Source organism: Saccharibacillus endophyticus (genome assembly GCF_013185185.1).
Taxonomy (GTDB): Bacteria; Bacillota; Bacilli; order Paenibacillales; family Paenibacillaceae; genus Saccharibacillus; species Saccharibacillus endophyticus.
Genome location: NZ_JAAZWE010000005.1, coordinates 461,030 through 518,700 on the forward strand (window position 1 = coordinate 461,030; position 57,671 = coordinate 518,700).

49 protein-coding genes (2 of these 49 running past the window's edge) are annotated in these 57,671 nt (G+C 52.9%); 17 read left to right on the plus strand and 32 right to left on the minus strand.

Annotation, left to right across the window (positions count from 1 at the left end; genetic code table 11):
* Together HRQ63_RS19365 and HRQ63_RS19370 are read left to right on the plus strand one after the other, a co-directional pair.
* A protein-coding gene (locus tag HRQ63_RS19365) for a helix-turn-helix transcriptional regulator (RefSeq protein ID WP_172246811.1) crosses the window boundary here: on the plus strand, window positions 1-935 show its end. The gene continues 1,393 nt to the left of window position 1, outside the view; the window shows 935 of its 2,328 coding nt (coding positions 1,394-2,328); its start codon lies off the left edge, out of view; it ends in the stop codon at window positions 933-935.
* A gap of 67 nt (window positions 936-1,002) precedes the next feature.
* Complete coding sequence (locus tag HRQ63_RS19370) at window positions 1,003-2,616, plus strand: extracellular solute-binding protein (protein ID WP_172246812.1); 1,614 nt, start codon at window positions 1,003-1,005, stop codon at window positions 2,614-2,616.
* Window positions 2,617-2,649: 33 nt separating this feature from the next.
* Here the strand turns inward: HRQ63_RS19370 and HRQ63_RS19375 are convergent, their stop codons facing one another.
* The gene (locus HRQ63_RS19375) at window positions 2,650-2,997 is read right to left on the minus strand and encodes a DUF4260 domain-containing protein (protein ID WP_172246813.1); all 348 of its coding nucleotides are present in this window, start codon (window positions 2,995-2,997) and stop codon (window positions 2,650-2,652) included.
* A 4-nt stretch (window positions 2,998-3,001) separates the two neighbouring features.
* Window positions 3,002-3,607: a TetR/AcrR family transcriptional regulator gene (locus tag HRQ63_RS19380; RefSeq protein WP_172246814.1), complete on the minus strand. Its 606-nt coding sequence runs from the start codon at window positions 3,605-3,607 to the stop codon at window positions 3,002-3,004.
* Between the two features lie 562 nt (window positions 3,608-4,169).
* On the opposite strand from HRQ63_RS19380, the gene HRQ63_RS19385 reads away from it, so the two are divergent.
* On the plus strand, window positions 4,170-5,123 hold the full coding sequence (locus HRQ63_RS19385; RefSeq protein ID WP_172246815.1) for an aldo/keto reductase: 954 nt from the start codon (window positions 4,170-4,172) through the stop codon (window positions 5,121-5,123).
* Window positions 5,124-5,233: 110 nt separating this feature from the next.
* On the opposite strand, the gene HRQ63_RS19390 is transcribed toward HRQ63_RS19385, so the two are convergent.
* The 5 genes from HRQ63_RS19390 to HRQ63_RS19410 form a co-directional block, all read right to left on the minus strand.
* Window positions 5,234-5,728: a VOC family protein gene (locus tag HRQ63_RS19390; RefSeq protein WP_172246816.1), complete on the minus strand. Its 495-nt coding sequence runs from the start codon at window positions 5,726-5,728 to the stop codon at window positions 5,234-5,236.
* 74 nt (window positions 5,729-5,802) lie between these two features.
* A complete protein-coding gene (locus tag HRQ63_RS19395; protein WP_172246817.1) occupies window positions 5,803-7,488 on the minus strand; it encodes a family 10 glycosylhydrolase in 1,686 nt (561 codons plus the stop codon).
* Window positions 7,489-7,564: 76 nt separating this feature from the next.
* Complete coding sequence (locus tag HRQ63_RS19400) at window positions 7,565-7,990, minus strand: DUF3237 family protein (RefSeq protein ID WP_229714299.1); 426 nt, start codon at window positions 7,988-7,990, stop codon at window positions 7,565-7,567.
* A gap of 3 nt (window positions 7,991-7,993) precedes the next feature.
* The gene (locus HRQ63_RS19405) at window positions 7,994-8,932 is read right to left on the minus strand and encodes an alpha/beta hydrolase (protein WP_229714298.1); all 939 of its coding nucleotides are present in this window, start codon (window positions 8,930-8,932) and stop codon (window positions 7,994-7,996) included.
* A 78-nt stretch (window positions 8,933-9,010) separates the two neighbouring features.
* Entirely contained in the window at window positions 9,011-9,997 is a 987-nt protein-coding gene (locus HRQ63_RS19410) for a DNA-3-methyladenine glycosylase family protein (protein ID WP_172246818.1), read from the minus strand.
* 422 nt (window positions 9,998-10,419) lie between these two features.
* Here HRQ63_RS19410 and HRQ63_RS19415 point away from each other — a divergent pair, with 422 nt between their 5' ends.
* The 6 genes from HRQ63_RS19415 to HRQ63_RS19440 all read left to right on the plus strand — a co-directional run bounded on the left by HRQ63_RS19415 (window position 10,420) and on the right by HRQ63_RS19440 (window position 19,338).
* Window positions 10,420-11,625, plus strand: coding sequence for a GntR family transcriptional regulator (locus HRQ63_RS19415; RefSeq protein WP_229714297.1), 1,206 nt, complete (start codon window positions 10,420-10,422; stop codon window positions 11,623-11,625).
* A 304-nt stretch (window positions 11,626-11,929) separates the two neighbouring features.
* On the plus strand, window positions 11,930-13,183 hold the full coding sequence (locus HRQ63_RS19420) for a glycoside hydrolase family 125 protein (RefSeq protein ID WP_172246928.1): 1,254 nt from the start codon (window positions 11,930-11,932) through the stop codon (window positions 13,181-13,183).
* A gap of 126 nt (window positions 13,184-13,309) precedes the next feature.
* Window positions 13,310-14,680 (plus strand): extracellular solute-binding protein, encoded by a 1,371-nt coding sequence (locus tag HRQ63_RS19425; protein ID WP_172246819.1) that lies wholly within the window; start codon window positions 13,310-13,312, stop codon window positions 14,678-14,680.
* 95 nt (window positions 14,681-14,775) lie between these two features.
* Complete coding sequence (locus HRQ63_RS19430; protein ID WP_172246820.1) at window positions 14,776-15,642, plus strand: carbohydrate ABC transporter permease; 867 nt, start codon at window positions 14,776-14,778, stop codon at window positions 15,640-15,642.
* 21 nt (window positions 15,643-15,663) lie between these two features.
* A complete protein-coding gene (locus HRQ63_RS19435) occupies window positions 15,664-16,488 on the plus strand; it encodes a carbohydrate ABC transporter permease (protein ID WP_037286235.1) in 825 nt (274 codons plus the stop codon).
* Between the two features lie 18 nt (window positions 16,489-16,506).
* Window positions 16,507-19,338: an alpha-mannosidase gene (locus tag HRQ63_RS19440; RefSeq protein ID WP_172246821.1), complete on the plus strand. Its 2,832-nt coding sequence runs from the start codon at window positions 16,507-16,509 to the stop codon at window positions 19,336-19,338.
* Between the two features lie 91 nt (window positions 19,339-19,429).
* Here the strand turns inward: HRQ63_RS19440 and HRQ63_RS19445 are convergent, their stop codons facing one another.
* The 7 genes from HRQ63_RS19445 to HRQ63_RS19475 form a co-directional block, all read right to left on the minus strand.
* Window positions 19,430-20,218, minus strand: coding sequence for a nitroreductase family protein (locus tag HRQ63_RS19445; protein ID WP_172246822.1), 789 nt, complete (start codon window positions 20,216-20,218; stop codon window positions 19,430-19,432).
* Window positions 20,219-20,328: 110 nt separating this feature from the next.
* Complete coding sequence (locus HRQ63_RS19450) at window positions 20,329-20,703, minus strand: VOC family protein (protein ID WP_172246823.1); 375 nt, start codon at window positions 20,701-20,703, stop codon at window positions 20,329-20,331.
* Window positions 20,704-20,883: 180 nt separating this feature from the next.
* A complete protein-coding gene (locus HRQ63_RS19455; protein ID WP_172246929.1) occupies window positions 20,884-22,380 on the minus strand; it encodes a DHA2 family efflux MFS transporter permease subunit in 1,497 nt (498 codons plus the stop codon).
* 57 nt (window positions 22,381-22,437) lie between these two features.
* Window positions 22,438-23,025: a TetR/AcrR family transcriptional regulator gene (locus tag HRQ63_RS19460; protein ID WP_037292656.1), complete on the minus strand. Its 588-nt coding sequence runs from the start codon at window positions 23,023-23,025 to the stop codon at window positions 22,438-22,440.
* Between the two features lie 199 nt (window positions 23,026-23,224).
* A complete protein-coding gene (araA, locus tag HRQ63_RS19465) occupies window positions 23,225-24,649 on the minus strand; it encodes an L-arabinose isomerase (protein WP_172246824.1) in 1,425 nt (474 codons plus the stop codon).
* A gap of 86 nt (window positions 24,650-24,735) precedes the next feature.
* Complete coding sequence (locus HRQ63_RS19470) at window positions 24,736-25,431, minus strand: L-ribulose-5-phosphate 4-epimerase (protein ID WP_172246825.1); 696 nt, start codon at window positions 25,429-25,431, stop codon at window positions 24,736-24,738.
* A gap of 15 nt (window positions 25,432-25,446) precedes the next feature.
* A complete protein-coding gene (locus HRQ63_RS19475) occupies window positions 25,447-27,048 on the minus strand; it encodes a xylulokinase (RefSeq protein WP_172246826.1) in 1,602 nt (533 codons plus the stop codon).
* 598 nt (window positions 27,049-27,646) lie between these two features.
* On the opposite strand from HRQ63_RS19475, the gene HRQ63_RS19480 reads away from it, so the two are divergent.
* Entirely contained in the window at window positions 27,647-28,738 is a 1,092-nt protein-coding gene (locus tag HRQ63_RS19480) for a GntR family transcriptional regulator (protein ID WP_172246827.1), read from the plus strand.
* Between the two features lie 397 nt (window positions 28,739-29,135).
* Here the strand turns inward: HRQ63_RS19480 and HRQ63_RS19485 are convergent, their stop codons facing one another.
* Entirely contained in the window at window positions 29,136-32,162 is a 3,027-nt protein-coding gene (locus HRQ63_RS19485) for an Ig-like domain-containing protein (protein ID WP_172246828.1), read from the minus strand.
* A 141-nt stretch (window positions 32,163-32,303) separates the two neighbouring features.
* A complete protein-coding gene (locus HRQ63_RS19490; RefSeq protein ID WP_172246829.1) occupies window positions 32,304-32,981 on the minus strand; it encodes a TetR/AcrR family transcriptional regulator in 678 nt (225 codons plus the stop codon).
* 149 nt (window positions 32,982-33,130) lie between these two features.
* Here HRQ63_RS19490 and HRQ63_RS19495 point away from each other — a divergent pair, with 149 nt between their 5' ends.
* From HRQ63_RS19495 to HRQ63_RS19515, 5 genes are all read left to right on the plus strand, one after another.
* Entirely contained in the window at window positions 33,131-33,883 is a 753-nt protein-coding gene (locus HRQ63_RS19495) for an SDR family NAD(P)-dependent oxidoreductase (protein WP_172246830.1), read from the plus strand.
* A 16-nt stretch (window positions 33,884-33,899) separates the two neighbouring features.
* Window positions 33,900-34,739, plus strand: coding sequence for an SDR family oxidoreductase (locus HRQ63_RS19500; RefSeq protein ID WP_172246930.1), 840 nt, complete (start codon window positions 33,900-33,902; stop codon window positions 34,737-34,739).
* Window positions 34,740-34,925: 186 nt separating this feature from the next.
* Window positions 34,926-35,642, plus strand: a complete 717-nt coding sequence (locus HRQ63_RS19505; RefSeq protein ID WP_172246831.1) for a Crp/Fnr family transcriptional regulator — start codon at window positions 34,926-34,928, stop codon at window positions 35,640-35,642.
* Between the two features lie 106 nt (window positions 35,643-35,748).
* A complete protein-coding gene (locus HRQ63_RS19510) occupies window positions 35,749-36,081 on the plus strand; it encodes a putative quinol monooxygenase (protein WP_172246832.1) in 333 nt (110 codons plus the stop codon).
* Between the two features lie 26 nt (window positions 36,082-36,107).
* Window positions 36,108-36,854, plus strand: coding sequence for an SDR family NAD(P)-dependent oxidoreductase (locus tag HRQ63_RS19515; protein WP_172246833.1), 747 nt, complete (start codon window positions 36,108-36,110; stop codon window positions 36,852-36,854).
* 104 nt (window positions 36,855-36,958) lie between these two features.
* Here HRQ63_RS19515 and HRQ63_RS19520 read toward each other — a convergent pair whose 3' ends face one another.
* The 3 genes from HRQ63_RS19520 to HRQ63_RS19530 all read right to left on the minus strand — a co-directional run bounded on the left by HRQ63_RS19520 (window position 36,959) and on the right by HRQ63_RS19530 (window position 42,072).
* The gene (locus HRQ63_RS19520; protein WP_172246834.1) at window positions 36,959-38,698 is read right to left on the minus strand and encodes an ATP-binding cassette domain-containing protein; all 1,740 of its coding nucleotides are present in this window, start codon (window positions 38,696-38,698) and stop codon (window positions 36,959-36,961) included.
* A 178-nt stretch (window positions 38,699-38,876) separates the two neighbouring features.
* Complete coding sequence (locus HRQ63_RS19525) at window positions 38,877-40,952, minus strand: S-layer homology domain-containing protein (RefSeq protein WP_172246835.1); 2,076 nt, start codon at window positions 40,950-40,952, stop codon at window positions 38,877-38,879.
* Window positions 40,953-41,115: 163 nt separating this feature from the next.
* Complete coding sequence (locus HRQ63_RS19530) at window positions 41,116-42,072, minus strand: VanZ family protein (protein ID WP_172246836.1); 957 nt, start codon at window positions 42,070-42,072, stop codon at window positions 41,116-41,118.
* A 185-nt stretch (window positions 42,073-42,257) separates the two neighbouring features.
* Here HRQ63_RS19530 and HRQ63_RS19535 point away from each other — a divergent pair, with 185 nt between their 5' ends.
* Window positions 42,258-42,680 carry a tetratricopeptide repeat protein gene (locus HRQ63_RS19535; protein WP_172246837.1) on the plus strand — a complete coding sequence of 141 codons (423 nt, stop codon included), beginning with the start codon at window positions 42,258-42,260 and terminating at the stop codon, window positions 42,678-42,680.
* A gap of 103 nt (window positions 42,681-42,783) precedes the next feature.
* Entirely contained in the window at window positions 42,784-43,443 is a 660-nt protein-coding gene (locus HRQ63_RS19540) for a YczE/YyaS/YitT family protein (protein ID WP_172246838.1), read from the plus strand.
* 99 nt (window positions 43,444-43,542) lie between these two features.
* Here HRQ63_RS19540 and HRQ63_RS19545 read toward each other — a convergent pair whose 3' ends face one another.
* The 13 genes from HRQ63_RS19545 to HRQ63_RS19605 form a co-directional block, all read right to left on the minus strand.
* Window positions 43,543-43,944, minus strand: a complete 402-nt coding sequence (locus HRQ63_RS19545; protein WP_172246839.1) for a VOC family protein — start codon at window positions 43,942-43,944, stop codon at window positions 43,543-43,545.
* 72 nt (window positions 43,945-44,016) lie between these two features.
* Window positions 44,017-44,964 carry a helix-turn-helix transcriptional regulator gene (locus HRQ63_RS19550; RefSeq protein WP_172246840.1) on the minus strand — a complete coding sequence of 316 codons (948 nt, stop codon included), beginning with the start codon at window positions 44,962-44,964 and terminating at the stop codon, window positions 44,017-44,019.
* A 131-nt stretch (window positions 44,965-45,095) separates the two neighbouring features.
* Window positions 45,096-46,586, minus strand: coding sequence for an aldehyde dehydrogenase family protein (locus HRQ63_RS19555; RefSeq protein WP_172246841.1), 1,491 nt, complete (start codon window positions 46,584-46,586; stop codon window positions 45,096-45,098).
* Complete coding sequence (locus HRQ63_RS19560) at window positions 46,583-47,680, minus strand: 5-methyltetrahydropteroyltriglutamate--homocysteine S-methyltransferase (protein ID WP_172246842.1); 1,098 nt, start codon at window positions 47,678-47,680, stop codon at window positions 46,583-46,585. The genes HRQ63_RS19555 and HRQ63_RS19560 overlap by 4 nt, the downstream gene beginning before the upstream one ends.
* Before the next feature lie 146 nt (window positions 47,681-47,826).
* Window positions 47,827-48,453: a DUF2306 domain-containing protein gene (locus tag HRQ63_RS19565; protein ID WP_172246843.1), complete on the minus strand. Its 627-nt coding sequence runs from the start codon at window positions 48,451-48,453 to the stop codon at window positions 47,827-47,829.
* Between the two features lie 36 nt (window positions 48,454-48,489).
* On the minus strand, window positions 48,490-48,843 hold the full coding sequence (locus tag HRQ63_RS19570) for a DUF3291 domain-containing protein (RefSeq protein WP_172246844.1): 354 nt from the start codon (window positions 48,841-48,843) through the stop codon (window positions 48,490-48,492).
* A gap of 458 nt (window positions 48,844-49,301) precedes the next feature.
* A complete protein-coding gene (locus HRQ63_RS19575) occupies window positions 49,302-53,381 on the minus strand; it encodes a helix-turn-helix transcriptional regulator (protein ID WP_229714314.1) in 4,080 nt (1,359 codons plus the stop codon).
* 676 nt (window positions 53,382-54,057) lie between these two features.
* Window positions 54,058-54,288, minus strand: coding sequence for a hypothetical protein (locus tag HRQ63_RS19580; protein ID WP_172246846.1), 231 nt, complete (start codon window positions 54,286-54,288; stop codon window positions 54,058-54,060).
* 118 nt (window positions 54,289-54,406) lie between these two features.
* On the minus strand, window positions 54,407-54,886 hold the full coding sequence (rlmH, locus tag HRQ63_RS19585; protein ID WP_172246847.1) for a 23S rRNA (pseudouridine(1915)-N(3))-methyltransferase RlmH: 480 nt from the start codon (window positions 54,884-54,886) through the stop codon (window positions 54,407-54,409).
* A 347-nt stretch (window positions 54,887-55,233) separates the two neighbouring features.
* The gene (greA, locus tag HRQ63_RS19590; protein WP_172246848.1) at window positions 55,234-55,713 is read right to left on the minus strand and encodes a transcription elongation factor GreA; all 480 of its coding nucleotides are present in this window, start codon (window positions 55,711-55,713) and stop codon (window positions 55,234-55,236) included.
* A gap of 87 nt (window positions 55,714-55,800) precedes the next feature.
* On the minus strand, window positions 55,801-56,868 hold the full coding sequence (locus HRQ63_RS19595) for a YdcF family protein (RefSeq protein ID WP_172246849.1): 1,068 nt from the start codon (window positions 56,866-56,868) through the stop codon (window positions 55,801-55,803).
* Window positions 56,869-57,019: 151 nt separating this feature from the next.
* Entirely contained in the window at window positions 57,020-57,190 is a 171-nt protein-coding gene (locus HRQ63_RS19600) for a CxxH/CxxC protein (RefSeq protein ID WP_084778008.1), read from the minus strand.
* 372 nt (window positions 57,191-57,562) lie between these two features.
* Window positions 57,563-57,671, minus strand: the final stretch of a protein-coding gene (locus tag HRQ63_RS19605) for a S1C family serine protease (RefSeq protein WP_172246850.1). The gene runs 1,121 nt beyond the window's last position; only the last 109 of its 1,230 coding nucleotides appear in the window; its start codon lies off the right edge, out of view; the stop codon is at window positions 57,563-57,565.

Consider the following 57,671-nt stretch of genomic DNA (forward strand, 5'->3'; position numbering starts at 1 on the left):
TTCTGGCCCGAACGGAAGTTCAAACTCCGGACGACGCCTTTGCGAAAACGGCAACCTGCGACGAAGACCGGATGCGTACCTTGGCCGATCATATGCTGAACGCCTGCAAAGAGTTTCCGGACGTAGGCGTTCAGCTTAGCTGGGGACGCGAAGTGATAAAGCCGGATGAGCTGCATGCGAGCCGAAGCGAGGCGGAGAGCCGGATCAAATATGCGTATTTCCTGCCTGAACGGCCTTTGCTGCATGAAGCTTCTTTGGCGGAGCGCGAGGACAGCCTAGACGAGATTCCGCAGCCGATCCTTGCACGCTTCCGGGAAAAACTGCCGGGGCGCCAATTCGACGAGATTGCCGAAGCGGTCGACAAGTTAATCGAAGCGATGCGGGAAGGCAGCTATCCGGCGGACTACTGTCACTTTATTTTGTCGAACACCGTCTTCGCTTTTTCCGATTATTTGAAAAGCATTCGCTACAAGCAGCCGGGCGGCGGTCATCCGGACTTGCATCGGCAGTATATTGCGCTCTCGCATATCGATGAATTCCGGGCATGGCTGCTGGATTCGGTACGGACGTTTTTAGCCGAGACGGAAAAACGCAGCAGCGAACGGGCGACGGATACGCTGGAATCGGCCCAGCAGTATATCGACGCGCATCTGCCTGACGATCTGTCGCTCGAAGCGGTATCCTCGAACGTGTTTATCAGCGCGAAATATTTGAGCCGATTGTTCAAGGAACAGCTGGGCGTAACGTATACCGAATACGTGACGAAAAGACGGATGGAAACGGCCAAAGAGCTGATCGAACGCGGCGGAGCGACGATCGAGCAGGTTGCCGGAGCGGTCGGTTACAGCACCACGGCGTATTTTATCAAGAAATTCAAAGAAGCTTACGGCTGTACGCCCGGCAATTATTTGCGGGAAAGTCGGAAGCAGGCGTAGCCGGAGTGACGGGATGGGTCGGATCGCTGCGGAGTACGGGAATCGGTTGAATAAAAGGGGGATAACGATGAACAGGACGCTGCTGCGACGATTGGCGGTTTATATCACGACAGTCTTTGTCTTGGCTGTGCTGGTCGGCTGCGCAAGAATTGCAGACGGATCGAAAGAACAATCGGCTGCTCAGGAAGACTCCCCGAAGTTCAACATTTCCTGGACGATGCATCAAAATCTCCCCGTCCCCCAGGATGCGGAGATGATTCGTTATGTGGAGCAAAAATACGACGTCGATCTGGACATCTGGAATCTGGAAAACAACCGTTACGAGTCGCTGCTGGACCTGAAGCTGGCACAAGAAGGCGCGCCGGATCTGCTGCGCATTCGTCAACCGCAGGATTTGCTCAAAGTTCAGCAGCAAGGGCTGCTCGCCGAGATCCCCGAGGAGACGCTGGAGCGCTATGCGCCCAATCTGATGGCTGCCATTCGCAAATATGCGCCGGATTATGCGGATCAGGGTCGGATCGACGGCAGCATTTACGGCATTCCGGTCGTCAATCCGACGAATGCTTACCGGATTCCGGTCGTGTATCGGCAGGATTGGCTGGATAAGCTTGGGCTGGACGTGCCGGATACGCTGGAGGAATTCGAGCAAGTCATCTACGCGTTCGCGAACGAAGACCCTGACCGAAACGGAATTAAGGATACATACGGGCTGTCGCTGGAAGGCATGAACGCGGTGTTCGGCGCTTTCGGGCAGGTCGTGTTTGCGGATCAGCTTTATTTTAGCGACAAGCATGGGCAGTTGGTCATTGGGGCGCTGGAGCCGGAAATGAAGGAAGCGCTGGTCTATCTGCGGAAATGGTACGCGGACGGCGTGATCGATCCCGAGTTTATTACCGGAGAAAATAAAGGCGGATATAAGCATCTTTCGCATTCTTTCATCAACGGGCGAATCGGCATGACCTCGATGGGCAATTATTACCATTGGATCGATGACGGGGATTACCGGGCGTGGACGGTGGATGCTCGCGGGGCAAGCGTGGAAACTCCGGTAAAAGCGACTTACAACGTCAAGGAACTGCAAGCGAAAAACCCGGATGCCCGCGTATCGTTCGGCCGACCGTTCAGCGGCCCGGACGGCAAACGCGGCTCCAAAGCCTACGATATGCTGATGAGCTTTACGGCTATTGGAGCAAATGCGACGAAGGAACCCGGCAAAATGGAGAAAATTTTGCAAATTCTCGACGATGTCAGCGCCAACCCGGATGAAGCCGAGCGGGCAACGCTGAAAAACGGCATTATCGGCAAGCATTGGAACTGGGCGGGGCCGACACGGGAAGATGTGGTAACGCTGCCGCCTTACGACAAGTACGCCAACTACCTGAATACGATCGGCGCGAATATCGGGATGACCGTTCCCTATCCGCCGACCGAGCGCCGCGAGCAATGGGCCGCGACGCTTCATTTGGATCAGGACGGGATTTATAATGCGCTGGAAGTCTCCACGCCGTCGCTTGTGCGCAATAGCGAAGAGCTGATCGCGCTGCGCAACCGGGCGTATATTTCGTTTATTACCGGGGAACGTCCGCTTGCGGAGTTCGATGACTTCGTGCAGGAATTTTTGGATGCGGGTGGGGCCGAGGTGTTGGCGGAAGCGAACGAGGCCAACACCTTGTCGGAGTAAAAGATGCGGTTACGCTTGAAGTCGGATCACACCCTACAGCCGCTGCACGTGCGTATCCTTGAAGCCTGAAGCGTATTTGAGGCCGTAGCCCATCATCCGGTCCAGTCCGATATGCGCCGTCCAGATCAAGCCGATCATGGTCAGCCATGCGGCCGGGAAGATCAGGCCGGCCAGCAGGAGCAGCAAAGGCACGGTATAGGTGTGAGCCGCGTTGTAGACGTAGGCGCCAATCTTATTGCCGGACGCGTAGCCGATCATGGACAAGTCCGGAGCGAACAACAGCAGGACAAAAGGAAGCCAGCCATAGCCGTTCATGAAATAAAGCGCGGCGGAGGCGGCAACGACGAACAGGCCTTCTGCGCGGATCAGGTTTTGGTTCATGGGATTAGTCTCCTTTGTCGGAAGATCGGGATTGAATGCCTTCGAGAATCCAGCCGATGCTTTGCGAGATCTGTTCGTAGGAAAAAGGTTGTTCGCTGAGCAGCGTCGGCGCTTGCAGGGTGAGCCCGTCAAATACGGCTTGGATCAGTGAAGCGAGAAGTTCTTTTTCGTGCGCTTCGATCGGCAGTTCCAATCGGTCGATGACCTGGACGATGCCGGCTTTCATTTCTTTGTAGATGCCCAGCAGTTCGGCGGCCAGCTTCTCGTTACTCACGCTCTCCGACCACAGGCTGACCAGCAGCATGAACCATTCCGGGTTGGATTTGCGGAATTCGGCGACGTGGCGGAGTCCTTGCTCAAGCATATCCTGCGGAGACGCCTGGGTATCGATCTGCGCGAAAGCGGCTTTCATTCCGCGGTTGATCATCCATTCGCGGACGACTTCGACGAGCAGCGTTTCTTTGGTTCCGAAGTGGTAGCCGATCAGGCCCTGGGCGACTCCGGCTTTGGCGGCGATGTCTTTCATGGAGGCTTTGGCGTAGCCGACTTGGCCGAACAGGGTGAAGGCCGATTGCATGATGGCGAGTTTACGTTCGTCTTCTTTTGGCATAATGTGCTCCTTTTGAAAGTCCTATTCGTTTGAAAGGCGGGGCGCTGCGGGAGAAATTCGTTCAAGACGCTGTCTCACCCGGAAAGTTGAATTGGATTTGAATAAGGAATTTTCCGAGTTCAAAGGCCAACATAGCGTTATATGTTACCGCAGGTTTTCTTCGAAATCCTGTATTTCACTGAATTTCTCCCTCCGCTTGCTTCGCCGTTTCAAAAATAGGATTTTAAAATTTTTGGGGCTAGGGAAACAAGTTCCTATTTAATCTGGTTTGGATTTTTTCTTGGATTGGTTAGGTAAAAGAATGTGTTCTTTCGACTCTACAATATTCGGCTTCAATCTTCCTGCTTCTCTGTTCGATCTCAAACCAAACCGAAAACTGTTTGATCGAACAGTCAGTTTGTGTGTTTAATATAAAACTGTTCGATTGAACATTCAAGAAGTTTTTTGCCTGTTAATGGTGTTACCTGTATAGGCGTAGTGTGGTTGAGGGATCGGGGAGGGGTTAGGATGGGGGTAGTCGCGGGGTCGAAAGATTGTCCGCAGAGACGAGAGGTGAACGGATATGGTTGGGAAAAGAAAGTTGGGATCGCAAGGGCTTGAAGTATCGGGGATTGGACTAGGGACGATGATGATGCCGGATACGGAAGATTCGGCAGAGACGATTCGCGGAGCGTTGGATTTGGGGGTGACGATGTTCGACACGGCGGATTTGTACGGGGATTTTGTATCGGGGCAGTTCGGGGGAAATGAGAAGACGGTCGGCCGGGCGCTGCGCGGGCGGCGGGATGAAGCGATCGTGGCGACGAAGTTCGGAGTGACGCATGGGCAGGGACCTAAGGGTGATCCGGCTTATATCAAGAAATCGGTCGATGCGAGCTTGTACAGTCTGGGGCTGGATTACATCGATCTGTATTACCAGCATCGTCCTGATCCGAACACGCCGATCGAGGAGACGGTCGGCACGCTTGCGGATCTGGTTCAGCAGGGCAAGATTCGGTATATCGGATTGTCGGAAGCCCCGGCTGATCTGATTCGGCGCGCGCATGCGGTGCATCCTTTGTCTGCGGTTCAAACGGAATACTCGCTGTGGAGCCGCGAAGTCGAAGACGACGTGCTGCCCGCGTTAAAAGAACTCGGGATCGGGTTGGTTCCGTACAGTCCGCTCGGACGAGGGTTTTTGACGGGGCAGATCAAGACGTTCGACGATTTGCCCGCGGACGACTACCGTCGGTATTACGAGCGTTTCCAAGGCGATAATTTTGCGAAAAACGTGGCGGTCGTAGCTCTGATCGAGCAGTTGGCGGCCGAAAAAGAAGTGACGCCCGCGCAGCTCGGTTTGGCGTGGTTATTGGCACAAGGCGAGCAAATCGTACCGATTCCGGGGACGAAAAGATTGGAACGCGTGCGCGAGAACCTTGGCGCGTTGAAGATCGAGCTGAGCGCGGATGATCTGGCGGAGATCGAACGCATTTCGCCGAAAGGCGTAGCGGCAGGCGGAAGATTCGGTGCTTTTTGAAAATGTGGAATGGGAAATAAGGAAAAGGCTGTCCCAAGAAGCCGCAATCGCGACTTTGGGCAGCCTTTTTTTACAATCATTGCGTACGGCGGCGCTTCATCGAAACCCGTTCAACCTTCGTATGCCCGCTCCAATTCGGCAATATCGATCTTGTGCATCTGAAGCAGAGCTTTCATCACTCGTCCGGCACGGTCGGGATCGCCGCCGGCCAACAGTTCATTCAGCTTGGTCGGCACGATCTGCCAAGAGACGCCGAATCGATCCTTCAGCCAGCCGCATTGCTGCGCTTTCTCGTCTCCGCCTTCGGACAGCCCGTTCCAGAAATGATCGACTTCGGCCTGATCTTCGCAATGCACGACGAACGAGATCGCTTCGGTAAACTTGAATTCGGGACCGCCGTTAAGCGCGATAAAGTACTGGCCGTCCAGCTCGAATTCGACGGTCATCGCCTTGCCTTCGGACGTCGGATCATAGCTTTCTTTACCGTAACGGGTCACGCGGTTGATGCGGGAATCCTGAAATAACGACGTATAAAGCTTGGCTGCTTCCTCTGCCTGAAAATCGAACCACAGATTGGGCGTGATCTTACGGATTTTGCCGGACATGCAAACGCCTCCCTTATTGTCTGTTCCTTGCGATTCCAGCCTAACAGCGTCGGAGCGGACGTGGGTTCGGGGGATCAACGGGTGATTTTCACGTTACTCAGCACGGCTTTTCCCGCCGAATCCGTACCCGGATTGCTGAGCGCCAGGCCGATATAGGCTTGAGCGGTCATCGCGATCCGTATCGTCCCCACCCGCTCCCAGCGCTTGCCGTCCGCGGAAACAGAACCGACGAACGTATTTCCCTGACGGCTCAGCTTCAACCAACCCGGAACGGACGCTTCGGCGGTGCGATCAACCGTATCCCCGGCCGTTTGCTCCCGATACTGGAACGATGCTCCGTTATCCGGGGTCAGCACCATATCGACATGCTTGGCGTCCGCAGCCAACGATTCCCGGATCGAGAGACCGACCTTCGCCCAGTCATCCAAGCGGCTGAGCGATTTGATCTGAACGGTCATCTCCGCGTCGCCTTTCAGCGGTTGGTAGATGAAGTTCAATTGATCCGATTCTCCCCAGACATCCGAAGAACTGCCGCTGAGCGTAAATTGCTTTTTGGACGCGCTGTAGCTGACTTTTCCCGGCATCGAACCGATATTTCTGGCGCTCCAGCCTTCCGGCAGTTTCGCGGCATAGTCTTTTTCGCCCGCAGACGGCCAGCCGGTGCGTTCGTCGATCGCCGCCAGCTCGTCCTCCGTCCAAGCGCCGTAGGCGAAGAACGACAAGCGGTTTACGTTAGGGTAATTCTGCCGGATGCCTCCGTAGATTTCCTGATAGTCTTCATCCGTCCAATCCTGATCCAGCGTCGGAACGATCTGCGCGGACGTTCCGGCAAGACGGTCGCGAGTGTCTTTTAAAATGCCGGATTCGCTGCCGTACACCCACTCGCTATTAAAGCCCCAATCGTCGAAGTAGGCCATCGGCGCGATGAAGTCGACATATTGTTTGAACTTGGCGACATTTTGCCCGACTTCGGTAAACTCCGGCGGAAGCACGTACACGCCAAGCTGCACATCCGGATTCGTGGAACGGGAAATATCCTGACGCACGTCGCCCACGTATTTTCCGATGCGGTCCGTTCGCCATTCATTCCACTGCCTGCGCTGCGGAGAGTCTTTGTCGAAGTCGATCGCAAGCGGCGAATAGCCGAACTTGGCTTGATACTGGGCAATCGTATAATCGCTCACGTCCATGTTGTAATCGTCGAAACGTATCCAATCCAGCGTCACCCCGTCCACCGAATAGTTTTCGACCACTTCGCGGATAATGGATCGTTCGTACTGCTGCACCTGCGGATGAAGCGGATTGACGAAATACTCGCTGCCGTTCGATCCGGTAAAAGGCGTCCGTTTCCCGTCCGCCAGCGACTGCATCTGCCAATCTTCGTTCTTCAAAAAAGCCTCCTGATCGTGGAACTGCGGAATCCAGGCGTGTACTTTGATCCCGGCCGCGTGAGCCTGGGTCACGACCTCCCGCAGCGCGTCGAAGTCCTCGTAGCCTTCGGCGATCGGGGCAATGTCGCTCCGGTAAAAGACTTGGCCCGAAGGCACTTCGTCGTCTTCGTCCTGCTTCACGTTCATGCTGATCACGTCGACGCCGTAGCGCTCCGCCTGCTCGACGAAGGCTTCGACGTCTTCTTTGTCCGTAAATTGATTGACCGTCCGGACGATAACCTCCGTTTCGAACGGCGGGTAATCGCCCGATTCGGCCCAAGTCGACGCGGAAGTTCCGACCGACGAGCCCAGCAACAAGAGAGTGGACACTGCCGCAATCTTCCTTTTCCAAAACCTTGTCATCTTAACGCCTCCAACCCTTCGAATGGTGAAACTTCCGTTTGGATCATCCCTCGCGGTAGATCCGGATTTCGACGCCTGATTCAGCCGGGAAGCCTTCCCCGATCAGCGCGCTGTCGTTCAAGAAAGCAAGCGCGCGGCTGTTGGTGAGAATTCGCGGCGACGTACGAAACAACACGTCCGTCAGCGCGGGATCGATTTCTCCGTTGTTCTCGATATACAGTTCGCATTCCTGCCCGGCGCGATCCGTCCCTCGCAGCATATAACGGGCGGATAGGCTGTGTCGACCGCCGCGTTCGATAATCTGCGTATCCACGCCGCCGTCCAGCACTTCGCCTGCGAAATACGTTCCCGTCGCATGTCCGGTAAAAGGGATCATAACGACGGAATCGCCGTGTTCGTTGTTCAGATGCAGCGCTTTTGCCGTGACGACATGAATTCGGATGATTTCTTCCCGCTCTCTATTCATCATCGGTCAATCGACCTCATGTTGAAAAGGCGCCTGAGTGAACGGACGATTGAGATGCGCCGATAAAAACTTGGCCGTGATGTCCAGCACCTGCGGATTCCACACGCCCGTTCCGTGATCCGCGCCCGCTACTTTGTAAAACAGAACGTTTTGCCCATAGGACTTAAGCGCTTTATACATCTCGATGCTCTGGTTCACGTGCACGATGCTGTCGCTGTCGCCGTGAATAATCAGGAACGGCGGAAGCTCGCGGCTCAGATCCTGGTGGATCGGACTCGCGTTTTTGGCTGCTTCTTCGTTTTCCGAGACCCGGCCGCCGATCAACAATCCTTCCGGCGAATCCGCGGCATCATGATCGAGAATATCATTGTAGCGTCCTAAAGTGAGCAGATCGGATACGCCGTAATAATCGACTACCGCCAGCACTTCGTCCGACTGCCCGCCGTACAAGCCGTTGTTATATTCGCCGATCGTCAGTCCCGTCATCAGGGACAAATGCCCGCCGGACGAATCGCCCCAGACGCCGGCGCGTCGCGGATCGACCCCGTATTCGTCCGCATGCTGTCGCATGAACCGGAGCGCGCTTTTCACGTCTTCGAGCGCAGCCGGAAAACGCGCGATGTCCGTGTCCCGAATCTGAACGCTGGCGATCACGTAACCTTTGGCCGCAATCCGCGACAGATTCGGAATCCCGGCGTAAACGTCCTGAGGACGCCAAGCCGATCCTTGAATAAAGACGATCAGCGGAAAGGCATGCCCTTCCCGGTGCGGCGTGATGATCTGAAGTTTTCTGTCGATCCCGTCATGCGTCGCATAAACGACATCCGGACGATACGTGCAGGAATAGTAGGTTCCGGCTTCGGCAAAATCCCCGTATACGACCTGCGTTCCTTCGGGCATTTCGTTGGCTGCCCGGCGCGCTGCTTGTTGATCCAGTTGATCCAATAGAAGACTCCCCTTCCGTGTAAACGCTTAACTTCATTTTACCGTTTCCGCTGCATAAGCTCCACGATTTCCCGACCCTCAATACAAAAATCGCCACAAATAAAACGTCGCGTACGACTCCCACAGCGTCCATCCGGCGGAAAGCTCCAGAATCCGCTCCTTGCTAGGCTTCGCGTCCAGTCCCAGCACATGCCGGATCGAATGATGAAGCCCCACGTCGTCGATCGGAAAAGCATCCGGCATCCGCAGGCAGCGCATCAGCACGTAATGAGCGGTCCAAGGCCCGATGCCGCGAATTTGCACCAGCCTTTTCTCCGCCTGCTTCACGTCGCGAGTCTGCAACAGCTGCTCCTTCGTCAACTCCCCGCTCGCGATCAACCGTGCCGTATCGACCAGATACTCGCACTTTTTGACGGTAGTCATGCCCGCAGCGGACAAATCCTCCGGCGTCAAAACGGCGATATCTTCAGCGGTCGGAAACAACCAATACCGCTCTCCCCCGCGCTCGATAAAGCGGCCGAACTTTTCGACGAACCTTCTTTTTAACGTATAAGCAAACCCCAAATTAATCTGCTGCCCCAAAATCCCCCAACAAACCGCTTCATACAGATCGGGAATACCCATGTTGCGCAGCCCGTAAAAAGAAACCACAGCCTCTTTAAGCAATGGATCTCCAGCCGCCATCTCGTAAAAAGGCTTAAGATCCGTACCCAAATCGAACCAATCATGCACATATCGAGCAACGCCTTCGCGAAGTGTCGGACTATCGACCGGAGGCTCCTCTATAAAGCGAATACGCAAATAATGCTCGCCTTCGGCAGCAATCTCCACAACCGTATCTTCCTCCCCGACAGCAATCGCTTTATAAATCCGCCCTTCCCGCAGCGTATACAGCGATTCGTTGGTTGCCGTCGACAGATGATTATAATTTTCTTCAAAACTGAATTCGGTCGGAACGCGAAGCCGAAGATCGGAGCCGTCGTTTTCGTAAGAAAAAGAAAGGTTTGAATTTGAGCCTGATTGAGAAAGATGCGAAGATTCAAAAGGTTCGTTAGTATTCTTCATAGAATGCGACAGCCTCCTTTTCATAAAGATAAACAGATTCGAAATCTTTAAGCGCCAATAAACCCTACCGTAGCTGGAAGCGAGAAGACGGAGAGAGAAATTCAGTGCAGGAGCTGAAACTTTTCGAAGAAAAGTCGCTTCGGAAGCCTATGCTATAGATCGCCTTTGAAATCGGGAAAATTCCACTAAAATTTCAATCACTTTTCCCGATTTCAACACGCGACCGAAACGAATTTCTCTCGCAGTCTTCTCGCTTCCCGCTCCCGCCCATACAAACTTTCCCATGTTTTTCTTTTTACAGAAAAAGCGTATACTGTTCAAGACTCAAATAAGGATAAAACGATATTCTTCCTTTTGTTGATATAACATGATATATTGAATGTAATACGACTAGAAAAGGTTTTCTGGAGGAGGTATTTGCATTGAAGAATGATTCGGCCTCCAAGCCGATGTACGAGCAAATATTCGAAGCTTTGCGGGAACGCATACGCCTGCAGCAATACAAGATCGGAGATCGGGTCCCTTCCGAAAAAGAGCTGTGCGACGAGTTCGGCGTCAGCCGGATCACGACGAAAAAAGCGCTGGAAATGTTGGTTGCCCAACAGCTCGTCGTCCGTCAGCCGGGTCGGGGTTCTTTCGTAGCCGATCCGGCGCTGTTTGCCGACCACACTCTTGCGCAGGAATCGGCAGAAGCGGCGCTCTCAGGCATTTCGGATCAAAAGTTAGATCGTCCTTCCGCGACGAACCGCAAGCGCATGATCGGACTGGTCATTACCCATTTCAGCGACATGTACGGCACGGAGCTGGTGTACGGGATGGAAGAAGCTTCGCGCGAGCACGACGGTTTCCTTGTGCTGCGGCGTTCGTTCGGCGTGCCCGAGCAGGAGCAGCGCAATATCGTGGAGCTGCTGGAATTGGGCGTGGACGGCCTGATCATTTTCCCGGCGCAGGGCGAATACTTCAGCGAAGAGATTCTGAAGCTGGTGATCGGCAAGTTCCCGTTCGTAATGATCGACCGCTTCCTGAAAGGCATTCCCGCCTCGTCCGTCAGCACCGACAACGCCGGCGCGGCAAAGGCCGGAACGCGCCATCTGTTCGAGTTGGGACACCGGAATATCGCGTTTTTGACCCAACCTCCGATCAACACGACGGCTATCGAAGAACGGATCAAAGGCATCGTCGAAGCGCATACCGAGCAGGGCGTGCTGGTGAATCGGGAGCTGTGGGTCGAATCGCTGGTATCCACCCTGCCGAACTCGTTCGATCCGCAGGATCAAGTGACGGACGTGGATACGCTCGTGCGCCATCTGGAAGCGCATCCGGAGATCACCGCGCTGTTCGCCGCCGAATACCCGATTGCCCTGCTCGCGGAACAGGCGGCAGCCAAGCTGGGACGGCGCATCCCCGAAGACCTGTCGCTGATCTGCTTCGACAGCCCGGAGAATCCGGACCATATCCGCGTTACCCATCTGAGACAGAATCAATTCGAGATGGGCAAAAAGGCTTTTGAAATGGTCATCGAACTGATGAAAAGCACGGAGCATGCCGTTCAGCGCATCGAGCTTCCGGCCGAGCTCGTTCGGGGAACGACGGTCGTCGAGGCCAAAACACCGTCAGGTAGCCAGTAAAACAAAGCCGTTCACAAAGCGCTATCCATCGAGCAGCCATCCAAAAGAGATCCGGGATTCCGGGTCTCTTTTTTGTTGGATATGGATGCGAATCTCATCAAAAAATAAGGCTGGCTTCATCCATAATGATATATCATTAGTTCTTTTCAAAAGAAAATATCGACCTTTAAGCAAATAAATATATTGACATGACAATACAATCGAATTAGGATAATGAAAGCGATTAACTTTACGATAACTTTTACGAGGAGGCTGAAACGTGACGGTTCCCAACCATTCCACGGTCCCGAAATCTTTGCAAACCATGATCGAGCGCATCCGGCAAAACCTGCCCGATCAGCCCAAATTGGTCAGCATGTTCGAAAATTGTTTTACCAATACGCTGCTTACCACTATTCAGCAAAAAGACGACGGCACGACCTTCGTCATTACCGGCGACATTCCCGCCATGTGGCTGCGCGATTCCGCGGCTCAGGTCAGACCGTATCTGATTCTCGCCCGGGAAGACGAGCAGATCGCTTCCATGATCGAAGGTCTGGTCAAGCGGCAGATTCAGTATATCCGCCTTGATCCTTATGCAAACGCTTTTAACGAACAGCAAAGCGGCAACGGCCATCAAGACGACCTGACGGAGATGAACGACTGGATCTGGGAACGCAAATACGAGATCGACTCGCTCGCGTATCCGATCCAACTGAGCTATCTGCTTTGGAAAAACAGCGGACGCACGTCGCAGTTCGACGAATCGTACCGCGAAGCGGCCCGGACCATCCTGAAGCTGTGGCGCACCGAGCAGCATCACGAGACCCAATCGCCGTATACGTTCCAGCGCTTGAATGCTCCGCTGACCGACACGCTGGTTCGCGAAGGCAAGGGCAGCGAGACCGCCTACACGGGCATGACCTGGTCGGGCTTCCGTCCGAGCGACGATTGCTGCGAATACGGCTATCTGGTTCCGTCCAACATGTTCGCGATCGTGGCGCTTCGTTATCTGATCGAGATCGCCGAGACGGTGTACGAAGATGAGGAGCTGGCGGCTCAAGCACGCCAATTGGCTGAAGAGATTCAACAAGGCATCGACAAGCACGCGATCGTCGAGCATCCGGAATTCGGACGCATCTACGCGTACGAGACGGACGGCTTCGGCAATCACAACCTGATGGACGACGCCAACGTGCCGAGCCTGCTGGCGTTGCCTTATCTGGGCTATGTCGACGAGAACGACGAAGTCTACCTGAACACGCGCCGCTTCATCCTCAGCTCGTCCAACCCTTATTTCTATGAAGGAACGGCCGCTTCGGGCATCGGAAGCCCGCATACGCCGGAAGGCTACATCTGGCATATCGCATTGTCGATGCAGGGACTGACTTCGCAGGAGCGGGAAGAAAAGCTGCGCCTGCTGGAGTTGATCCGCGATACGGATGCCGATACGGGACTGACGCACGAAGGCTTTTCCGCCAATGATCCGCATCAGTACACGCGCCCCTGGTTTTCCTGGTCCAATATGCTGTTCAGCGAACTTCTGATGGACTACTGCGGGTTACGCATCCATAAATAAGCAAACCAAACTGAAGAAACACGAACGGACCCACGGCGAACGAGCCCGGCAAGATGCGGGATCTGCGCCGGGCGGACGCACCACCCAATAATCCGGGATCATCGATCCCGACAGAGGAGAATCCCTATGAGAAAGACGATCCCTTTCAAAGCCATGCTCACCGCAACCGTCGCTTCCGCCCTGCTTCTGACCACCGCTTGCGGCGGCGGGTCCGGCAGCAGCGCGGCGGACGGCAAAACCGAAGTCACCGTATCGTTCCGCTCTTCCGGTTCGGAAGACACGCTGACGAAGTTTTTCGAATCCGGCCTGGTGGCGACGTTCGAAGAACAGAATCCGGACATCAAGATCAACATCGCGCCGGTCCTGGCCAGCGAAGGCGATTATACGTCCAAAATGGTCCTGCAAACGAAATCGCCGGATACCGCTCCCGACCTGATCGCCGAAGACACGTCGATCATCAAATCCGACGCGGCGGCCGGTTATCTGGAACCGCTCGATACCCAAGTGGCCGGATGGTCCGATTGGAACGAGCATATTATCGAGAACCTGAAAGCCGGCGTAACCGGAGAAGACGGCAAAGTGTACGGCGTTCCGGCCACGTCCGACACGCGCGGCATTTGGTATAACAAAGACCTGTTCGCGCAGGCCGGCCTTCCGGTTCCGTTCGAACCGAAAAGCTGGGCGGACGTGCTCGAAGCCGCCCGCACGATCAAGCAGCAGCTGCCCGACGTGACTCCGCTCAACCTGATCGTCGGCAAATCGAACGGCGAAGGCGTGACCATGCAGACGCTGGAAATGCTGCTGTACGGCACGGAAGATACGCTGTACAACGACGACAGCAAAAAGTGGGATCTGGACAGCCAAGGCATGCTCGACTCGTTCAACTTCATCAATCAAGTGTTCAACGTCGACAAAGTCGGTCCGTCGATGCAGGTCGCGCTTAACGGCCAAGCGGGCAGCATCGCGTTCCAGCAGCTGCTTCCGCAGGACAAGCTGGCGATGGCGGTAGACGGAAGCTGGGCAGGTTCGACCTGGGCGGCCAACGGCGCGGCTCCGATCGAGAACGTCGAAGAGAAAATGGGCTTCGCCCCGTTCCCGACGCAAAACGGCCAAGAACCGGGTTCGACCACCATGTCCGGCGGTTGGGCTTGGTCGATTCCGGCCCAAGCGCAGGAAAAAGAAGCGGCGTGGAAGTTCATGGAGTTCCTGATGAACAAAGAAAACGCGACCGGACGCGTCGTGGCGGAAGGCAGTCTCAGCCCGCGCAACGACTCGGTGGACGTGGAAGGCTACACGGACCGTCCGTTTACCGAAGAAGCGCAGGAACTGCTGAACGTCGCGCATTTCCGTCCGGCCAACGATCAATACGCAACCGTGTCGGCACAGCTGCAAAGCATCGTCGAAAGCATCGCGTCCGGCAACCTGTCGCCGGAAGACGCCGCGAAGCAATTGAAAGAAAACGTAGCCCGCTCGCTCGGTGCGGACAGCATCGAATAATTTCGGCTCCGACCGAACCAAGCATCAACCGATTGCCATCTACGGGGCGGAGGAGCGTCTGCTCTTCCGCCCCTTCCGCGAATGGAGTGTGAACAATGACCCGAAAAATGCCCGGAGCGTTTCTGTTTTTGATGCCCTCCGTTTTGCTTCTGCTGATCTTTTTCATCGTGCCGATCTTCCTGACGATCGGACTGGCTTTTACCAATATGGCTTTGACCGGCGCCGCGGCGAAAAGCCTCGAGTTCGTCGGCTTCCAAAACTTCGTGAACATGTTCCAGGACCCGGATTTCCGGATCAGCGTCTGGCGCACATTGATCTTCCTGATCTTCTCCGCCGTCATCGGGCAGGTTCTGCTGGGCTTCATCCTGGCGCTGCTGATGAAGGAAAAAAACGTTACGTTCCGCCGGATCATCGGCATTATCGTCATTGCGGGTTGGGTCACGCCCGAGATCGTCGTCGCGTTCTGCATGGTCGCGTTCTTCAGCGACAACGGTTCGCTCAATCAGATTCTGGGCTGGTTCGGCGTCAGTCCGATCTCCTGGCTCTTCTCGTTCCCGATGGTCAGCGTCATTATCGCCAACATCTGGCACGGCACCGCCTTTTCCATGATGGTCTACCAATCGGCGCTCGACGATATTCCGAAAGAAGTCGAAGAAGCGGCAATCATCGACAGCGCGACCGGCTTCCAAATCATTCGCCACATCACCATTCCGATGGTGAAAGGCTCGATCGTCACGAATATGATGCTGGTCACGCTGCAAACGCTCGGCGTGTTCACGCTTGTTTATACGATGACCGGAGGCGGCCCGGGCACATCCACCCAAACGCTGCCGATCTTCATGTACAATCAGGCTTTCGTCAATTATCAGTTCGGTTACGGAACGGCGATCTCGCTGGTTCTGCTGCTGATCGGCATTATTGCCAGCCTGTTCTACATGCGTTCGATGAAGGTCAAGGTCTAACATGAAGGAGGTGCACCCGTAATGGTCAAACATAGACTTCAGCGCAATATCCAATACGGCATTCTGGTCGTGCTCGGCCTGTGCTTCCTGCTGCCGCTGCTCTGGATCATTCTTGCTTCGTTCGATCCCAACGCCCAGCAGGGCATCAAAGCTCCCGATACCTGGACGCTGCAAAATTTCAAAGACGTGCTGACCGATTCCAGCAATCTGCGCTCGTTCGGCGTCGGCCTCGTACTGTCCGGCGGTCAAGCGCTGCTGGTCGTCATCGTCTCGGTGCTGGCGGCGTATCCGCTGTCCCGTTACGAAATGCGTTTCAAAAAAAGTTTCCTGCTCTCGATCCTGTTCATGACGGCACTGCCGATCACGGCAGTCATGGTTCCGGTTTTCCAAATGTTCCTGTACCTGAATTTGCAAAACTCGATCTTCGCCACGATGCTGTTCCTGACTTCGTCTTCGCTGCCGTACGGCATCTGGATGATGAAAAACTTCATGGACTCCGTGCCGATCGATCTGGAAGAAGCGGCCTGGATGGACGGGGCTTCGGTCTGGACCGGACTGCGCAAAGTGGTCGCTCCGCTAATGCTGCCCGGCATCTCGACGATCGCGATCTTTACTTTTTCCGGAAGTTGGGGCAACTTCTTCGTTCCGTATATCCTGCTCCAAACGCCGGACAAGCTTCCCGCGTCGGTTACGATCTATCAATTTTTCGGCAGTCACGGTATGGTGGAGTATGGAAGGCTCGCCGCGTTCTCGCTGTTGTATACCATGCCGTCGGTCGTTCTCTACATTTTCTCCCAGCGCTATATGTCCAAAGGCTTCAGCATGGGCGGAGCGACGAAAGGTTAGTTTATAGGAGGTTTTCATATGTCGGAAAAGAAAACGGTTCACCTGATCTCCCACACCCACTGGGATCGGGAATGGTATATGCCTTACGAACATCATCACGTGCTGCTCGTCGAGCTGATGGACAAGCTGCTCGATACGCTGGATCAAGACCCGGAGTACCGATATTTCCATCTGGACGGACAAACGATCATCCGCGAAGACTATCTCCAGGTGCGCCCGGATCAACAGGAACGGCTCGACCGCTATATCCGCGAAGGCCGTATCCAATTCGGTCCGTGGTACATTCTGCAAGACGAGTTCCTGACCAGCGGCGAAGCGAATCTGCGCAATCTGCTGATCGGCCATCAGGATGCCAAGCCGTTCGGCGTGCTGTCGAAAACCGGTTATTTCCCCGATTCGTTCGGCAATATGGGCCAGGCTCCGCAGATTTTGCGGCAGGCGGACATCGGCAATGCCGTATTCGGACGCGGCGTGAAACCGACGGGCTTCAATAATGCCGTGGTGGACGCGGACAGCTACGAATCCCCGTATTCCGAAATGATCTGGCGCTCGCCGGACGGTTCGGAAGTGCTCGGCATCCTGTTCGCGAACTGGTACTGCAACGGCATGGAAGTGCCTGCCGACGCGGAAAAAGCGAAAGCCTACTGGGACAAAAATTTGGCGGAAGCCGAAAAGTTCGCGTCCACGCCGCATCTGCTGTTCATGAACGGCTGCGACCACCAACCGATCCAGACGGATCTGCCGGAAGCGATTCGCGTCTCGTCGGAGCTGTACCCGGATATCGAGTTCGTTCATTCGAACTTCGACGATTACATCGAAGCCGTTGCCAAAGAAGTGCCGGACGACCTCGCCGTGATCGAAGGCGAGCTGCGCAGCCAACATACGGACGGTTGGGGAACGCTGGTCAATACCGCTTCCGCGCGCGTGTATCTGAAGCAGCTCAACCAACAAGGCCAGACGCTGCTGGAAAAAGTGACCGAGCCGCTCGCAACAATGGCGCATCTGGCCGGAGTGAAAGCTTACCCGCACCATCTGCTGACCTATGCCTGGAAAACGCTGATGCAGAACCATCCGCACGACAGCATCTGCGGATGCAGCGTGGACGAGGTGCATCGCGAGATGCTGACCCGTTTCGCGAAAAGCAGCCATGTGGCCGAGAAACTCGCCGAGCAAAGCGCGCAGGCGATCGCGGCCGCGATCGACGCGGAAACGCTGAAGAAATGGGGCGAAGGCGCAGTGCCGTTCGTCGCGTTCAATACCGCAGGCTGGACGCGCAGCGGCGTGTTGGAGACGGAACTGCTAGTGGGACAAAAGTATTTCCCGGAAGGTCTGAATCCTCAGACGTTGGCGCAAGAACTGGAAGCCGCTCCGCTGCCGACTTTTGTCGTGCAGGACGAAGAAGGCCGCGTATACGAAGCGGAGATTCGGGATCTCGGCGCGCACTTCGGCTACGACCTGCCGAAAGACCGTTTCCGCCAGCCGTATATGGCGCGCAAAGTGAAAGTCACGTTCCAAGCCGCGGATGTGCCTTCGCTGGGCTATCGGACGTATGCGCTGGTTCCGACGGGAGCGGACAGAGCGGCAGATCAAGGTAAGCAAGCCGATACAGCAAGCGCCGACACGGTAAGCGTCAACGGCACGACGCTGGAGAACGGCAAGCTGAAGGTTACGGTAGCGCCAAACGGATCGCTGACCGTCGAACACAAGCAACACGGTGCTCGTTACAGCGGGCTGAACGTGTATGAAAACACGGGCGATATCGGCAACGAGTACGTCTACCGTCAACCGGAAGGCGAGCAGACGTTAACGACTGAGCATCTGCAAGCCGAAGTACGCATTGTCGAACAGACGCCTTTCCGTGCTGTATTGGAAAGCGTGGTACGTTGGGAGATTCCGGCCGGCGCGGACGAGACGTTCATCCACGAGAAACAGCAAATGGTTCCGTTCACGGAACGCACCGCACAGCGCAGCGAGCAAACCGTGCCGCTGGTAATTACGACTCTTTATACACTGGAAGCCGGAAGCGAACTGGTGAAGGTACGTACTTCGTTCAACAACCAAGCGAAAGACCATCGCCTGCGGGCCTTGTTCCCGACCGGCTTGAACGCGGATCATCACTATGCGGATTCGATCTTCGAGTCGGCGAAGCGCGCGAATGTGCCTGCGAAAGAATGGATCAATCCGAGCAACGCGCAGCATCAGCAGGCATTCGTGCATGTGACCGACGGCGAGCACGGTCTGTTGATCGCCAATAAAGGACTGAACGAGTATGAAGTGCTGCGGGACGGGCAGAATACCATCGCGGTTACGCTGCTCCGCGCTTCGTCGGAACTTGGCGACTGGGGCGTGTTCGAGACGCCGGAAGCACAGTGCCTCGGCGAGCAAGCGGTCGAGTACGCGATCCGTCCGTTCGCTGGCGATGCCGCGAAGTCGGGCGCGATTGCCGATGCGTACAGCTATCCGATCCCGTGGACGGTCGTTCAAGCCGGATCGCTTGCGGACGCTTCGGAACGTGCTGCGGAAAAGCCCGCCGGAGGCGTTAAGCTCTCGGCGGTCACATCGGCAGGCGCAGCGGACGGACTGCCGCTGTCCTCGCAGGTCGTAAGCTGGAACGAGCAGGATACGACATTGGCTTTCTCGACGTTGAAACTGTCGGCGGACACGGAAGACGTGATCGTGCGCTGGTACAACCTCGGAGGCGAAGAAGCGTCGCTTCAAGTCAAAGCCGGGTTCGATGTCGAATCTGCTTACGAGAGCGATGTACTGGAGCGCCGCCGCGAGTTACTGAGTGAACGACATGACGCGGTTAGCGGCTATAAGATCGTGACGCGGGCTTATGTGACGCGATAAGCGTAAGGACTATTCAAGCGGTTCTGATTAAAAAGACTCCCGAGCCATGTATGGCCGGGAGTCTTTGCTTTTTTCGTGTTCTGTCGTAATGTCAGTTCGAACCGCCGTTGTTCATAAAATTCTGCTTTTCCAAATAATTCAGGATCGTCTGCGAATACTCGAGATGCGATTCCTTCGTATACTTGGCGATCGTGTAGACTTGAGCCAGGTTTTTGAGGCCCAGTTCTTCGGTCATCGCTTTGAGCTTCGGCACGTCCATGTAACGCTGCCAACCTTTTTCGTTGCGGTCTTTGTAAATGTCCTCGATCTGCTCGTCCGTGTAATCCTGATACTGCTCGTAATGGACGAGTCCGTGCTGCGGCAGGCGGTCGCGCAGCGCGGGAGCTTCGGCGGGATAGCCCAGCGAGTAGCCGACGACGGGCACCACGCCCGGCGGAAGGTTCAGCAGCTCGCCGATCTGGTCGCAGTTCGCCAGCGTCGAGCCCATGTAGCAGATACCCAAACCTTCGTTTTCCGCTGCCAATGCGCAGTTTTGCGAAGCCAGCGTCGCGTCGATCGTGCCGATCATGAAGCTCATGTAGTTATCGAAATGCACGGGCGCGTCGTTCAGCTCCAGCCATTTGCGCATGCGGTTGAAATCTGCGCAGAACGTCAGCAGAACCGGCGCATCCAGCACCATCGACTGGTCCATATGCGGCGTGTAGAGCTTTTTACGCAGCTCTTTGTCCCGCGTGACCACGATCGAATAAGACTGCATGTTGCCGCTGGACGAGGCGCGAATCCCCGCTTCCAGTACCCGGCCTAGGACCTCTTGGCTGACTTCGCGATCTTCGTATTGACGAATGGATCGGTGTCCGTGAATCACGTCGTTGAATTCCATAATACGGTCCCCTTCCGGCGAATGATGCTTGGTTTTCTTTTTATGATAAACCAGTTTACCGACTTGGGATAGAGCCTAAAACGTTTTCCGCCATTACCTTGCCAACGCTATTAGATAGATTCATGATGCTGAGCCAATTGAATTTCGAATCCGTCCGGGTCTAACACGTAAAAAAAGCTTAAACGGGGGTTCGGCGCAATCGGTCCGCGCGCGATCGGAATGCCCTTATGTCGAAGTTCTTCCATGGCGTCTTCCAACGAATCGACCTCGAAACCGACCGACACTCCGTTTTCCGGCTGCACGGTCTGTTCGCTGCCTTGAATCAGTTCGATCTTGGGTTGGCTTTCGCTGCCGAGCATGGCGATCTGCTTGCCCCGGCTTTCGAAGCGGCGCTGGATCGGCAGGCCGAGGATATCCTGGTAAAAAGAGATCGACGTTTCGAGATCGCGGACGCGTAGGGTGATCCAGTTGAGGCTCGGGTTCATGGTCTTCACTCCTATAATGGGATAGATGCAGTCTGCTTATTGTACCATCCGTGACGCGATAACGGCGCCCCGGACAGACGACTTGCCTGTATGCAAAAAAGCGATGCTTTCCCGGATAGGAAAGCATCGCTTTGACGTATGATTCTGTCTATCGCACGGAAACCTTATGCGGCATGCCGATTAATGCATCGGCCCTTCCGGTTTCGCTTCCGCGCCGACTTTGACGCGCTTCACGAACAGCGACACGATCAAGCCGATGACCGCCAGGACCGCTGCGAACACGAACGCGCCCTGCACGCCCGACGTGAATCCGGCGAGTTGGTTCTCCGGGCTTTCCGGATTCGCGATTCCGCTTAAGAAGCTGGCTTGGCCGGCGCTCAAGATGCTGACCGCCACCGCGGTGCCGATCGCGCCGGATACCTGCTGCAAGGTGTTCATGATCGCCGTGCCGTGCGGGTAATACTCGCGCGGCAGCTGGTTCAGACCGTTGGTCTGCGCAGGCATCATAATCATGGAGATGCCGACCATCATGAAGATATGCAGCGTGATGATCGTGCTGAGCGCCGTCGTCGGCGAGATGCCCGTGTACATGAACAAGACGACCGCCACGTCGGCGAGGCCGATGATCACAAGCCATTTCGGACCGAATTTGTCGAACAGCCGGCCCATGACCGGAGACAGCAGACCGTTGAGCAAGCTGCCCGGCAGCAGGACGAGGCCCGCTGTCAGCGCCGTCACCGCCATGCCCTGCTGCAAGTACATCGGCAGGATCAGCATCGACGACAGCATCATCATCATGGAAATGAAGATCAGGATCAGGCCCAGCGTGAACATCGGGTATTTGAACGCCCGCAGGTCCATTACCGGATGCTTCATCTTAAGCTGACGGATACTGAAAAGAAGCAGGGACAACACGCCGATCGCCAACGTGCCGATCACGATCGGGCTCGTCCAGCCGCTGCCCGCTTCGCCGTGTCCGCCCGCGCTGCTGAAGCCGTAGACGATACCGCCGAAGCCGAGCGTGGACAGGATGATCGACAGCACGTCGATCTTCGGCTTGGTCAGCTTGGAGATGTTCGGCAGGAACAGCAGGCCGCACACCAGCGAGATAACGAAGAACGGCAGGGAAATCCAGAAGATCCAGTGCCAGCTCAGGTTAGCCAAAATCAAGCCGGAGATGCTCGGGCCGCTGGCCGGAGCGAACATGATAACCAGACCGATCAGGCCCATGGCGGCGCCGCGCTTCTCGATCGGGAAAATAACCAGGATGGTATTGAACATCAGCGGCAGCAGCAGTGCCGTGCCGACCGCTTGAAGCACGCGCGCCAGCAGCAAAATTTCAAAACTCGGCGCGACCGCGGCCACGAACGTGCCGATGATCGAGAAGATCAGCGACGTCGTGAACAGCTGACGCGTGCTGAACCATTGCAAAAGCATGCCGGATACCGGAACCAGAATACCCAGTACGAGCAGGTAGCCCGTCGTCAGCCATTGAATCGTCGTCGGTCCGACTTCGAGCATCGCCATAAGCGGCGTCAACGCCACGTTCAGCGCCGTCTCCCCGAACAAACCGATAAATCCGCTCAGCAGCATCGCGAACAAAATCGGAAACACCTTGTACTGCTGCTGTGCTTCTTGCTGCGTTTCTTGACGATTCCCCAAAGAATCGGCTTTCATTGAACCTTCCACTCTTTCATCCTCCTCGAACCTCTCGAACGTTCTGTTGAATACGCCTTACGGCATGTCTTGCACGTGCTTCGCCACGACCGCCAAATGATCGGCCGCCGCAAGCAGCGGTTGTTTGCTCTGGTTCGTCAGGCTGATGATCAGCGCGCCTTCCATCAAAGCGACGACCAGCAGCGACGTGGTCCGCGCTTTTTCCTCGCTCATGCCGTCTTCGACCAAATGCTTGGCGATGATGACCTGCCAATCCGCGAACACGTTTTGGCAATCCGCGCGAAGATCGCTGCTGATGCACGACGTCTCGACGGCAGCCCAAAAGCTGAACGGCATAAATCCGGTAAATCCGGCCGCCTCCGCTTCGTCCGCCATATCGCGAATGAACTGCTGAAGGCCTTCCGCCGTATTCGAATGCGCGGCAAACGTTTCATCGAACTTTTGCAAAATATGCTCGTTCGTTTTTTGAATGCACACGTGCGCGAGTTCTTCTTTGCCTTGCGGGAAATAATGATACAACGACCCTTTCGGAGCCTGGCTTTCTTTTACGATCTGATTCAAGCCTGTCGCGTGGTACCCTTGTGAAAAAAACAGTCTCGCTGCCGTGTTGACGATGGACTCTTTAGCGTTGGACTTTTCACTCAACAAAAGACACTTCCTTCGAAGAATTATAACAATCGGTCTACATACATTATCTTTATCACAAGAGCTATGTCAATGCTTTTATTTAAAATTTTACAGTGTAACCGTTATCAATCGGAAAGCTTTACACAGCCGAAAAAAACCGCCTTCGACCCATGACCTCGTCATCGATCGAAAAGCGGTTTTGTTTTATCGGCTTAGCTTACTTAATCACGACATACTCCAAATTCACCAGCTTCGCATAAGTCACGATCTGATCCGTCGTCAGGTTCAGCGATACGACCGTGTGGTGGCCGCCGCCGTTTTCGATCCAGGCTTTTACGCCTTCTTGGAAGTTCGGTTTCACGCTCCACAGAACGCGGGCGACCGGAAGGTTCGGAGCCGGTTCGGTCGGTTCGAACGCCGTCACTTCGTTGATCAGCAGTTTGTAATGCGTGCCGTGGTCCATCATGGATACGACGACGCCGTCGCCGGCTTTGCCGTCGAAGACAAGGCGGGCCGGATCTTCTTTGCCGCCGATTCCGAGCGGGGATACGACGACTTTCGGCTTGCTGCTCGCCAGGGAAGGATCGACTTCGAGCATATGGGACTGCAGAATCGCTTCTTTGCCCGCCGCCATCTCGTAAGTGTAGTCTTCCATGAAGCCCGTGTTCTCGTTATGGCTCATGATTTTCATCAGACGGTCGAGCGCGGCCGTCTTCCAGTCGCCTTCGCCGGCGAAGCCGTAGCCTTGAGCCATCAGGCGCTGAACGGCCAGACCCGGAAGCTGCTTCATGCCGTGCAGGTCTTCAAAGTTCGACGTAAACGCGGTATAGCCTTTCGCGTCCAGGAAACGCTTGAGAGCGATCTCGTAACCCGCTTGAACGCGTACGCTTGCTTCCCAGTCTTCTTTGCTGTTGGTGCCGTAGTCAAATTCGTACAGGTTGGCGTATTCCGCCATCAATTCGTCGATTTCCTGTTCGGTCACGGCGTTCACGACCTCGACCAGATCGCCGATGCCGTAGTAGTCGACCGTCCAGCCGAACTGGATCTGGGCTTCGACTTTGTCGCCTTCGGTGACGCCGACGTTGCGCATGTTGTCGCCGAAGCGGGCTACTTTGATATTGAAGCTTTCGTTATAAGCAACGGCAACGTCCATCCAGTCCGCGATTTGCCGCTGTACTTCCGGACGCTCCCAGTAGCCGACAACGACTTTGTTTTGCTTGTTCAGACGCGCGTTGATGAATCCGTATTCGCGGTCGCCGTGAGCGGCTTGGTTCAGGTTCATGAAGTCCATGTCGATCGTCGCCCACGGAATGCTTTCATTATACTGCGTCGCCAGATGCAGCAGCGGCTTTTGCAGCAGCTTCGTGCCGCGAATCCACATTTTGGCCGGCGAGAAGGTGTGCATCCACGTGATGATTCCGGCCACTTCGTCGCGGTAGTTCACTTCTTTCATGATTTCGGTGATCTTGTCCGCGCTGACAGCCAGCTCCTGAAGCACGAGCGGATAAGGAAGCACGCCGCTTTTGTTGAGCGCGTCCGTCATTTCTTGCGCATGGGCTTTAACTTCGGCCAATGCTTCTTCTCCGTACAAATGCTGCGAACCTACGACGAACCAAAATTGTTTTTCAACGGCTGTTGTCATGTAAATCATCCTCTTTTCATGAATTATGGTATGTCACGTCGAATGATTGAACGTTTATGTTGAGTACGACTCGATTAGAAACGAACTTACTTTTGACCGTAATACGCGTCTTTGCCGTGTTTGCGCAGGTAGTGTTTATCCAAAATTCCCTGCGGCAGTTCCTTCGCGAAGTTGTTCAGTTGACGCGCGTACAGGTTCATTTTGCACACTTCCTCCAGCACGACGCTGTTCACGACCGCCGACTTCACGTCTTTGCCCCAAGTGAACGGCGCATGACCTTGCAGCAGCACGGCCGGAATCTCCAGCACGTCCACGCCGAGCTTGTCGAACGTCTCGATGATGACGTTGCCGGTCTCCGCTTCGTACCCTCGATCGATCTCTTCCTGGGTCAGGAATCTCGCGCAAGGCACGGCTCCGTAAAAGGTGTCGGCGTGCGTCGTACCCATAACCGGCACGTCGAGTCCCGCCTGCGCCCAGATGGTCGCCCAAGTGGAATGCGTATGCACGATGCCGCCGATTTGCGGATAATGCTTATACAAAACGGCGTGCGTCGCGGTATCGGACGAAGGACGCATGTCGCCTTCGACCACGTTGCCGTCAAAATCGACCACGACCATATCGCTCGGCTGCATCGCTTCATAGCCGACGCCGCTTGGCTTGATCACGAACAATCCGCTTTCCCGATCAACCGCGCTGGCATTGCCCCAGGTGAATTTCACCAGACCGTGCTTCGGCAGTTCGAGGTTCGCTTCATAGACTTCTTGTTTCAATTGTTCCAACAATGTAGGTCACTCCTTTTATTTCAAATGGTCGACGGCCGCCTGCTCGATCGCGAGGCCGGCTTTGTAGCGTTCGATGAAGGTTCCGAAACCCGCAACGTCTGACGGGTCCGGCGCGATTTCTTCGCCCGCCACGTCTTTGAACACTTTTTCGCCGAGGAAATGTTCCAGGCTTTCGGATTGTTCCTTATTGGTCATATAGGAAGCCAGCAGCGCCATGCCCCAGGCTCCGCCTTCTCCTGCCGTGGACATGACCGAGATCGGGACGTTCAGCGCGGCGGCCAACGCTTTTTGCCCGACGACCGGAGTCTTGAACAGGCCGCCGTGGCCGAGCAGGCTGTCGATCGCGACCTTCTCGTTCTCGGTGAGGATGTCCATGCCGATCTTGAGTGCGCCGAAAGCGCTGAACAGATGGGTGCGCATGAAGTTGGCGAGGTTGAAGTTGCTTTCCGGCGAACGGACGAACAGCGGTCGGCCCTGCTCGAGTCCGGTAATGTTCTCGCCCGACAGATAACCGTAGCTCAACAATCCGCCTGCATCCGAGTCGGCTTCGAGCGCTTTGCCCAGCAGCGTGCCGTACAGTTTGCCGGAGTCGGCTTCGTAGCCCATCGCCTGCGCGAATTCGCGGAATAGTCCCATCCAAGCGTTTAGGTCGCTGGAGCAGTTGTTCGCGTGCACCATGCCGACCGGGCTGCCGTCCGGCGTGGTCACCATGTCGATCTCCGGGTACAGCTTGGACAGCTCCTGCTCCAACACGATCATGGCGAACACGGACGTGCCGACGGACACGTTGCCGGTGCGCTTTTTGACGCTGTTGGTCGCGACCATGCCCGTTCCGGCGTCGCCTTCGGGCGGACACAGCGGAATGCCCGGCTGCAGATCGTCTTCCGGGTCCAAAAGAAGCGCGCCTGCTGCGGTCAACGTGCCTGCTTGTTCGCCGGAGAGGAGGACTTGAGGCAGAACGTCTTGGAGCGTCCACGGATAATTCTTCGAAGCGATCAGATCGTCGAACTGCCGGACCATCGCCGGATGGTAGTTATGCGTCTCTTCGTCGATCGGGAACATGCCGGAAGCGTCGCCGATGCCGATCGCTTTGCTGCCGGTCAGCAGCCAATGGATGTATCCGCCCAGCGTGGTGACGAAGTCGATATTCGGCACATGCTCTTCGCCGTTCAAAACAGCTTGATACAGGTGCGCGATGCTCCAGCGTTCCGGGATGTTGAATTGGAACAAGTCCGTCAGGGCTTTGGCCGACGCGCCCGTCGTGGCATTGCGCCAAGTACGGAACGGGACCAGCAGCTCGCCTTGTTTATCGAAAGCCATATAGCCGTGCATCATGGCGGAAAAGCCGATCGAGCCGACGGTTTGCAGCGTCACGCCGTATTTGGCGCTGACTTCCTGCTTCATTTCGCGGTAAGCGGCTTGGAGGCCCTTGATGATCTCCTGTTGATCGTAGGTCCAGAAGCCGTCTTTGAGCTGGTTTTCCCACTCGTAGCTGCCGGATGCGATCGTGTCGAAGCTTGGATCGATCAGGACGGCTTTGATTCGGGTCGATCCGAATTCGATGCCGAGCGACGTTTTGCCTTGGGTGATGATTTCGTTCAAGTCTGCTTGACTCATAATCATGGTTGTCCCCTTTCTATACGAACGGCTTTCGATCTTACCGGGCAAATGATGAGACAACTTGGCGGAGCAGATCGAAAGTATGCGGTTTCAATAACTGACGAGTCTAGTATATTTTTTGTACGTACATTTGTCAATCTAGGTTGGTAGTTATACCAACATTAAGTTCCTGTTCGGTTGTGGAGCTGGGCGCTGCGGGAAGGATTGGTTTCGGTCGCGTGTTGACTTGGGGAAGCTGGATTGGATTTAAATAAGGAAGCTTCCCCAAGTCAAAGGCGAACGCTATCGCTCCTGCACTCAATCCCTCCCTCCGCTTAATGCGCTCGGGGAATCGAAAAGGATTAATGGTGGGAGAACTACCTTTTGGGGTGGGGAGGGGAAGGGCAAAGGCGGGGCCTCGCCTGCGGCATTGGCCTTCCTTAAAAACGTTGAAGGTGTACATCTTTTAGGATCGTTTGCTAATTAGGGGATTCGTGCTAAGATGTGTACGTACAACTTTCTCGAAAACCAAAAAACATGATAAAGAAAAGATATGAAAAACAACAAAGATATGAGATTTGAGAGATACGAAAGACAAGAAAGAAGTGAACTTACGATGAAGCCTAAGTATCAAGTGATTATAGAAGAGATCAAAAGTCATATTCTTTCGGGGACGTATAAGGTGGGGGAGAAGATTCCGTCGGAGCTGGCGCTGCAGGAGAGTTATGACGTCAGTCGGCAGACGGTGAGGAAAGCGCTGCTGGAGCTGTCGAATGAAGGGTTTTTGCGCAGCGAGAGAGGGTCGGGGACGTATGTGAGCAGTCAGTATCGGTCGAAAACGGGAGCGAAGTCTTCGAATAAGACGATCGGGGTGATCACGACGTATATTTCGGATTATATTTTTCCCTCCATCATTCGCGGAATCGAGAGTCGGTTGAACGAGGAGAATTATTCGCTGCTGCTGGCCAGTACCAATAACGACATCACTCAGGAAAGAAAAGCGCTGGAGATGATGCTGTCGTACGGGGTGGATGGGTTGATCGTGGAGCCGACGCGCAGTAATGTGTACAATCCGAATATCGCGTACTACCTTTCTTTTAAAGAGCAGGATGTTCCTTTTACGATGATCAATGCTTATTACGAGGAGCTTGAGGTTCCGTTTTTCTGTCTGGATGATGTGCAATCGAGCTATCTGGCGACGCGCGAGCTGATCGGCAAAGGGCATACGCAGATCGGGATTATCGCGAAAATGGACGATCTGCAGGGGAAGTTTCGGATGAAAGGGTTTATCAAGGCGCTGGGCGAGGATAAACTGCGTTTCCAGCATGAGCATGTGCTTTCGTTCGATACGGACAGCAAGCCGGACTTGTCCGTGAATCTGGAGAAGTATTTGACGGAAAATCGGGACGAATTGACGGCGCTGGTGTGCTACAACGACGAAGTCGGGCTGGAAGTCGTGAACGCATGCAAAAAGCTGGGGATTTCGATTCCGGATGAGCTGTCGATCGTGGGCCAGGACAACTCGTATATGGCGAAAAACGCGAATATTCAGCTCACGACGCTGACGCATCCGCAGGAGCAGCTGGGGCGCGACGCGGCGGATTGGGTGATCAAAAGCTTGCAGGGGAAAAAGGATTTGCCGGAGAAAAATTATTATCAACCGGTGTTAGTGGAAGGCGAGACGGTGAAAGTGATCGAGGTCGAGTAAACGATATGAAAAAAGCAGCCCTTCGATGAGGAAGAGGCTGCTTTTTGCGTTAAAAATTATTAGACGAGGCGGTTTTCTTTAAGCCTGAAGCTTTCCAGCGCCTCTATGCCCACGAAGCGCTGCGTCGCATGGATATGCTCCAGCGTTCCTTCCAGGTCCAGTCCGTTGAAGAAGCCTTCCGGACTGTTCGGCTTCCGCGAAAATGACCAAAAGCAGCCCCGAGTTCGCCGGAGTGCGGGAAGACTACGAGGTATGCTGCGCAAGCCGATTCCCGTAGGCGATCGAACATCCCCGGACGGGTTCGCTGAACTTGTCGACGCTCGTCATGCCAGCGCAAAACGGTCGCGGCTCAACATGCAAAGCGGTTCATGCGGACATGAAAGAAAGGGAGTATCCGTCAGTTCTTCCCGATTGCATCCAACAGGTTCATCAGAACCTTCGCCGCTTCCGCTCTCGTCGTTCGCGCGTCCGGTTTGAACGCGTTGGCGCCCGTGCCTTGGATGACTTCCGCGTTTTTCAGAGCGGCTGCCGCACCTTTTGCCCAGGACGGAATGGCTTGATCGTCCGCGAATGCAGGATCGGACGTAACCTCGGCGGCAGGAAGCTTCATTGCCCGAGCCGCCATGACCGCCATCTCGGCACGGGTGATGACGGCGTTGGGCCGGAAAGAGCCGTCGGCGTAGCCGTTCAGAATGCCGGATTGCACGGCCTGCGCCACGGCTGTTTGCGCCCAAGAACCGATTTCCGAAGAATCCGTGAAGACCAGTGACGCGCCGGACGTCGTTGCGTTCAAAGCTCTCATCAGCATGACCGCAAATTCCGCCCGCGTCACGTCGGCATCCGGCTTGAACGTTCCGTCCGGATACCCCGAGACGACGCCGGCAGATACGGCCTGCCTGATCACGTCTTCCGCCCAATGTCCTGCCGTATCGCGGATGACGGACTGCGGCGAGCGATCATCGTCGGCTGTTTCCGTCGGCTGCTCTGCCGCGAACACCGCGTATTTCGTAAAATGATCCACTTCTGCGGAAATTCGGTTTCCTTGAATGTTCGCACCGCTCACCTCGATCCATTTTTTGACCGTTTCGTCGTAATAGGATAGTGCCGCTCTTCGGCCGTCGGTCAACGTTTTCGGATCGAATGCTATAGACAACTTGACAGGCCGAACGAAATTTTCGGAAGAGCTTTTGAGCAGTTCGAACACGGGACTGGCCAGGATTTCCCCGTTCGTCGTTAGCCGGTTCGCATTCGCTACCCGCTCGATCGTCAGCTTCAGTTCTTTGCGCGAAGCCCCGGCCGGAATGTCGATCCGTACCGCGTCTCCCAAGCTGACGCTCCCCGCCTTTCCTGCCGGAAGGGTAAGCACTCCGTTGACGGAAACGTTCGGAGTTTCGCTCGGCACGAATACCGAAGGCGCTTCGATCGGCGCGGAAGGAACCGCGGGCGCGGGAGATCCGCCGCTGCCTGGCGGCGGCATGGTCATTACCGCGTACGCGTTGGACCGGGTCGTTCCGATGCCCGCATTGCCCGACGCGTTCGTTATGCCGTCATTTCTGAGCGTAATGTAATTGGCCGCCGCGCTCGCGTTGGGCTTCGGCGTTAAGGTCGCTGTCCAGGTGATTCCGCCGTCAGCCGAACCCAAAGCGCTTAATGTTCCGTTTTCGATAGTCAAATCTTCCGTCGTCAAGCCGGTCACGGCTTCCGAGAATACGATTTTCACCGTAGAATTCGTGTTCGGGGTTAACATCGAATTGTCGACCGTCACAACCGCCGTAGGCCGGACCGTCCGGACCTCGTAATTGTCGGAAACCATCGTGCCTGTACCGACGTTGCCTGCAAGATCGGTAACGGCGGCATAATCGAGCAGGATTGCGTTAGTCGTACTCGACGTATCGTCGCTAGGCGTCAGCGTCGCAGTCCACGTCTTGCCTCCGTCGGACGAAGCCAGATCGCTTAATGCTCCGTTCGCGGCCTCGAGACTGCCGAGAGCGAAACCGGTCACCGGTTCCGAAAATTCGATCTTCACTTCCGCAGTCGTTCCCGCCCTCAAAATCGTATCGCTCACAAAGATTTCGGCCGTCGGTCTGCGCGTGTCGATCGTATACGTATTGGAGTCGGTTTTGCCGAATCCCGTGTTACCCGAAAGGCTAACCACGCCTGTGTTATCAAGCGTGATGATATTGTCCGACGCTTCGACATTTGCGATCGGTACGAAACTTCCCGTCCAAGTGATTCCGCCGTCGGTCGAGGACAAATCGCGGACGGTTCCGTTCGATACGGTCAGATCCGCGGTCGTAAACCCGCTGACGGCTTCCGAGAACGCAAAGGTCACGTCGGCGGTGTCCCCGATCTTCATTAGCGCGGGAGTTATGACGATCCCTGCCGTAGGAATAAGCGTATCGACCGAATAATTGACGGAAGCGACTGTGCCCGAACCCGAATTCCCTGCCAGATCCGTTATGCCCGCATAATGGATCGTCAAGGAATTGAAAGCGTCGTTTACGGACAAGGCAGGGGTCAGCGTCGCCGTCCACGTGTTTCCGTTATCTCTCGTCAGAAAATCTTTAAGGGTTCCGTTCGGCACGGTTACATCGTCAGCGTCAAAACCGGTTACGGCTTCCGTAAACCTAAACGTCACGGCAGCCGTATCGCCGGCTTTCAAAACGGTATCCGAAATCTCAATGTTGCTCGCCAACGACGGTCGGACCGTATCGACCGAGTAATCGGGCGAGTCGACCGAACCGATGCCTGCGTTTCCCGTCAGATCGGAAATACCCGAATAATGGAGCGTCACGACGTTGGAAGCGTCACTTACGTTCGAGCTCGGAAACAAAGTGGCTGTCCATGTCGTTCCGCCATCATTCGAGAACAAATTGCTGATCGTGCCGTTCGAAACCGTCAGGTCAGCAGTATTGAATCCGGTCACCGCTTCCGCGAATATAAAAGTGACGATTGTCGAGCTTCCGATATTCAGTACCGGATTCGACATCTGGATACCTCCAAGCAAAGAAGGCCTGATCGTATCCACCGAGTAATTGGACGAGTCGACCGAACCGATGCCGATCTCTCCTCCCGCATTCATTATTCCCGTATAGTCGAGCGTCAGAACATTGTTCGCGCTCTGTACGGCGGTCTTCGGCTCCAACGTCGCCGTCCATGTGATTCCTCCGTCGCTTGAGGACAAATTGCTGATCGTACCGCTCGGGGCCTTAATATCATTAACATCAAAAACGATCACCGCTTCCGTAAATACGAAAGTCACGGTTGCCGAATCCCCGATTTTAAGCGCCGTATCCGAAACCGAAATCGAATGCGCCAACATCGGAGCCGCCGCATAGGCCTTCTGCATCGCTTTTGAATCCCATATCCCCGTAATCACGCATCCGACTAACAGAATCGCCCCGATCTTTTTTGCAGCGCGCATGTAAGCCTCCTTGTATGTTGTCGTTCGGTCTTGAATCTTGTCCGAGAGTGAATCGATCTTCTCCACGTCGGCTATTTATCTAAAATTCAATGGATGTGGTCGAATCCCTGCAGTTGCGCCGCGATCTTCCGATAAATCTGTTTATTTGTCCGCAACCGCCTGATTTGCCGTCGAATGTTTGAGCGCCGGCAGGATCAGCCCGTCGAGCAAAGCCGCATAGAACACTTTCTCGAACGGCTTGCGTTCAACAAGCCCGCGAAAAGCGGACGTCGAGGTAATGACCCGACAAGCCAGCTCAAGGTCCGCATGCTCGGAAATTTCGCCGCGGGCGGCGGCCCGCTGCATCAGTCGGAGATTCGCGTCCGCCCAATCGTCGAAAATGCCGGCAGCTCCGGCTTCGCCCGTGTCGGAATGCTGCAAAAAAGAGCCCAAGCCCGCCAAAACGCGGAATTTTCGTTCTTCTTCCGCCATCGACTGCGGCTTGATCAGCAGCAGCAGGTCTTCGCGCAGACTTCCCGAGTCGGGCAGGTTTTCGAGATCGAGATGGCTTCGGTTCATCCATCCCAACGCGTCCCGCACCAGTTCGACTTTGGAAGACCAACGTCGGTACATCGTGGCTTTGCTGGCTTTGGCCCGCGCCGCGACCTTATCCATCGTCATGCCGTCGAAGCCCGATTCGGCCAAAATTTCGATCGTCGCTTCCAATATTTTCTCGTCCCGCGTATGATCCCGCTTGCGTCCTACTTTTTGCTTCGTTTTTTCCGCCGCGTTTTCGGATACTTCCATGCTCGCCGGCTCGTCGTTTTGAACTTTTTTCATCTATGCCGCCCCTTTTCGAATACACATTTTGAAACTTTATAGTTTCGAAACTTTACAGTTTCGTTTTGTTGTGATTTAATGTCATTATCCCACAACGAACGGGAAATAGACAGACGGTATCCGAGGATGCCGAAAAGGAGATTACGGACATGTCGAACAAACCCGTTGCGCTGATTACCGGCGCCAACAAAGGAATAGGCGCGCAAATCGCGAAAGATTTGGCGGAGCAAGGCTTCACGGTTCTGGTCGGATCGCGAAGCTTGGAGAGCGGAAAAACGACCTCCGAAGCCATCGGTCCGGATGCGCATGCCCTTCAGCTTGACGTTACGGATCAAGACTCGATTGCGGCTGCGGCCGAACGCATTCGCGGCGAATTCGGACGTCTAGACGTGCTCGTAAATAACGCGGGTATCTCGCATGCGGGCAAACCGGGCAATCCGTTTCCCAGCGGCGGCGCGACAAGCGGCCTGCTGACCGTCTCTCCGCTCGAAGATATCCGCGCAGTCTACGAAACGAACGTGTTCGGCGTTATCGCCGTCACGCAAGCAATGCTTCCGCTCCTGCGCGAAGCGCCTGCCGCGCGTATCGTCAATATCGGCAGCACCGGCGGTTCCCTCAGCTGGAATTCATCGCCGGATAACCCGCATCGGGCGATGTACGGCGCGTACTCGGCATCCAAAGCGGCCGTTCACGCGGTGACTTTCGCTTTTGCCGCCGCGCTCGAATCGACGCCGATCAAAGTCAATGCGGCCTGCCCGGGCTTTACGTCGACGGCGCTGAACAACTTTGCCGGAACGCGCACGGTCGAACAGGGCGCCCGCGAAGCGGTAAGGTTGGCCATGTTAGGCGCGGACGGCCCGACCGGTACCTTCTCGGACGAAGACGGACCGGTCGCATGGTAACCCGGAGGGCTGCATGATGCGGATTTTCGTAACGGGAGCGGCGGGTTATATCGGTTCGGCCGTCGTCCGCGAACTTCTGGACGCGGGACACCAAGTGAGAGGATTGGCCCGTTCCGACAAGAGCGCGATGCTCATCAAACAAGCCGGAGCAGACGTGCATTTCGGCGATATCGGAGATCCGGATAGTCTTCGGGAAGCGGTAACGGCTGCGGACGGGGTCATACATTTGGCGTTCAACCACGACTTTTCCGACTTCCCGGGCGCATTGACCGCGGATCTTCAAGCGGTGAAAGCGATGGGTTCGGCTTTGGAAGGTTCCGGCAAGCCGTTCGTGATCACGGCGCATGCAGGCGGCACGGAAGCGGAAGAATTTATGCTTCATCTGTCTTCGCGCGGCGTGCGGTCCGTCATCGTCGAGCTTTGTCCCTCGGTGCACGGCGAAGACGATACTGGGTTCATTCCGAGACTGATCGACACGGCGAAAACCAAAGGCTTTTCGGCTTACGTCGAAGACGGAGGCAATCGTTGGCCTGCCGTGCATCGTTTGGATGCCGCGCGGCTTTACCGATTGGCGTTGGAAAAAGCGCCGTCCGGCTCCAGGTTCGAAGGCGCTGCCGACGAAGGCGTGCCGTTTCGCGAGATCGCGGACGCGATCGGCCGACGCCTGAACGTGCCCGTCGTCGGGATTGCCCGCGAAGAAGCCGACGCTCACTTCGGTTTCCTGGGCACGCTGGCTTCGCTGGATATTCCGCGATCGAACGCGGCGGCCCGCGAAGTTCTAGGGTGGCAGCCCGTACAGCCGGGATTGCTCGCCGATCTGGAGCAGCCGCATTATTTGGACTTCGCAAACCGATGAATCGTGCTTGGTTGTTCCTTTTTCAATCGACGGCGGCTTGAACCGCCGTCTTTTTTGTGCGCCGCAAGTTCAAGCTTGGCTTGCACGCCGAACCAAACCTTTGTAATCTGCATTACAGAAGCCAAAATCAGGTTAGCTTATGATGGATGCTACGATTCTCGCCTGCCGCATGAAAAGGAGGACGCTATGTTACAGCATGAGACGCACGAGACGAATACAGAGATCACGTCGTTTTTGCCGCAAATCAAACTATTCGAATCGCTCCCGGCAGAAATCATCCATGAAATCGCACAATCGGCACCCCGGTCAAATACGGTTCGATTCGCAAAAAGTTCGATTCTTCAGACGCCCGACAACGAAAAAAACGGTTTGTTTTTCGTCATTGCCGGCAAACTCCGCTTTTACAAAACCGATCCGTTCGGTAAACAGCATACGGTCTGCATGCTGATCGAAGGGGGCATTTTCGGCGAAGTCGAACCGTTCTCTTTGGGTGCGAGAGGAAGTTACGTCGAAGCCTTGGAAGATTCGACGGTTTTTTGGATTCCCGCCGAACGGTTCGAACCGCTGCTGCGCAAGTATCCGGAATTATGTCTGCTGTTTTTATCCGAAATGAGCAAGCGCCTGCGAGATCAGGACGAATTGGTGGAAAAACTGGTGTTCAGGGATCTGCGCGGCAAAGTGCTGTACTTTTTGAACCGGCTGTCCAAAAAGTTCGGCACGGAAGAAAACGAATACCGAAAAATCGATATCCCTCTGACCCATCAAGAGTTGGCGGATATGATCGGAGCGACAAGAGAAGCGGTATCGCTCGTTTTGAAAGAATTGTCCAATGAAGGGATTCTCGTAACCGGCCGCAAAACGATCAGGATCCATATCGAAAAAATGATGAACGAAATCGATTGATTTATGTCTTTGTAATCTGCATTGCTGTCGGCTTGCGCGTCCGGCGTTATGATAATTTCCGAAACGAAATCCCTGTACAACAGGAAACGCATAGGAGAAATCGATCATGCCCAACTCGCAAGTTCAACTTCATATTCGCTTCACGGCCAAGCCGGGGAAAAAAGAAGCGTTCCGCGCGGCTTTATTTTCCTTGATCGGGGAGATGTCGTCGGAGAAAGCTTTTGTCGGCGCTATCGTTTCCGACGATCTCGATCAACCGGATGACTTAATCATCTATGAAACGTGGCACGGCACCAGAGACAGCTGGCTGGCGGAAGAATTCATTAAGCCGTACCGAAAAGACTACGAGGAAAAACTCGGGGCTTTGATCGCGAACCGAAGCGTCAGTTGGCTGCGGCCGGTAAGCGAATGGGGAAATTCCGGCATCGATGCACGATAAATTCAGGATAACGGAGGCTGATCGATATGGGAAAATTTGAAGGAAAAGTAGCCGTCATTACCGGAGGAACAAGCGGAATCGGGCTTACGACGGCGCGGCGATTCGTCTCGGAAGGCGCCTACGTGTTCATTACCGGCCGCAGGCAAAGCGAGTTGGACGCGGCAGTCGAGCTGATCGGCGATCAGGCGACGGGCGTGCAGGGCGACGTTTCGAACTTGAAAGATTTGGACAGATTGTTCGATACGGTCAAACAGGAGAAAGGACATCTGGATATTCTGTTCGCGAATGCCGGAATCGGAAGCATGCTGCCTTTGGGTCAAATTACGGAAGAACAATACGATACGATCTTCGACGTGAACGTCAAAGGAACGCTTTTCACGATCCAAAAGGCTTTGCCGCTGTTTCCCGATAAAAAAGGAACGATTATTCTGACCGGCTCCACGGCAGGAACGATCGGCGATCCGGCGTTCAGCGTCTACGGCGGCAGCAAAGCGGCTCTTCGCCAGATGGCCAGGAACTGGATCATGGATCTGAAAGGTACCGGAATACGGCTTAACGTGCTGAGTCCCGGCGGAATCTATACCCCGGCTTACGACGATATGTTCGGGGACTCTCTCGATCAAGTGCTCGAATCGTGGCAGAACAACGTTCCGTTGGGACGCATGGGCACGACAGAAGATATCGCCGACGCGGTGATGTTCCTCGCTTCCGAAGAAAGCAGTTACGTGAACGGCATCGAATTGTTCGTGGACGGCGGGATCGCTCAGGTTTAATACAATCGGACAGCGCGGCAGCGCAGCAAAAAAGACACCGGGCATGGATGCCGGTGTCTTTCGTTATGCCTTTTTCCGTCCTCGACTGCTGCAGGAGCCGCTTTTTAAAGAGTCTTAATGATCGCTTCCAACTCTTCCAACAGTACTTTGGCAAGTTCGAAGTTTTCGTTTTTCAACGCTTGTTCGACTTTCAACTCCACGGCTTTTTTCTGCTGTTCGTTGTGCAGGTAATCTTTGCTGAAATGACGGTTGTAAATCATTTGTCTGAATTTGCGCATCGTCATTTTTCGGATACTTTTGTTGTCGATGATCAGCACGTAATCCATGCCGTTGACGACGGAATAGAAATCGTGGGAGATCATCAGGATCGCGCCTTTGTAGTCTTGAACGGCTTTTTCCAGCGCGATTTGCGAGTAGAGATCCAGATGGCTTGTCGGTTCGTCGAGAATCAGCACATTGGCCTCGGCGGCGGCGACTTTCGCCAATTGGAGCATGTTTTTTTCGCCGCCGGACAAGGATTCGATTTTTTGCTCCAGAATCTCGCCTTCGAAGCCGTAATGCAGCAGATGCGCGCGGATCTCGTCATACGTATCGAATCCGGCATCGATAAACTCGTGCAGAATCGTGTTGGAGTCCTTTAGCGTCTCTCCTTGAAGCTGCGACAAATAACCGATTTTCGCATCCGGATTGATCCGGATCGCTTCATGCTCGTTACGGAAAATGTCGCGCAGCAGCGTCGTTTTTCCCGTACCGTTCGGACCGATGATCGCGACTTTATCCGTGGATTTGATCTCGAACGTCACGTTTTGGAGCAGCAGCTCGTCGAACGAAACGCCGTAATCCTCTACGTTGATCACGGCGACATCTTCCAATTCAGGCCCGTTCGCGAACGTGATCTTCGGCTGCTTGATATCGACGAACGGCGCTTTGATCCGGCGGGCTTCCAAACGTTCCTGGAATCGCACTCTGGCTTTGAGCGCGCGGCCTCTCGACGCTTCCGAATTGTACGTCGCGATCTCTCTGAGGTTGTCGATAATGCCGTCGTAACGCTCGATCTCTTCCCGTTCGGCGACCGCGATTTCTTGCAGCTCGATCTTGGTCTGAAGCAGATAGAAGTTGTAATCGATATAGCGTCCGTCGAACTCCTGAATTTCGGTGTTTTCGAGGTGGATGATTTTGTTGAAGCAGTGGTTCAGCAGGTAGCGGTTGTGCGTGACGACCAGCAGCATGCCTTTATGGGAATTGATCAGCTTGCGCAGCGAATTCAAGTTCTCGAAGTCCAAAAAGACATCCGGTTCGTCCATAATGAGCAAATCCGGACGGCTGATCATTTCCTTCATGACCTGAATCAGCTTGAATTCCCCGCCGCTTACGGAGGTGACGTCCAGGTCTTTGAGATTCATCAGGTTGGCCAGGTTCAGCTGTTTGTTGATGACGTTCTCGAAGTTGTCTCCGTCCATCGCGTTGAACGCGTCCAAAGCCAGTTGATACTTTTCCATCACCGCATCCATGTCCGACGTCGTCGCCATTTCCGCGTAAATCCCGGTGAGCTCGTCTTGAATCTTGTTGAACGGTTCCGCGATATATTCAAACACGGTCATGTGCTGCGTAGGATCAACTTGCGAAAACTGACTGACGTAGCCGATGCTGCAATCCGGATCGATCGTGAGTTTCCCGTCGTACAAATGCTTGTCCGGATCCATCAGGATCTCGATCAGAGTGCTTTTCCCGCTGCCGCTGGTGCCGATAAATGCGCAGTGCTGCCCTTCTTCGAGCGTGAAGGAAACGTCGGTGTAGAGTTCTTTTTGCGGGAAGGAGAAGGAGAGGTGTTCTAGTTTGATCATGGTGTTACCTTTCTGAATCGCCGTTATGGCGGTTATTTGGGAAAGCTGCTTAGAAATCAGGGATTATATTGTGCTTTTACTGTTATGATTATACGTTTTTCGCCTCCGAGTTGCACCGTTCATTTTTGTTCACGGCAAATAGAGGACCCCCGGATCGGGAGCCCTCCGCATGCTTGTCTCAAGTGAGCGAATCCAAAGCGGTCTTTAACTGCGGATTGAATTCCAGCACGTTCAAGATGACTTGCACGGCTTCCGCACGCGTGGCATTGCTCTTCGGATAGAAATTGTCGGTTCCGTTTCCTTTGACGATTCCGGCCTGCGCTCCCGCTACGATCTCGGCTGCCGCATAAGAATCGTTCAGGTCATTAAAACGGACTTTTTCCCGGTCTTTCGCCGCGTTGTCCAGATTTACGATCCGCGACAGCATGACCATCATTTCTTCGCGCGTAATGGTTTGATTCGGCTTGAAGCTGTCATCGCTATATCCCTTGATTACGCCTGTCGATACGAGGTTCCCGATCTCTTCTTTCGCCCAGTGATTCTCAATGTCTTTCAGCGCCGTATTTGCGTTCCCGGCCCGGATATCGAACGAACGGTTCAGAATCGCTGCGAATTCGGCGCGAGTGACGGAATGATTCGGCTTGAACGTTCCGTCTTGGTAGCCGTTGATCAGCTGCAACCGGATAAACGTACGGATCGGCTTGTCCGCCCAGTGTCCTTCCGTATCGGCAAAATCGACGACAACGTTGATTTCCTTCGCCTGTGCTACGAGGGATTCAATTTTCTTGACTAATTCGTCCGTATTCACAATGCCTGTTTTGAATACAGACGCTACAGGTTCCGGTAATGCCGATGTTGACGGTACTACCGGCGTTACTACAGGTGGCGTTACCGCTGGCGGCGTTACTGATGGCACTGTCATTGGCGGCAATGCCGGGTTGGTTATAATCGGCGTCTCTACAGGCGTAGAAGGCACCGGTGACACCGGAACAGATAGCGAATGCGGCGTTGCTTTCACTTCTTCGGATGACGCGCTTGTTCCGGAAGGATTGACGGCTTTAACCGCAAAATAATAAGTCGTTCCGTTCGTCAGTCCGGCGGCATCGTACTCTGTTCCGGTTACCGAAGCGACGGCTTCTCCGTAGATGCCGGAAGTCGTCCCTTGATACACGGAATAGGTTACCGCTCCGGGCACTTCGCTCCACTTCAACCGTGCGCGACCGTCACCCGCTTCGACGGATTTCAGACTCGGTGCCGCTGCCTCAAGTCCGGGCCAAGGAAGCGTAACCGGCGGGTCCGTCCGAGTCGTCACCGGCGTTAACCCCGCAGCATCGAATGCGAGCTGCACGCCCGTCAATCCCGCTTCGCTCGCCGCTCCGAGATCGGCAAAGGTCGCGACGCCCGCGTTTGCTGTCGCGGACAGGGTTCCGGTCAGCGTCCATGCGCCCGTATCTTTTTTCGATACGGTTACGACCGTGCTGCTGTCGCCCATGCTTGTATTCCCGTAAGCATCGCGCAGCGTAACCACGGGCTGCCTTGCGAACGTACTCCCGTTGACGGTCGGGGCTGCAAGTTCGGTCGTTAGTTCCATAGAAGCCGTATTTCCCGCCGTAGACGTGATATTCAACGTATTCGTTTGCGGCGCTGCCACGCCCTCCACGCTCAGTGCAATAGATTGTTCCGCCGCTTTATTCAGCGTCAGATTCACTGTAGCTGAACCGTTTACGAAAAGGACGCTGAACGTATTCGACCCTTCCGTCAAGTCTGTTCCATTGAAGCTGCCGTACGATCCGCCCGGTGCGGCCGCATAACCGGAGATCGTCACGTTATGCGTTCCTTCAAACGCGGTATCCGCGTTGTCCTCCGAATCCTTCACCGTCAGCGTGATCGCATTATCCGCTCCGACTTTTACGATCGATGAAGCAGCCGCGGCACTCGCCGTATCCATTGGTTTCAGATCACGTACGACCAAATGTAACGTAGATTCTTTTTGAATATTGTAATCGGAAAGGGTGCGCCCGTCCTCCAACTGTTTACCGGCAAAGATCAACTTCATTCGTTCCGGCGGGATTCCTTCCTTATCTTGTATTTTTGCTTTTACGTTTTCGATCGAATCACTGGGTTCCACGTCCAAAGCAATCGTCGTTCCCGTAAGTGTTTTAACGAAGACTTGCATGGCAAATGCATATTGCGGGAGCGAAAACAGTAAAACGACAATCAACAATAGGCTGGCATACGATTTCTTTTTTCTCATCTGGTTGATCCTCTCGCTGTGATTAATAGGGATTGCTCTCTTTATATTTTATCGTGCAGAAGAGTCCTTCTTGTGAGCGACGAAGAAATTTTAAGCCTGGACGTCGAACGCGCAAATCCGAATTCTTCTTTCGTCCGTGTCGTTCCGGCTTCGAGCGGGAAAATCAGCGCTTGCGTTCGACGAGTCCGGCTTCCCACAAAAGCACGCTTCCGTTCGAACCGTCCTCCGGACGGCTCAATTCGATCGTAAGCTCCCGCGCGTTCCGAACGTCGAACTCGACTTTTTCCGTATCGAAAATATCGCCGTCAGCGCCTTGAAAAGAAAATTCGTAGACCGGTTCGCCGTCGACGATAAACGTCATGCCGCCGCCTGTCCCTCCTTCTACGGTTCCGTACGCCTGAAAGCGGATATAGCCGCCTTCCAGCTCGTAATGCAGCGTCTCCGTGCCTTCGCCCGACCAAGCGTGCAGCTTGGGCGCGTAAGGATCGTCGGCCGCGCCCGTCTGCTCAAGACCGGCGGGAACCTTCTCCCACCTCACCGTTCCTTCCGAAGGCTGCAGGTTCTCCAAAGCGATCTCGCCGGCTTCCGCGTATCGCTGAACCATCCGCTCTGCCGCCGAAGGAGCTGCCAAGAAAATCGATGCGAGCAGCAGCGCGGAAGCAGCCGTATACGCGATTCGTTTAAAGCCGAATACGGCGCCGCCCAGGTATTTGCCGATCACCCACGCCGCATAACCGGTCAGGAAACCCGATGTATTCAGCACGACGTCGTTGATATCGAATCTCCCGAGTCCCGTAAGCAGTTGAAGCGTTTCGACCAGCAGATTGCCGACCAAAAAAGTTCCGATCAGCTTCAACGGCCCCCAACGGATCAGCATCGGCAGCAGCAGACCGCAGGGGATGAAAGCCAGATAATTGCCCAGTTGAAACAGCATGAACGGATTATGAAGCAGGCCGGCGAAGCGGAAAGGCGCGATCGCCTCAAGCGACAAGTTGTACAAATAAACGCCTTTCGCCGCTTTTTCCGAACGGCCGAATCCGAAGAAGAGGAAGTATAACAGCAGCGCGAAATAAAAAGCGGCGGCTGCGTTCAAAAGGCGGTGCCGGATTATCGAAGTCATCAAAAAATCTCCTTTGGGCTGTGGTTGTGAGTTATGAAGCGGAATCCGCAGCGTCAGGAAGACGGTTCGAACCGGAAAAATGTATCGGTTAATCACCTATAAATCGGCAGGAAAGTCGGTTAGACTTTTAATGGAAAGATTTTGACCGAAACGAATTCATATCCCGACCGAACAGGAGGAATATCGTGCAGCTCTCAGACTTCACTTACTCCGCTATCCAGACGCTGTGCCGACAAGGCGACGAACTGGCGAAAGCAGGCGACCTTGAAACCGCCAAACAGCAGTATCTGGCCGCGCTCCGTTTATTGCCCGACCCTGCCCGGGAATGGGAAGCCGCGACCTGGATTTACGTTGCGCTGGGCGACGTGCATTATAAGACGAACCATTTCGAAAAGGCGTTCAAATGTTTTTTCAATGCCGTCCAGTGTCCGAAAGGGCTAGGCAATCCGTATATCCATCTTCGGCTGGGGCAGGTCTATTACGAGCAGGAGAATTTCGACAAAGCGGCGGACGAGTTAAGTCGTGCCTATATGGGCGGCGGCATCGAAATTTTTATGGAAGATGATCCGAAATATTTGGAGTTTTTGGAGACAAGGATGCGGATTTGACCGACCGGGAAAAACGGTACAGCTTCGGCCGCGGAACCTGTGATATAATGGCGTCGTTATTCACACTGGACAAAAATGACAATCTGACGATGGGACGGTTCATATGAAGGGATTTTTGACCACGCTAGCCGATCCGAAACGATTGACCATCATGCTGATCGGCAATATTTTTTTGGGTATGGGAATAAGCATTTTCAAACTTTCAGGCTTGGGGAACGATCCTTTCAGCGGTATGGTGATGGCTTTGGCGGATACGAGCGGAATCGTATATGCCCGCTTTCTGATCCTGCTCAACCTGTCCTTGTTCGCGGTGCAGCTGATTTGGGGACGCCGCTTTATCGGAGCCGGTACGATTGTAAACGCTGTATTCCTCGGTTACTTCGCGACGTTCTTTTACGATATCTGGATCGACGCGCTGGGCGAACCCCAACTGCTGTGGCAGCGCGTGGTGACGGTGGCGATCGGCGTCGTCGTATGCAGCTTCGGGGTATCCCTGTATCAGACCTCCAACGTCGGCATCGCGCCTTACGACGCTCTGTCGCTGCTGATGAGAGATCGCTTCCCGCGAGTCAGCTATTTCTGGCACCGCATGTTCACCGACGCTCTGTGCGCGCTGATTTGTTTCTTGTTCGGAGGCATTATCGGGCTGGGGACGCTGGTTTGCATGATCGGCTTGGGACCGATCATTCATTTCTTCAACGTGTATTTCACGGAAAAACTTTTGGCCGGAAAAAATGCACCTCCAAAAACGGTAAGCTCTTAAATGCCGAACGAACATTATAGGTCAACCGCTTCGCACCCTATCGCGCTGCCGCTTATGACGCAGCAGGCGATAGGGTTATTTGCATGCGGAAAGGTTCTGCTATCGATCTCTGAACCGTTCGATCGCCGCTTCGCTTACAGGCTGGAACAAATTAACGAGGTTACCGTCGGGATCGCGGAACAGGATCGAGCGGTTCCCCCAAGGCATCGTCGTCGGCTCCTGCACCCAGTCTTCGATCAGCGGCTTCAGGCGCACATATTCGGCTTCGACGTCTTTCACGCGGAACTCGACGATCATCGAACGGTTATGGGCTGCGACCGCGGCGTCCGTTCCGAATAGCTGCGCAGTCTGGGTGTGCCCGATTGCGAGCGTGCCGGACGGCAGGACGATCTCGGCGAATACGGGAGCGGGGCGCTCTGCCGTAATTCCCGTGACTTGCTCGTAGAACGAGGCGAGGTGGTCAACGTGGTCGGTAATGATACGTACGGATGCAAAATTCATGAAGGATCATCCTTTCGTTGTTCAGATCGACTGACAATTCTCATCATAAAAAACGTTACTGACAACATCATGTCAGTAACGTTCAAGAATTTTGCATGCTTCTTCCCGGACTCGCTGCCGAAACGACTCCGGTTCCAACACCACGACGCCTGCGCCCCAGCCCAGTACCCATTGCAGCAGATCATCCGGTTGACGAGCGCGCAGCAATGTATCCAAGCCGTCCGGATGCTCGTTCATTTCCTCAATGTACGGAAAATTCGACTGTTTAACCTTGTCCGCAAGGCTCGGGTTGAAACGAAGCGTTACGGTCAAAAAGCGATCGTCCGAAGGGACATACTCTTTTAGATCGAAATCGTCCGGGTATTCAAAAGGCTCTTCCAGCTCGGTCAGCTCCTCCATTCGGGACAATCGAAAATGACGGATGCCCTGCCGCAGATCGCATCGGGCGACCAGCATCCAAGATCCTTCGACAAGTACCAGTCCGTAAGGATCGACGGTTCTTTTGCTGTAGGCGCTCTCCGCAGCCGGGCTCGTTTTTTTCGTATAACCGAAGCGGATTTTCTTTCTGTCCAAGATGGCTCGGCGGATGTTGTTGAGGTTTTCTTTTTCCGACGACGAATCCGACCGCTTGCCGGGAGCGAGCAATCTCAGCGATTGATGGACGCGCGAAGTCTCGTCTCGAACGCGGTCGGATAGCGTAACCTCGATTTTCTTTCGTGCTAGACGGGCTCTGTGGCGGTATTCCTCGTCGAATTGCTGCTCAATGAACTCCGTTCCGATCAGCAAGGTCACGGCCTCCTCGATCGTGAAGCGAATCGGAGGCAGGAAGTAACCCTCGACCAATGAATAGCCCCGGCCCGTGGTTCCTATGATCGGAACTCCGGCTTCGCTCAGCGCCTGGATATCCCGATAAATGGTTCTGACGCTGGTTTCGAATAATGCAGCCAGGTCCTCGGCGCGTACGGCTCTTCTGGCTTGCAGTTCCAAGACGATGGCGAGCAGGCGGTCGGTTTTGTTCACGTGTGCTCCTTTTAATTTCATTTATTCGTTTCGTTCATCCCATCGAATCAAGCGGATCTTCTTCAGATAAAAAGCTCTGCTTACCGATTCTTGCGAATCAGTCAACAGAGCGGAGTATTGGCGTATCGTTTTTATTCAGGAATATAAGGAAGATCCAGCATGTTCGGCACATTGATCACATGCGGTTCCGTATACGTGCGGATGCCTTCCGTGCCGTATTCGCGGCCGATGCCGGACTGCTTGAAACCGCCGAACGGGAAGCGAACGTCCAGTCCCTGAACGGCAGCGGTGTTGATCATGGTCGTTCCGGCTTCGAGCTGACGCGCGACGGAGATCGCCTCTGCTTCGCTGCCCCACACGGAACTTGTCAGTCCGTAGATGCTTTCGTTGTGGAGATTGATTACCTGATCTTCATCGTCGAATGGCAGAATCGGAACGGTAGGGCCGAACTGCTCTTCCACGACGATCCGATCATGCGCGTCGCAGCCCGTAACCAGCGTAGGCTGGAGGTAGTATCCTTGATCGAACAGCTTCTGATCCAAAATCGTGCCGAGCGGAGTGACCTTCGCTCCGCGCTGCTTCGCGTCTTCGACCAAGCTCAGTACGTACTCTTTTTGCTTCAGGTTGTTGACCGGACCTACCGTCGTATTGGGGTCAAACGGATCGCCGATGCGAATCCAACGGTTTGCCGCTTCGATATATTTTTCCACGAACGCATCATAGATCGAACGGTGGACATAGACGCGTTTGGCGATCATGCAGATCTGACCTGTCGTCAAGAAGTTGGACACGACGATCCGGCGCATCGCGCGCTCGTCGTTCACGTCAAAGCTCTCCAGGAAGATCGCCGCGTCATTGCCGCCAAGCTCCAGCGTCATGTCTTTGATCGTGTCCGAAGCGGCTTTGATGATATGCTTGGCCGTTTCGGTTCCGCCCGTGAAGGCGATTTTCGTCACTTTAGGATTCGTCGTGAGTTCAACGCCCACGTCCGCACCGCCATGCACCACGTTGATCACGCCAGCCGGGAACTCGCTTGCGATGATCTCCGCTACCTTCGCTGCCGCGAGAGGAGCGTACGGACTTGGCTTCAGCACGATCGTGTTGCCCGCCAGTAAGGCCGGAGCGATCTTGATCGTGGACAACGCGATCGGATAGTTCCATGGGCTGATCGCGGCCACGACGCCGATCGGATCGTAAGACAGGATCGTTTTTCCGTGATCGTGTTCGGTGACCTGCTCTTGAAGAGCTGCGGCTGCTTCGCTGCAAGCAAACTCCATCCACATTAAAGCCACATAGACCTCGCCGTGCGCATCGTACAGAGGTTTGCCGTGTTCTCTGGACAGCAAATTCACGATCTCGTTCTCGGCTGCGCGGATCTTCTCGATCGCTTTGCGCATGCTGGCCACGCGTTCCTCGATATCGGTTTTCTTCCACGTTTTAAAAGCAACCGCCGCCACTTCGATGGCTTCAACGGCTTGTTCTTTCGTCGTGTCCGGGAAGTAGCCCACGATCTCGGTCGGGTGGGTCGGATTCTCTTTGGCTGATTGAGAAAGGGATTTTACGTTCTGGCCGTTAATCAACGCTTCAACGGTAATGGCTTCCGGGCTGGCTTGAGTTGTCATTGGATATCCCTCCAAACTTCTTCCGCAATTTCTTTTACATAACGAAGTTTGCGCCATTGTTGGTCTTCCGTCAGAATATTGCCTTCTTCTGTCGACGAGAATCCGCACTGCGGGCTCAAGCACAGCTGCTCTAGAGGAACGTAAGTGGCCGCTTCCGCGATCCGGGCTTTGATTTGTTCTTTGTCTTCCAGCTCGCCTGTTTTGGATGTAAGCAGACCCAGCACAATTTTCAGGTCTTTGCGGTTGACGTGTTTGAGCGATTCGAAACCGCCGGAGCGCTCGTCGTCGAATTCCAGGAATAATCCGTCTACGTCCAGGCCACCAAAGATCACCTCGGACGCGTAATCGTAGCCGCCCGTGGAGAAATAGTTCGATTTGTAGTTGCCGCGGCAGATGTGCATCGTGACCACGAGATCGGCCGGCTTGTTCGCCAACGATTCGTTGATCATGCGCTGCATCGTTTTCAACTCTTGCGCGGGATCCATGCCTTTGGCACGCAGCTTGTCGTGACCGGCTTCCGAGAAGAGGTCCGCCCAAGCGGTATCGTCCAATTGCAGGTAACGGCATCCCGCATCGTAGAAGGCTTGGATCGCTTTTTGATACGCGGCGATTGTGTCCTGAATGAACGCCTCATGGTCCGTGTAATAAGTGTTGGCTCCGTTTTCCAAGCGATACAGCAGCATGTTCGGGCTCGGGATAGTCTGTTTCGCTACGGTATCACCCGCGTGCTGCTGCACGAACTTAAAGTCTTCCACGAACGAATGCGTAGAGAAATCGACTTTGCCATCCACGCGAAGGCCGCCTTTGCGCGTCTGCATATTATGGAACTTCGGACCGTCGATTTGCTCGTACAGCTCGACGCCGTCCAGGCCGCCCAAGAAGTCGAAATGCCACCAGCTTCTGCGCAGTTCGCCGTCCGTGACCGCGAGTACGCCGTTTTCCTTTTGCTTTTCAATGATGCGGATGATTTCTTGGTCTTCCACCGCTCTTAGTTCGTCGTGCGTGATGCTGCCGGATCTATATTGTTCGCGCGCCTGGGTCAAGTTCGCAGGGCGTAGAAAGCTGCCTACATGGTCGTGTCGGAATGGGATCATATGAAGTGCTCCTTCTGGCTTTTTGTTCTCATGAGTATACCATGGGAGGAGAGGATGCTTGTTATAGGAAAAAAACATGTCTAGTCATATGGTTGGGTGATAGCTGGGCTCGTATAGTCTTCAGGAGCCACTTTGACCGTCGTGAATCATTGTCGCTGCCGCAACCTCATTGTGGCAATAACGGCTTCTATAACGAGTAGATTGGGGATCCAACAAGCCCAAGCGACGACCCGAAACGCCGCCTCGAAATCGCCTAATAGAAAAGCCAGCGGCGCTAACAAAATCCGCAGCGTGACAGCTGAAAAAGTAAGCGCATAACTGCGAAGCATCCATGTTCGATGACCTGAAATGTCTTTGGCTATAATTTTCCTCGTCGCAATAAGCGTGGTCGCAACCCACAGGACATCGAGTGACATGAACCCGAGCCCCGAAACCCAACCTCCTGTCGCAAAAAGGGATAAATACACGTTCACGATCCCGCTTACGATGATTGAAAAAACATATCCGTATCCCATTAGGCGATGCCGACGCTTTCTGGCTTTTGTCGGCTTGATAAATAGTTGAAAAGGTCCGATAACCAAGGCGAATACCGCGGTGAAAATATGGGCGTATAGCACATAGATCCATGGTTGTAGTTCAAAATCAGGCTTCTGCAATTTGAAAGAGACGAGTCCGGCATTACCTGCTTCAAGAACGCCATACTGAACAATCGCGTATCCGGCAATCAAAAACGCGAAAATGAACACGAGTGTACGAGTCTTTTTATTTGCCATAGGAATGATCCTCCTTCGTGGCTGTAGGGAAACCATTCACGACTTGTGTGGGTCTAGTTTCCTGCCGTACTTTTGATGCAAACGGGTCTTGGCTTCTTCCCAGTTCGGAATGTTATCGGCATCCCAACGAACAGCTTCGGATTCATCTCCGATTCGGCGCGCGATCCGCATCGCCTTGGCATGATTGCCACGATTCCGGTATTCCAACATGCGCTCCTTGTTCTCCCATACCGACATCGTCCAGCCTACTCGCCAACCGTCGCGCGTGAGGTCGGAATGCAGCAAGCCGGAGGCCGTGTTCATCTGCTTGGTTGATCGAACGATATGGTAAATAAAAAACGGCAGCGCCCATATCCCCTTCACTCGCAACCGTGTCACTGATATCAACAATGGAATCGCCACCTTCTACGAAATATTGATTCTCGATTCATATAAGTATAGCGGATCGAATACGGCGGTCTTTGCCTTTTTCGTCGGCGTTTTTGCCTGATTCGACGGATTTGGTCGCTTAATAAAAAAAATCCGCTAGGCTGTATGCCTGCGGAAATTGAAAAGCTGTTTGGGTATGCGTTTCGCTTCAACTACTGCCGGTCCTGACGCCACCTTATGATAGTTCTAATCGGAGGATATCTAAAAAATTCGGCCGGAGTCTCATCTAAAACTCTGAAAGGATTGTTTGTTGTCAGAATAATAGTTCTAGCATATTTTGTAGTCACTATATGTGCGATAATTCTTAAAAGCTCGCCTTGCTTATGATACGGTTCAGCGTATCGGTTATAGAGCGAAATAGAAAGGTTAAAGTAATTCTTGAATATTCAAGTAAGTTATATAAAAAACCTCTTTCAATCTTAATGTATCAAACGTCCTTTGATTTTAGCTGATCTATCTTCATGGGCCGCATCAAATTCATAAGATTTTGCCATTTTTCGATGTATATCAGCAATTCTAGGATAATGATATTCTAGTAGGTCAGCCCACCTATCGTACTTTTTAGATAGTTCTCGCTCCTGATCTCCACCTTCTCCACGCCAATGAACACCTCGAGCATTATAAAAACCTGCCATTACCCCACTCGAAAAACTTTCAGTTATAATATCTTCTATTGCCTCACGAACAGGCTCACAAGGCCACACCCCATCTTCTCCACAAGGCGACTTAGAGAACAATTTTCCCAAACAATTATCACATACATCTCCACGTGAAACCTCTTCTGATAATTCACGAACCCTTTGAACCCAACTTTTTATTTTTTCCGGATCAAGTTCCTCTTTTTCATTATGTCCTGGTATCGATGACAAATTTTCTAAAAGATGATATGCCACTTTAGCCCTTTCCACTTCAGTTTCTACATCCTGAGCATGCCATCCTTCTGGATCTTCTTTATCATCTGCCCTTTTATAAGCTAATGCTAACACATGAACAAAAAACTCCGGATTAGATTCAATGTATTTTTCAAGGTTAGGAATACCAACACCTTCATAAGCTAAAATTTTAATGAAGGGAAACTCAAGCTCTATCATTTGCTCTGTCGAGAATTCCCCACTTTGCGTGAGTAATTTAAAAACCTCTGCAATACTATGTTGATTTAATTGATACGATTCGCTAGAACTTTTATCGCTTAAAATGATTGCTTCTACGATTTTAAATAAAGTTCGGACAGGAATACGTTCAAAATCATATTGAATATGCGCAAAAGCTGCTTTTGGTCGTCCTACTGCTAGTAACCGATTAATAGCATATTGCAAATCGTCCAAATCTTCTCCCCTGAAAATTGTAGGAGAAACCTTCTTCCAATATTGCTCTTGAACTCTTTTATCCATTAGTTTAAGCATGTCCCAAATTTTTTTACTGAAAGGAGCTTTTAATAACAACTCTGTGGCTTCTTCCAAGTCACGACTTTTAATTAGCTCTAATACTATATTCTCTCTATTTTTATAGACTACTCTATGCATAAATCCCGAAAGTATCGACTGACGTATTTGCGAATTCTCTAATGGCCCTAAGTCTAAAATCCCTTCAGCAAATCCCAATAACTCTTTTGCCTCAAGTATATCTGGAATTAAATCCCCTATAAGCGAAGCGCACTCTCCTCGAGATGCTAAATTATATATTCCCTCAATCCCTTTTTTTAGTAACACTTCAGTAAGAGCTTCTTTTCTCATTATTTCGATTTTATCTAAACGTTCTCTATAATCCTCGATTAAATCGTCTTCTAATTCTTCATAAGATTCTTCAACCCATTGCTTTTTAAATAACCATTCATGTCGGATAACTATATTTTTCGGCTCTAGCATAGCATGTATTTTACGGGCGGAAGAGCCAGCATCAATAGCATTCGCCTCTTTCTTCTTAGCACGACGAGAAAATGCATTAACTCGGATTTTTTCACGTAAAATAGATTTATCATCATCTGATGCGGTAGAACTCCACTTTTCTATAAGACTCCATATTTGATCTGAATACTCTGACGGGATATGTGCAGCACAAGCAACAAGATCTCCAAGCGTAGTAACATTTTGAGGATTCCTAGAAAGTGTTAGTTCAAAGGCCTTCAGCAGAAAAGCTCTTCTTTCTTCATGTTGAACAGGTTCACCTTTTCCATTCGCTCCCGTCCGCCAACGTGGTTTGTAATTATACGTACCGATCATTGATACTTCGTTAATTTCTTGGATACAAATCGTCCAAGCAATATCGGGGTAATCCTTGGCTAGATGTTCAAGTGCTGACATTCTTAACTCTAGTGGAGCTGTAGTTTGAGGCATCCAAGAACGGAAAATAGATTGTAGGCTTGCTATTGGCTTATTCGATAAGTTATCTTCTATTTTGGTTTGTGCTAACTTTGCAAGAATACGAACTACTCTCCTGAGATATTGAGGGGACCATGCGATGCTCTCTAAGGCCCACAGTAATCCTGTCCTTGAACTTCGTGCAAATAGCCCCGACGGAACAGGCTCCATCAATTTAAGTAGCTCTGGCGACCCAGAAAGCAAATCTTTCTCTAGTATGTTAAGAAATGTATCTGGCGCCGCTTCAGCATATACTGGAAGTTCATTCGACTGAGCCTTTAGCTTTCTTAACGTCAGTGGAGTTAAAACCTTTTTAATCACTTTCCCAACTTCATACTCTATATTGTGTCCATATCTTTCTTCAAACAAGTCATTCCCATGTATTGCAAGCAGAAGTACTGACTCCGCCACGTTCTCTCGAAGTACAGAAGAGCATTCTCTAGTTTTATCATATATATTTGCAGCCCATTGCTGATCTTCTGGAAGATCCAAAGCAGGATCATCTTCATCAAGAATTAACTCTGCTATATCCAAAAAACATTTAATATTTTCCCAAGTGATCTTTTTATTAAGAGCATACAGGGTATCAATTTTTGAAACCATCCCTCGCAAATGGCCAATAGACCATACAGGGCTATCACTTAAAATTAATAGCTTTCCAAATTCTTTTTCAATTTCTTCGTATTCCATATCATTTGTAAGAAGTGAAAGAATAGCCCTATCCGCATTATTGTTAGCATTCCACGTTCCAGCGAAAAGAAAGGTTGAAAGAATGTCAGAGACCGTAGGATCTTCCATCCATTGTGGTGTACGGATTGCTTCTAACTTAGACAATCTACGTCTTAACACAGTTAAAGATCGTCCAGACTCTCTACCTAATTGTCGCGCTTCGTCTCTGTTGTAACCCATACTTTCTAGAGCCTTTTGAAACGCCTGATCACTCAAAGGCTCTAATACTAAATCTGCTTTAGCATTTGTAGCATTTTTAGGATATACAATGATGGAATTTAAGTTTTTCCTATAAGTAGCGTATTCACGTTCTACATCTCGGTCTGTTATTACAGCTATCATATTCAAGGGTTTTATAGCTAGGTTCGGTAATACGTCTTTTTTAGTAAATACCGCTATTTGATCACGGAAAGAAACAAGTTCAGGATTATTATGAGAGAATAAACAACTTAAAAATGCTAAAGCTTCTTCTGTAGAGTCACTATGAATAATTACAGATTGCTTTGAAGCAAATTTGCTCTGTATAGCTGTATTGTTTTTAAAATTCTCAATCGCCTCTTCAAAAAGGACTTCTGAAAGCTCAGGCTCACTATCAGCAATCCACTCTTCCCAACATCGATCTAACGACTTTACACCTTGAGCTGGGATTGACATTTCGTTAGCAAGCCAAGCTTGTGCAGAAACAGATTGCTCTAACCATTGTTCCAAATCACTGGAATCAAGTACTATCACATCTTTCCAATCATTTAAAATGGCATGCTCATTTCTCCAAGCTATTTTTCCTGGCCACCGCCTTGTAGTTACGAAAACAAAAGTAGTCTCAGCTCTTTCCTCAGAGGTTGATTGACCTAAGCTTTTTTTATAGTCCTTATTTGCTTTTGTTCGGGGATCAGCATTGACACCAAATTCCCATCCTGACTTTCCTTTAGGCACCCATGGAGTACCGTCTTGAGCCTCAATAAATCCATCCCATCCAGGGCGCTCAGCATCATCATTCCCAGGAAAGTCAACTTTTTGGATTCCTAGTCCTGTAGAGTTAACTAATGTTCTTAAAAACACTGCCAGACGCATACGTGCTGTGTTCGTAGATGAAGCCCATTGTTCAATATCATTAGCTTTGAGCTGTAAAAATGGTGGAACATATGTTTTAGCTACAGAGGCTACGCCTCTAGTTCGAACGTTCTCCTTGTCATAGCTAGTCTGCATTTGCATTAGCTCTTTAGCATCTACTCCAAAAGCACGCTCCATTTTAGCAGCCATATCGACAGAAAGAGTGGTATGTCCATTGAGAAGGTTAGAAAGAGTTGAACGCCCTACAGACAATAATTTAGCTGCTTCCGTTACAGCCATACCCTTTGGAATAACGTTTTCCTTGATATACCGTCCTAACTCCTTTTTCTGCTCATCGTTCACACTACTCAATCTAATCTCCTCCTTTATGATTAAAACATTAGTAGATTACTTCTTCATTTTAGTGTATTGTGTCCATCAACACAATACAAACATATGTTCCTAAATAAAATAAATTATGCTTCCTCTTAGATACTTTTGTTGATGTGCTTCAATCATCTATAAGCTACAGATCATATGCTTTGAAGAAATTTGTTTAAGTCCATCTCAACAAGATAAAGGATGGTACGAAAGTCACCAGTATGTATTACATGTGTAGCCAGCTATATAGTTACACTAACAGTCTTCGTAAGCTAGAAATATCGCCGAGAATCCTTCAGTTTTAAAGGTAATTGTTTCGAGGATGAATGAAGTTGATTGAGCACTGTTCGGTGAGCGGTTTACAGAACTAAATGAAGAGCTGCATGTGGGGCTGAGACGGAGGTCGAATCTGGAGGCAAAGGCTTGAGATAATTAATGAGAGTCAATTCCTTAGGAGTGTGTCTGATCTTTGATGGAAAGGTTCAAAAAATTACCGAGAAGGTCGCCCTCTGTCTAATGTAAGATGTTGCTGCATTTGATTGTAATGAGGATTACACTGGATGAGAGAAAAAAGTAGAAGGGGCTTCCCTAGTTAATAGGAAGCCCCTTCTTAATATAAGGATATAAATAATTTGAAGATGAAAAATTGATTGTATTATTAGGGCAGCCCATACCACATTGTCGCTGCCACACCTGTCATCACTGTCCAAACTGTTTTTATTGCTGAAATACCAAAGCTATAAGATTTTGATTTCATAGGCATTCCTCCTCTTAGTTCACAACCATCGGCTACATCAATGATGAAATATTTAACACCGATCAGTGTAGAAAGGACAAGAAGAAGATTAAGCAACGGCAGTAGGGAGTTGAACCCTACAGGAAATGCCACTCCCCTAATATTACAATCAATCTTATTATACCCAATTTGTAATTTATTGAATCATAAATTTATTATTTTGTATGTTGATGTTCCTTTCTTTAAAAGCTTTTCATCCTAAAATTTCGCCCTACTTATGATACGGTTCCCCACGATTAATCTTCACCGCCCGATACACCTGCTCCACCAACACCAACCTCATCAACTGATGCGGCAGGGTCATTTTCCCGAAACACAGCTTCTGCTGCGCACGCTTCAGCACGTCGTCGCTAATCCCATGACTCCCGCCGATCACGAAGACCACATGGCTGCTCCCGTAAGTCCCAAGCTTATCCAACTCCGACGCCAGATCTTCCGAACTCCACATCTTCCCGTCCAGTGCCAACGCGATCACGTGGGCGTCCGGCTTAATATGCCCCAAGATCCGCTCGCCTTCCTTATCCTTCACGATCTTCACTTCCGCATCGCTCAAGCTGTCCGGCGCTTTCTCGTCCGGCACTTCGATGATTTGCAGCTTGATGTAAGGCGTCAGCCGCTTGCTGTACTCCGCGATGCCCTGTACCAGATACTTTTCTTTCAACTTCCCTACTCCGATAATTTGTATAAACATAGATCCTCCCGTGTACCGCTCATGATAAGGACTTGTCTCAAACCAATGAACGGTTACGTCCGCAGGATTCGCACTAAAACCATACGCGATTCTTACAAACGTAAGCCTACTATGTAAGAGAGACAAGCCCTTAGTACCTTGTCAACGTTAAAAGTAAGGTTACGCCCGTCTGAAATCCACCTAAAGCGTGTGGGTTTCAGCCAAACGTAATCCTCTGATTAAGAGTTGAAAGGGTACTGGATTATTTCCATTATACGCTAGCCCCCGCCCAGCAGCCCACCAAAAAAAGACGGCCGCCGCTCCCACGCTGGGGCAGTACCGTCTTTTCCCTATTACATCGTCACGCTTTACAACGCTTTAATCTCCAACAACTCGTAATGAATCATACCCATCGGCGCTTCGACGTCGATCTTGTCGCCGACCGCTTTGCCCATCAGGGCTTTACCCAGCGGGCTTTCGTACGAGATCTTTCCGCTCGCCACGTCCGCTTCCGCTGGTCCAACCACTTGGTACTCCAACGTATCGCCGAACTCGATGTCTTTCAACACCACGTTCGAGCCGACGCCGATCGCGCTGGAATCACTGTCGCTTGTATCCACAATCCGTGCTTTGGTCAGCATTTTCTCCAAGATCATAATGCGCGTCTCCATGAAACCTTGGTCGTCCTTGGCCGAATGGTACTCGCTGTTTTCTTTCAAGTCGCCGTAGCTGATCGCAAGCTTGATGCGCGCCGCCAGCTCTTTGCGTTTCACGTATTTGAGGTCGTCGAGCTCCGCTTGGAGCTTGTCGAATCCTTCTTGGGTCAATACTACTTCTTCCTCTGCCATGCTTTCGCTCACCTCACTACAAATTCTTATCTATCTAGTGTACTCCTTTTTGCTCCAACAATCGACCTATTCGCTTGTTTCGGCAAATTATACGTCCACCGTATGCTCTACCCACCAGAACAGCCCGGCCGCCGCCGCATACATCAACACGATCGTCGCGATGAAAAACAGATGCCAGCGGCGGTACATGGTCAAAATGGCGATATACTCGCGGATAAACGCATTCGGCAGATAATAAAAGGCCGTTTTCGAGCCGATCCCGTCTGCCTGCAACCCTGCTTGACGCGCATAGACGCCGGCCCGGAACAGGTGGAAGTTGTTGGTCGCGAACACGCACGTGTACTGGCCTTCGCCGCTTTGCTCGTCCATGATTTTTTTGGAAAACTTCATGTTTTGCAGCGTGTTCACCGACTTGTCCTCCATAATGATCCACTCGTCCGGTATCCCCTGCTCCAGCAAATAATTGCGCATGGCGGCGGCTTCGGAGATCATCTCGTCCGAGCCTTTGCCGCCGGAGACGACGAATTTGGGCGGTACGTAAGGTAGGGCTTCTTGTTTCTTGTAAAAGGCAATGCCGCGATTCAGCCGTCCGGCGAGCAGCGGCGTGACTTTGTCGCCTTTGAGCCCCGCGCCGAGCACGACGATGTAATCGCGCGGCACGCGCGGGCGCACCAGATTATACAGCACGGACGAGACGAGGTAGCAGAGGAAAACGAAGCCCAGATAAGCCGTGATTGTCGAAACGACCGCGATCGGCAGCGCAAGTTTTCCGTCTGTGGTCCATAGCGGCGACGTGATCATCAGACCCAAAAACACGAAGATCAGCAAACCCAGACCGAGCGTCAGCAGGTTTTTGGGCTTGAGTCCTTCTTTTCTCCATAAAATGCGCGCGTTGTAGATCAGTCCGGCTCCCGTACCGACCACGAGCAGCGGCAGCAGCACGACCAAGCCGAGAGCTCCGAACGCGGCAGCATAGCGAACGGTTGAATTGTCGTCGGCGACTTGAATCACGCTGATCATCAGGGAGAACGCCAGCAGCAGCAGCCCGAACGTCAGCAGCATCCCGACGCGGATCCGGCGCTTGTCGCGCATGTACGAGACAACAAAACCGAGCAAAACAAGGGCGGTCAGCCCATAGCTAAAAAGGAAGATCATCGTGGTTTAAAGCTCCCTTTCGTTCCGTCGGCCGAAAAGACCGCTCGCGAGTTCCGGCATTGCCGGAGCGTGCGGGCGGCCCGTCCGTCGGTCATATGATTTGGATTACGGAAAATGAGGGCTCGGCGCCATTTGGAGCACCGAAGCCGGATTAGACGACGAGCACTTCGGCCGGCTCTTCGCAGTGCGCGCATTTGAGCGGCGGGTCCCAATCGGAGAACTCGGTTTCTTTGAGGTTCACGAGATCGGGCGCGGCGTCTTCGTATTCGTTCAAAAATTCGTCGAGCGCGGTTTCGATGTGTTGCTTGCAGACACAGTACAATAAGAACACTCCTGACTTTTTGGGGTAAACCGGCCGGGGAGACGCTGCGGGAGAAATTCGTTTCGGTCGCGTGTTGCATTTAGGAAGCCGAATTGGAATTTTATAAGGAGGCTTCCTAAATGCAAAGGCGAACACTTATAGCATATGCTTCCGAAGTGCCTTTTCTTCGAAAAGCCTGCACTACACTGAATTTCTCCCTCCGCTCGCGGCCTTTACTCTTGAAAAATCTCTCGTTAAGACAAAAGAGAATTATTTCATTACTTCTATTATAGAACTACGTTTCTATCTAACGATCAAGCTACTTTATGATTTGTTTTATTTTCCGCTTGCCGATCTCTACATGAAAACTCTCTTCTCCCGAGTTTTCGCCGCTCACTGTGTCGCTTCCGGGCGTTCGCCGAGGGTCACGGTAGCCGTTTGTTTTTTGCCGTCGCGGTAGTAGCTGATGGTCATTTTTTCGCCGATCTTTTTGTAGCCGTAC

Coding starts and splice junctions, on each gene's coding strand:
- HRQ63_RS19450 (WP_172246823.1), bottom strand. CDS start 20,703: ATGAACCCGAGCCTCAACTGGATCACCCTACGCGTCCGCGATCTCGAA.
- greA (WP_172246848.1), bottom strand. CDS start 55,713: ATGGCAGAGGAAGAAGTAGTATTGACCCAAGAAGGATTCGACAAGCTC.
- HRQ63_RS19500 (WP_172246930.1), top strand. CDS start 33,900: ATGCGGATTTTCGTAACGGGAGCGGCGGGTTATATCGGTTCGGCCGTC.
- HRQ63_RS19480 (WP_172246827.1), top strand. CDS start 27,647: ATGAAGCCTAAGTATCAAGTGATTATAGAAGAGATCAAAAGTCATATT.
- HRQ63_RS19530 (WP_172246836.1), bottom strand. CDS start 42,072: ATGACTTCGATAATCCGGCACCGCCTTTTGAACGCAGCCGCCGCTTTT.
- HRQ63_RS19505 (WP_172246831.1), top strand. CDS start 34,926: ATGTTACAGCATGAGACGCACGAGACGAATACAGAGATCACGTCGTTT.
- HRQ63_RS19430 (WP_172246820.1), top strand. CDS start 14,776: ATGACCCGAAAAATGCCCGGAGCGTTTCTGTTTTTGATGCCCTCCGTT.
- HRQ63_RS19565 (WP_172246843.1), bottom strand. CDS start 48,453: ATGGCAAATAAAAAGACTCGTACACTCGTGTTCATTTTCGCGTTTTTG.
- HRQ63_RS19455 (WP_172246929.1), bottom strand. CDS start 22,380: ATGAAAGCCGATTCTTTGGGGAATCGTCAAGAAACGCAGCAAGAAGCA.
- HRQ63_RS19370 (WP_172246812.1), top strand. CDS start 1,003: ATGAACAGGACGCTGCTGCGACGATTGGCGGTTTATATCACGACAGTC.
- HRQ63_RS19410 (WP_172246818.1), bottom strand. CDS start 9,997: ATGAAGAATACTAACGAACCTTTTGAATCTTCGCATCTTTCTCAATCA.
- HRQ63_RS19435 (WP_037286235.1), top strand. CDS start 15,664: ATGGTCAAACATAGACTTCAGCGCAATATCCAATACGGCATTCTGGTC.
- HRQ63_RS19545 (WP_172246839.1), bottom strand. CDS start 43,944: ATGAATTTTGCATCCGTACGTATCATTACCGACCACGTTGACCACCTC.
- HRQ63_RS19380 (WP_172246814.1), bottom strand. CDS start 3,607: ATGCCAAAAGAAGACGAACGTAAACTCGCCATCATGCAATCGGCCTTC.
- HRQ63_RS19420 (WP_172246928.1), top strand. CDS start 11,930: ATGATCGAGCGCATCCGGCAAAACCTGCCCGATCAGCCCAAATTGGTC.
- HRQ63_RS19525 (WP_172246835.1), bottom strand. CDS start 40,952: ATGAGAAAAAAGAAATCGTATGCCAGCCTATTGTTGATTGTCGTTTTA.
- HRQ63_RS19560 (WP_172246842.1), bottom strand. CDS start 47,680: ATGATCCCATTCCGACACGACCATGTAGGCAGCTTTCTACGCCCTGCG.
- araA (WP_172246824.1), bottom strand. CDS start 24,649: ATGACAACAGCCGTTGAAAAACAATTTTGGTTCGTCGTAGGTTCGCAG.
- HRQ63_RS19475 (WP_172246826.1), bottom strand. CDS start 27,048: ATGAGTCAAGCAGACTTGAACGAAATCATCACCCAAGGCAAAACGTCG.
- HRQ63_RS19540 (WP_172246838.1), top strand. CDS start 42,784: ATGAAGGGATTTTTGACCACGCTAGCCGATCCGAAACGATTGACCATC.
- HRQ63_RS19445 (WP_172246822.1), bottom strand. CDS start 20,218: ATGGAATTCAACGACGTGATTCACGGACACCGATCCATTCGTCAATAC.
- HRQ63_RS19595 (WP_172246849.1), bottom strand. CDS start 56,868: ATGATCTTCCTTTTTAGCTATGGGCTGACCGCCCTTGTTTTGCTCGGT.
- HRQ63_RS19495 (WP_172246830.1), top strand. CDS start 33,131: ATGTCGAACAAACCCGTTGCGCTGATTACCGGCGCCAACAAAGGAATA.
- HRQ63_RS19510 (WP_172246832.1), top strand. CDS start 35,749: ATGCCCAACTCGCAAGTTCAACTTCATATTCGCTTCACGGCCAAGCCG.
- HRQ63_RS19390 (WP_172246816.1), bottom strand. CDS start 5,728: ATGTCCGGCAAAATCCGTAAGATCACGCCCAATCTGTGGTTCGATTTT.
- HRQ63_RS19485 (WP_172246828.1), bottom strand. CDS start 32,162: ATGCGCGCTGCAAAAAAGATCGGGGCGATTCTGTTAGTCGGATGCGTG.
- HRQ63_RS19425 (WP_172246819.1), top strand. CDS start 13,310: ATGAGAAAGACGATCCCTTTCAAAGCCATGCTCACCGCAACCGTCGCT.
- HRQ63_RS19515 (WP_172246833.1), top strand. CDS start 36,108: ATGGGAAAATTTGAAGGAAAAGTAGCCGTCATTACCGGAGGAACAAGC.
- HRQ63_RS19385 (WP_172246815.1), top strand. CDS start 4,170: ATGGTTGGGAAAAGAAAGTTGGGATCGCAAGGGCTTGAAGTATCGGGG.
- HRQ63_RS19555 (WP_172246841.1), bottom strand. CDS start 46,586: ATGACAACTCAAGCCAGCCCGGAAGCCATTACCGTTGAAGCGTTGATT.
- HRQ63_RS19400 (WP_229714299.1), bottom strand. CDS start 7,990: ATGATGAATAGAGAGCGGGAAGAAATCATCCGAATTCATGTCGTCACG.
- rlmH (WP_172246847.1), bottom strand. CDS start 54,886: ATGTTTATACAAATTATCGGAGTAGGGAAGTTGAAAGAAAAGTATCTG.
- HRQ63_RS19440 (WP_172246821.1), top strand. CDS start 16,507: ATGTCGGAAAAGAAAACGGTTCACCTGATCTCCCACACCCACTGGGAT.
- HRQ63_RS19490 (WP_172246829.1), bottom strand. CDS start 32,981: ATGAAAAAAGTTCAAAACGACGAGCCGGCGAGCATGGAAGTATCCGAA.
- HRQ63_RS19520 (WP_172246834.1), bottom strand. CDS start 38,698: ATGATCAAACTAGAACACCTCTCCTTCTCCTTCCCGCAAAAAGAACTC.
- HRQ63_RS19375 (WP_172246813.1), bottom strand. CDS start 2,997: ATGAACCAAAACCTGATCCGCGCAGAAGGCCTGTTCGTCGTTGCCGCC.